We start from the raw sequence: 57,671 nt of genomic DNA, 5'->3' as shown, positions 1-57,671 counted from the left end.
ACGCAGCGGAAGCGGCGGGAACGGCGGGGACCGCGCGGGCGGTGCTGCCGCCGCGGGGCGAGCTCGTCGCGAACGGCGTGCGCTTCGGATACGCGGAGGGCGACGACGTGCTGCGCGGCGTCTCGGTGCGGTTCCCGGCTGGTGACCGCGCCGGCCTGGTGGGCAGCACCGGCTCCGGGAAGACGACGCTCGCGAAGCTGCTGTGCGGCCTCTACCAGCCGGACGCCGGCCTGGTGACGTTCGGCGGGGTCGACCTGCGGACGGTCCCGGCGGCCGAGATCCGCCGGCGGATCGTCCTCGTCCCCCAGCAGGTCCACATCATCACCGGAACGCTGGCGGAGAACCTGGCGCTGGCCCCGGGCGAGCCGGACCGGGCGGCGATGGAGCGGGCGGTGGAGGCCCTCGGCCTCACCGAGTGGGTGGCCGGGCTGTCCGGCGGGCTGGACGCCTCCGTCGGCTCGCGCGGGGAGCTGCTGTCCGCCGGTGAGCGGCAGCTCGTCGGCCTGGTGCGGGCCGCTCTGGTCGACCCGCCGGTGCTGCTGCTCGACGAGGCCACCGCCGATCTGGATCCCGCCGTCGCACGGCGGCTCGAGACCGCGGTGGAGCGCATCCGCCCCGGACGGACGCTGATCGTCATCGCGCACCGGCAGTCCACCATCGACCGGCTGCCGCGGCGGGTGCGCCTTGCGTCCGGGCTGATTGTCGCCGGCGATGTGGCCTGTGTTGTGTCCGGCGTGGTTGACGAGCCAGGTTTCTCTGTACCCGGTCAGCCACAGAACGGGCACGTCACAACCGATCGGTCGTAACGGCTGACAAAGCGACAGGAGTTAGGCTAGCCTTACTTAACCGCCGCTTAGGTGGGCCTTACCTGTAGGCGCGACCCGAGGAGACGGCAGTCATGTCGACGAATCCCTTCGACGACGAGAACGGCACCTTTTTCGTCCTGGTGAACTCGGAGGGTCAGCACTCGCTGTGGCCGAGTTTCGCCGCGGTGCCGGCGGGCTGGACCGTCGTCCACGGCGAGGAGACCCGTCAGTCGTGCCTCGACTACGTCGAGGCCAACTGGACCGATCTGCGTCCCCGCAGCCTGGTTGAGCAGATGGAGAAGGACGCGGCCGGCTCCGACGTCTCCGCGTCGCGGTGAGAGCGCAAGGGAGTTACCGCAGCAGGTCGGTCCCGCTCGACCAGTCGCCGCAGGCCGCCGCCGCGGGTCTCGCGCGCGGGCTGGCCGCGCCGTTCGTGCTCTACGAGCGCGACGGAGAGTGGTCCTGCGGCTCGGGGGTGCTCGCCGAGGTCGTGCTGAGCGCCACCGAGGTGAGGCACCGGACGGGCAGCGGCGACTGGCGGTCCGAGCCGACCGGAGCCACCCCGCTGCGCCAGGTCGCGGACGTCCTCGGCGGCCTCGAGGCGACCGGGTGGCGGGCCTACGGCTGGGCGGCGTTCGAGCTCAGCCTGCTCCTGCAGGGCCAGCCGGTGCCGGCCGGCGACGATCCGCTGCTGCACGTGATCGTGCCACGGCGGGAGGTGCGGCTGATCGACGGGGTCGCCGTCCTGCGCGCCGTCGACACCGCCGATCTGGCGGAGCTGGCCGAGCTGCTCGCCGCCGTGCCGAGCGGCCCGCCGGCGGCCAGCGCCCCGCGCGCCGTCGTCGACCTCGAGCACGGGGTCGACGAGTACCGCCGGATCGTCGCGGCGGCCGTCGCCGACATCCGCGCCGAACGGCTGCGCAAGGTGATCCTCTCCCGCGTCGTGCCCGTGGCGGGCGACGTCGACCTGGTGGCCACCTACGAGGTCGGCCGGGCCGGGAACAACCCGGCGCGGTCGTTCATCGTGGACACGGGCCACCTGCGGGCCACCGGGTTCAGCCCGGAGACCATCGTCGAGGTGTCCGCGGACGGCCTGGTGTCGACCCAGCCGCTGGCCGGCACCCGGGCGCTGACCGGCGATCCCGCCGTCGACCGCGATCTGCGCGAGGTGCTGCTCTCCGATCCCAAGGAGATCTACGAGCACGCTGTCTCCGTACAGGCCTGCCAGGACGAGCTGCTCCAGGTCTGCCGGCCCGGGTCGGTGGTCGTGGACCAGTTCATGAACGTGCTGCCCCGCGGCAGCGTCCAGCACCTTGCCTCGCGGGTGGCCGGCCGGCTCGCCGCCGGCCGCGACGCCTGGGACGCACTGGGCGCGGTCTTCCCCTCCATCACCGCCTCCGGCGTGCCCAAGCCGGTCGCGTGCGCGGTGATCGGCGACTACGAGGGGGAGCTCCGCGGCCTGTACAGCGGCGCGGTGCTGATCGCTGACTCCGACGGCGGGCTCGACGCGGCGCTGGTGCTGCGCACGGTGTTCCAGCAGGACGGCCGGACCTGGCTGCGCGCCGGGGCCGGCATCGTCGGCCACTCCGACCCCGACCGAGAGGCGGAGGAGACCCGGGAGAAGCTGCGCAGCGTCAGCCGTTTCCTGGTCGCGGCGCCCGCCGCGCCGGCCGCCCCGGCTGTTCCCGCCGCGCGGGCGGGCACCCCCGGGTACCAGCTCGAGGATGTCCGCCGCATCGTGGCCGAGCTGATCGACGAGGATCCGTCGGCGATCGGCAACGAGGCGAACCTGTTCGAGCTGGGCCTGGAGTCCATCGCCCTGATGAAGGCCGTCGGCCGCTGGCGCCGGGCCGGGACGGCGGTCTCGTTCGCCGAGCTCGCGGAGAATCCGACCGTCGACGGCTGGTGCAAGCTCCTGTCGATGCGGGCGCCCGCCGAGCCCGCCGGCGTGGGTGACGCCGCGGCGTCCGGCGGCGCGCTGGGCCTCGCGGGACGCGACGGCGGCCAGCGGGCCGGCGGCCAGCCGGGAGACGGCGCCGATCCGGCGCCCGGTACAGCCGCGGCGCCGGCGGGCGCCGAGGCGTCAGAGGCGGCCGAGTCGTCCGGGGCATTCGGGGCATCCGCCGGGTCCGGGCTGGACCTGGCCTCGGAGCCGTCCGACGACCTGTCGATCTCCACCGCCGACGACGGCGCGGAGGCCGGTGAGTTCCCGCTCGCGCTCATGCAGCATGCCTACTGGGTCGGCCGGGACGGCGGGCAGCCGCTCGGCGAGGTCGCGGCGCACCTATACACCGAGTTCGACGGCGCGGGAGTCGACGTCGACCGGCTGCGCACGGCGATCGAGGCGCTCGTCGTGCGGCACGACATGCTGCGCGTGCGGATCACGGACAACGGGAGCCAGGTCGTCGAGGCGACCTCGGGCTGGCGCGGTCTCACCGTGCACGACCTGCGCGAGCTCGGCCAGGCCGAGACCCAGGCCCGGCTCGCCGCGGTGCGGGACCGGATGTCGCACCAGATGCTGGACATCGAGCACGGCGAGGTGTTCGCCACCGCGCTGAGCCTGCTGCCGGAGGGCCGGACCAGGCTCCACCTGGACGTCGACATGGTCGCGGCGGACGCCGTCAGCTACCGGGTGCTGCTCAACGACCTCGCGCGGTTCTACGACCGTCCCGGCGAGGCGCACCCGCCGCTGGGCTACACCTTCCGCGAGTACCGCGCCGCGCGGGGCCCGGCCAGGCGCGCGGCGGCACGCGCGGCCGCCGAGTGGTGGCAGGGCCGGCTGCCGGGCCTGCCCGGCGCGCCCGGCCTGCCCCGCCTGGCCTCGCCCGACGACGCGGGCACCGCCGGGAGCACCGGCGCCACGAGCGCCACGAGCGCCACGAGCGCGGCGGGCGCTACCGGCTCCACCGGCGAGCCGCCGCGAGTGACGCGGCGTCACTTCGTCCTCGGTCCGTCGGCGCGCCAGGCGTTGCAGCGCGCCGCCCACAGCCGGGGCGTCACCCCGGCGATGGCGGTGGCGACCGCGTTCGCCGAGGTGCTCGCCGGGTGGAGCACCGAGTCCCGGTTCGTCCTCAACGTGCCGATGTTCGACCGCGACCAGGTGCACACGGACGTCAACCAGGTGGTCGGGGACTTCACGAGCTCGGTGCTGCTCGAGGTCGACCTGGCCGAGCCGCAGCCGTTCGCGACCCGGGTGCGCCAGGTCCAGGCCCGGCTGCACGCCGACGCGGCGCACGCGGACTACTCCGGTGTGGAGGTGCTGCGCGACCTGACCCGCCGCACCGGCGAGCAGGTGCTGGCGCCCGTGGTGTTCACCAGCGCGCTCGGGCTCGGAGAGCTGTTCGGCCCCGGGGTCCGCCAGCACTTCGGCGACCCGGTGTGGATCATCTCGCAGGGCCCCCAGGTGCTCCTGGACGCGCAGGTCACCGAGCTGGACGGCGGCCTGCTCGTCAACTGGGACGTCCGCGACGGCGAGTTCGCCCCGGGCGTGGTCGACGCGATGTTCGGCGCCTTCGAACGGCTGGTGCGCGGCCTCGCCGACACCGCGGGCACCTGGGACACGGCGGTCGACGGCCTGGTGCCGGAACCGGCCCGTGCCATCCGCGCCGCGGCCAACGACACCGCCGGGCCGGTGCCGACCCGGCTGCTGCACGAGGGGTTCTTCGAGAACGCCGTGCTGGCCCCCGACGCCCCCGCGCTGCTGTGGGACACCGCCGGCGGCCCGGGCTCGCTGGCCTACGGCGAGCTGCGGCGCCGGGCACTGGGGCTGGCCGGCGCGCTGGCCGGCCACGGCGTGCGCCGCGGTGACCTGGTCGGAGTCAGCCTGCCCAAGGGGCCGTCCCAGGTGGTCGCCGTCCTCGGCGTCCTGGCGGCGGGCGCGACGTACGTGCCGGTCGGCATCGAGCAACCCGCCGCCCGGGTGGAGCGGATCGCGGCCGCCGCCGGGTTCGGGGTGCTCATTACCGAGTCGCCCCGGGACGGCGTGCCCGCCGGGGTCGTCCAGCTGGCGCCGGACCAGCCCGCCGAGCCGGCGCCGGTACCGGATCTAGCCGCGCCCGGCGGGCTCGGAGGGCTGGACCGGCCGGCCTACGTGCTCTTCACCTCCGGATCGACCGGTCAGCCCAAGGGCGTGGAGGTCGGGCACCGGGCGGCGATGAACACGATCGCCGACCTGATCGAACGACTGGGCCTGGGCACCGACGACCGGACGCTCGCCGTGTCGGCGCTGGACTTCGACCTCTCGGTGTTCGACATCTTCGCCCCGCTGTCGGCCGGCGGCGCCGTGGTGCTCGTCGACGAGGACTCCCGCCGGGAGGCCAGCCGGTGGGCGGAGCTGATCCGCGACCACCGCGTGACCGTCCTCAACTGCGTCCCCACGGTGCTGGACCTCGTCCTCTCCGCCGGGGTGGCGCTCGGGGACAGTCTGCGGGCGGTCCTGCTCGGCGGCGACAAGGTGGGCGTGGACCTGCCGGGCCGGCTCGCCGCGGCGGTGCCGGGCTGCCGGTTCCTGGGCCTGGGCGGCACGACTGAGACGGCCATCCATTCGACGATCTGCGAGGTGGAGGGGACGTCCCCGCTGCCGCCGCAGTGGCGCTCGGTCCCCTACGGGACGCCGCTGCGCAACGTCCGGCTGCGGGTGGTCGACCCGCTCGGCCGCGACTGCCCCGACCACGTGGCCGGGGAGCTCTGGATCGGCGGTGACGGCGTCGCCCGCGGCTACCTGGGCGATCCCGAGCGCACCGCGGACCGCTTCGTCGAGCACACCGGAACCCGGTGGTACCGGACGGGTGACATCGCCCGGTACCTGCCGGACGGCACGGTGGACTTCCTCGGCCGGCGCGACGACCAGGTGAAGATCCGCGGCTTCCGGGTCGAGCTGGGCGAGGTGGAGGCAGCCTTGACCGCGCTGCCGGAGGTCCGGGTGGGGGTGGCGGTGCTCGTGCGCGGCGCGTCCGGGCATCCCGCGGTGCTCGGCGCCGGCGTCGTGCCGGCCACCCCCGCCACGGGCGAGGCCGACGGCGGCGGGGGCGGCGGCGAGAGCTCCGGCGACGGCGCGGGCATCGCCGGCGCCGTGCGCGAGGGGCTGCGCCGCGCGCTGCCGCCGCACATGGTCCCGGACCTGGTGGTCGCGCTCGACAGCCTGCCGCTCACCGCCAACGGGAAGATCGACCGCCGGACGGTGACGGCTGCCGTCGAACAGGCGGTGGCCGGCCGGGCGACCGACCACGCACCGCCGCGCACCGACCTGGAGCGGGTCGTGCACAACGTCTGGCACGAGGTGCTCGGGGTGGCCGAGTTCGGGATCACCGACGAGTTCTTCGCGCTGGGTGGTGACTCCGTCCTCGCCACCGCGCTCGTCACGCGGCTGCGCGACGAGCTGGACACCACCGCCGTCACAGTGCGCTCGGTGTTCGGGGCGCCGACCGTCGCCGCGCTCGCCGAGCGGATCCGCGCCGCCGACACCGTCCCCGGCCGGGCGGAACGGGTCGCCACGATCGCGCTGGAGATCGCGGCGATGTCGGACGACGAGGTCGCGGCCGAGCTGGTCGACCCGGACACGCTCCCCGCCGACTCCGGCGGTGCGTCGTGACCGCCCCGGCGCCGGTGGACGAGGGCTGGACGCGCTGGCCGGCGGAGCTCGAGCGGCGCTACCTGGACGGGGGGTACTGGGGCGACCAGGCCCTGGGTGACCTGCTGCGGGAGTGGGCGCGCCGCTTCGGGCCGGCGACGGCGCTCGTCTCGGGACCCGACCGGATCAGCTACGCCGAGCTGGACGCGGCCGTGGACGATCTCGCTGCCGGGCTGGCCACCATCGGCATCGGTCCCGGTGACCACGTGGTGGTGCACCTGCCCAACCGCGCCGAGTTCGTGACCGTGCTGTTCGCGCTGCTGCGCCGGGGCGCGATCGGCGTCCTCTCGCTGCCCGCCCACCGCAGGGTCGAGATCGAGCACCTCACGCGGCTCTCCGGCGCGGTCGGCTATGTGATCGCCGACCGGCACGAGGGCTTCGACTACCGGAAGCTGGCCCGGGAGGTCACCGAGGCGGTTCCCGCCGTGCGCCACGTCCTGGTGGCCGGTGAGCCCGGGCCGTTCACCGCGCTGTCGGCGCTCGCCACGGCCGGGCGCGCCGCCCGGCTCGGCGGCGGGGCGGGCCCGGATCTCGGCGCCGAGCGACCGGATCCGGGCGGTATCGCGGTGCTGCTGATCTCCGGCGGCACCACCGGCAAGCCGAAGCTGATCCCGCGCACCCATCGCGACTACGCCTACAACGCCCGCGCCAGCGCGGACGTCTGCGGGCTGACGGCGGACGACGTGTACCTCGTCGCGCTGCCCGCCGCCCACAACTTCCCGCTGGCCTGCCCGGGGCTGCTCGGCGCGTTCGGCGTCGGGGCGACGGTCGTGATGGCTCCCTCCCCGAGTCCGGACGTCGCCTTCGACCTGGTCGCCCGCGAGCGGGTCACCGTCACCGCGCTCGTCCCCCCGCTGGCCCGGCTGTGGGTCGAGGCGGCCGGGTGGGAGGGGCCGGACACGACGAGCCTGCGGCTGGTCCAGGTGGGCGGCGCCAAGCTCGACGAGGGCCTGGCGCGGCGGATCACGCCGACCCTCGGGGCGAAGGTCCAGCAGGTCTTCGGCATGGCCGAGGGCCTGCTGAACTACACCCGCCTCGACGACCCGGACGAGCTCGTGTTCACCACACAGGGCCGGCCGCTGGCCGCGGCCGACGAGGTCCGGGTGCTCGACGGGTCCGGTGCCGGGGTGGTCCCGGGCGAGGTGGGCGAGCTGTGGACCCGCGGGCCGTACACGATCCGCGGGTACTACCGGGCCGCCGAGCACAACTCTGCCGTCTTCGACGGCGACGGGTACTTCCGCACCGGCGACCTCGTCCGCCAGCTCCCGACCGGCCACCTCGTGGTCGAGGGCCGGGTCAAGGACGTGATCAACCGGGGTGGCGAGAACGTGTCCGCGGGTGAGCTGGAGGAGCACCTGCTGACCCATCCGGCGATCGGGCAGGTGGCGGTCGTCGGCATGCCGGACCCGGACGTGGGCGAGAGCGTCTGCGCGGTGGTGGTCCTCGCGCCGGGCGAGGCCCTCCGGCTCAAGCAGGTCAAGAGCTACCTGCAGGAGCGCGGCCTGGCCCGGTTCATGCTCCCCGACCGGCTCGAGGTCGTCGGCGAGTTCCCGCTCACCGCCGTCGGAAAGATCGACAAGCGGGAGCTGCGGAGCTGGCTGGACCCCTGAGCCTTCCGCTCTGACATCGACGGCGCTCGCCCCTGCCTCCCGGCGGGCGCCGTCGGAACATCGCCGACCATCGCATTTTTCTACCCGTCTCCCGCGCCGCCGCCGTCGTGCCTCGGCGTTGTCCGGGCGGCGGGGTCCGCGCGGCTCGCCCGCGTCGCATCCGGAGGTAGTGGACACGTGGCCAGCCCCGAGCCCCAGGAGCGCAAGCGCGAGCTGCTCCGTCGCCGCCTCGCGGCGGAACAGCTCGCCGCCACCGACCCGGCGGCGCCGCCCGTGCGCGGCCGGCGGGTGCCCGGCCAGGGCCATCCGCTCAGCCCGGGCCAGCTCCGGATGTGGTTCCTGCAGCAGCTCGACCCGTCCAGCGCCGCGTACAACGTCGCCGCCGCCTTCGACCTCACCGGTCCGGTCGACGCCGACGCGCTGCACGCGGCCCTGCGCGCCGTCGCGCGCGGTCACGAGATCCTGCGCACGACCTACCGGGTGCCCGCCGGTGGCCGGCCCGAGCAGGTCGTCCACGCCGAGCTGGACCCGCAGTGGTCGAGCCACGACGTCTCCGGGGAGCCCTCGGCCAGCCGGGAGCGGCTCGCCGACGAGATTGCGCGGCGCGCGGCCCGCCGTCCCTTCGACCTCACCAGCTCCTCGCCGCTGCGGGTGACGCTGATCAGGCTCGCCGCCGACCGGTTCGTCCTCGTGGTGGTCGCCCATCACGTGGCCTGGGACGACGCGTCCTGGGAGATCTTCTTCCGGGAGCTGTTCGCCCACTACGACAACCTCCGGGCCGGCGACGGCCCGCTGCCCGCCGACGAGCGGACGGCGCAGTACATCGACGTGGCCGGGCAACCCAGGGGCGCTGACGCGCAGGACCCCGACCCGGCGGCGCTGGACTACTGGCGCGGCCAGCTCACCGCGCTGCCCGAGCCGCTGCGGCTCCCCGGCGGCGAGCCCGTGGCGGCCGCCACCGCCGCCGGGGCCGACCCGGGCAAACTGGCCGACCCGGGCGGCCAGGTCGTCCACCAGGCGGTGGCCGGGCTCGGGCGGCGGGTGCGCGCGTTCGCGGTCGAGCACGGCGCCACGCCCTTCATGGTGCTGCTGGCGGCCTTCGCCGCGGTGCTGCACCGGCACACCGGGGCCACCGACATCGTGGTCGGCTCGCCCGTGGTCAACCGGGACCAGCCCGGTGCCGACCGCCTCATCGGCTATTTCGGCAACACGGTCGCGCTGCGGGTGCGGGTCCGCCCCGGCGACTCCTTCCGGGACCTGCTCGCGCGGACCAGCGAGACCTGCCGCGGCGCCTTCGCCCACCAGCACGTCGACCTGGAGGACGTCGTCCGCGCGGTCAACCCGGACCGCTCCGACGGCGTCTCGAGCGTGTTCACCACCCTGTTCGCCGTGCGGACGGCCGCTGCCGAGCACCTCGGCGCGCGCGAGCTGAGCGGCGCGCGCCGGCCGCTGCACACCGGTGACGCCCAGTTCCCGCTGGGAGTCACCGTGGAGATCGGGGCCGACCAGCTCGATCTGGAGGCCGGGTTCCTCACCGCCGCGGTCACCGCCGGCTTGGCCGGCGCCGTGCTCCGCCACCTCGAGACGTTCCTCGACCATGCGACGCGCCATCCGCGGCGGCCGCTCGCCGCCGTCGACCTGCTCACCGGTTCCGAGCGCCGGCGGACGCTGGTCGACTGGAACGACACCGCGGCGCCGAGCCCCGACGCGACCTGGGCCGAGCTGCTCGCGCGGCGCGCCGCGCGCGCTCCCGGGCACGCCGCCGTCGTCACGTCCGGCGGCACCCTGACCTACGGCGAGCTGGTCGGACGGGCCGACGCGCTTGCCCACCGGCTGCGCGGCCTGGGCACCGGCCCGGGCACCATCGTCGCGCTGGCGCTCCCGCGCACGCTCGACCTCGTCGTGGCCCTGGCGGGGGTGACCCGCGCCGGCGCCGCCTACCTGCCGGTGGACCCGGGGTACCCGGCCGACCGGATCACGCTCGTCCTCGAGGACGCCGCGCCCTCGCTGCTCATCACCACCCGCGAGCTCGCTGCGACGCTGCCCATCCCCGCCGGCGTCACCGTCGTCCTCGTCAACGGGCCGGCCGCCGGGACCGAGTCCGGGGCCGAGCCCGGGTCGGTGCCCGAACCGCCGGCCGTGGCCGCGGTCCCGGCGGAGCTGGGAAGCGCCGCCTACGTCATCTACACGTCCGGCTCGACCGGGCGTCCCAAGGGCGTGGTGGTGCCGCACCGCGCGCTGACGAACTTCCTGGCCAGCATGGTCGACCAGTTCCAGCTGGGTGACGGCGACCGGGTGCTGGCACTGACGACGCTGTCGTTCGACATCGCGGCGCTGGAACTGCTCGCCCCGCTCACCGCCGGCGCCACCGTCCACCTGGCCGGCCAGGACGAGGCCCGTGACCCGACCGCGCTGGCGGCGCTGCTGGCGGGCGGCGGGATCACCGTCGCGCAGGCCACCCCCTCGATGTGGCAGTCGATCCTGGCGGCGAGCGACGACCGCTTCCCCGGGGTGCGCGTGCTCAGCGGCGGAGAGGGCCTGCCGCCGGCGGTGGCGACCACGCTCGCCGAACGGGCCGACGAGGTCGTGAACCTGTACGGGCCGACCGAGACGACGATCTGGTCGACGGCCGGCCCGGTCGCCGGCGACGGACGGCCGACCGTGGGCCGTCCGATCCGCTCGACCCAGGTCTACCTGCTGGACACCGCGCTGGCCCCGGTCGCCCCCGGCATGCCCGGCGAGCTGTACATCGGCGGGGCGGGCGTCGCGGACGGCTACCTGCGCCGGCCCGGCCTGACCGCGTCCCGCTTCGTCGCCGACCCCTTCAGCGCCGGGGGGCGGCTCTACCGCACCGGCGACCTGGCGCGCTGGACCGCCGACGGCGAGCTGGACGTCCTCGGCCGGGTCGACGACCAGGTCAAGGTGCGCGGGTTCCGGATCGAGCCGGGCGAGATCGAGGCGGTGCTCGGGCGGCATCCCGCGGTGGCGCGCTGCGCGGTGGTGGCCCGGGACGACGGCCCGGCGGGGCGGCACCTCGTCGCCTACGTGGTGCCGGCCGCGCCGGGGACCGTGGTCGACCCGGCGCTGCTGCGTGAGCACCTGGCGGCGGCCCTGCCGGAGCACATGGTGCCGGGAGCGTTCGTCCAGCTGGCGGCCCTGCCGACCACGCCGAACGGGAAGCTTGACCGGCGCGGGCTACCCCGGCCGGACTTCGCCGCGGCGGCCGGGTCGCGGGCGCCGGCCACCGCCGCCGAGTCGCTGCTCTGCGATCTGTTCGGGACGGTTCTGGGCATCGAGCGGGTCGGTGCCGACGACTCCTTCTTCCACCTCGGCGGCGACAGCATCCTGGCGTTCCAGGTGGTCGCCGGTGCCCGCGCCGCCGGCCTGGCCTGCGTGCTGCCGGACATCTTCCGCCACCCCACCCCGGCGTCCCTCGCCGCCGCGGCGGAACAGGCCACTGTGCCACCGCCCGCCGACACAGCCCTCGACGCGGATCTCGCCGGGGTGAGCGCCGTCGACCTGGAGCGCTGGCGGGCCCGGTACCCGGATCTGACCGGTGTCCGGCCCGTGTCGCCGCTGCAGGCCGGCCTGGTCTTCCACTCGCTGCTCGGCGACGGGTCCGGGACGGTTCCCGGCGCGGCCGGTTCCGACGCCTACATCCTGCAGTTCGTCGTCGACCTGCGTGGACGGCTCGACCCGGCCCGCCTGCGCGCGGCGGGCCGGGCCCTGTTCGAGCGGCACGAGAACCTGCGCACCGCCTTCCTGTACGACGGCGACGCGCCCGTCCAGATCGTGCTGGCCGATCTCGCGCCGGCCGCCTTCGACGAGGTGTGGACGGAGGTCGACCTCGCGGGCTGGCCGCGGGCCGAGGCGCTGGCGGAGGCCGAGCGGCTGGGACGGGCCGACCGGCAGACCCCCTTCGACCTCACGGCGCCGCCGCTGGTGCGCTTCCTGCTGCTGCGCACCGGCCCGGACGCCTGGCGGCTCGTGCTGAGCCCGCACCACGTGGTGCTCGACGGCTGGTCCGTCCCGCTGCTGCTGCGTGAGCTGTTCCGCCGGTACGAGCTCGCCCGGGCGGACGGGCCGGCCGCCGCGCTGCCGCCGGCGCCGTCCTACTGGGAATACCTGCGCTGGCTGGCCGGCCGGGACCGGGACGCCTCCCGGCGGGCCTGGGCCGCCGCGCTGGCCGGCGTCACCGAGCCGACGCTGCTGGCCGCGGCCACCGCCCGCCCGAGCACCCCGACCCAGACCGCGGCCCACGCCCCGGACCAGGTCCCCGAGCAGGCTCCAGATCAGGCCGTGGATCAGCGGGACACGGTGGACGGCGGGGTGACCGCCGCGGTGGAACGTCACGCCGACGCCGCCCTGACCGCCGCCCTGGGAACCTTCGTCCGCGAGCGCGGGCTCACCCTCAACACCGTGCTGCGCGCCGCGTGGGCGGTCGTGCTCGGCCGCGCGGTCGGGCGCGACGACGTCGTGTTCGGGACGTCGGTGGCCGGCCGGCCGGCGGAGCTGCCCGGCGCCGCGGAGATGATCGGGCTGCTGCTCGCGACGGTGCCCGTCCGCGTCACCCTCGAGCCGGCCGAGAGCTTCGCGGGCCTGCTCGACCGGGTGCGCGCCGACCAGACGGCGACCCTCGAGCACCACCACCTGGGCCTGGCCGACATCCACGCGGCCGCGGGGCTGCCCGAGCTGTTCGACACCCTGTTCGTGCTGGAGTCCTACCCGTTCGACCCGGCCGGCCTGCTCGGGCCGGACAGCGGCCTGCGCCTGGAGGGCCTGGACGGCCACGACGCCACGCACTACCCGCTGACGATCCGGGTGATCCCGGGGGAGCGGCTGCGTATCACCTTCGGCTACCGGCCGGAGCTGCTCTCCGGGACTACCGTCACCGCGCTCGCCGACCAGCTCCTGGACCTGCTCGCCGCGGCCGTCGCAGACCCGGACAGGCCCGTCGGCGCCATCGGCGCGCCCGCCGGGTCCGTGGCGCCCGCCGGCACCGTCGGCGCCGCCCCGGCCGCGACCCGTCCGGAGGAGGACGAGCCGACCGGTGCGTGGGCGACCGACACGACGCTTCCCGAGCTGTTCGAGGCCCAGGCGGCGCGGGTTCCCGACGCCGTCGCGGTCACCTGGGGCGAGCGGCGGCTGACCTACGCCGAGCTGGACGCCGCCGCGAACCGCCTCGCCCGCCTGCTGGCCACCCGCGGGGTGGAGCCGGAGTCGCTCGTCGCCGTAGCGCTGCCGCGCTCGATCGACCTGGTCGTCGCCCTGCTCGCGGTGCAGAAGGCGGGCGCGGCCTACCTGCCGCTCGACACCGCCTACCCCGCCGACCGGCTCGCCTTCATGCTTTCCGACGCGGCACCGGTGTGCCTGGTGACCTCCACCGAGGCGCTGCCGGCCCTGCCCGCGCGCACCCGGGTGCCGGTGATCGCGCTGGACGCGCCGCCGGTCGTGGCCGCGCTCGCGGAGCAGTCCCCGGCCCGGCTGCCCGCCGCCGGCCGGGCCCGGCCGGAGAACGCGGCCTACGTGATCTACACCTCGGGCTCGACGGGACGTCCCAAGGGCGTTGTCGTCCCGCACCAGACGGTCACCAGGCTGTTCGCGCACACCCAGCCGTGGTTCGGCTTCGACGAGACCGACGTGTGGACGATGTTCCACTCCGCGTCGTTCGACTTCTCCGTCTGGGAGCTGTGGGGCCCGCTGCTGTACGGCGGCCGCCTGGTCGTCGTCGACCACCACGTCTCGCGGTCGCCGGAGCTGTTCCTGGACCTGCTCCGGCGGGAGTCGGTGACCGTGCTCAGCCAGACCCCGTCGGCGTTCAGCCAGCTCATCGAGGCCGACCGGGCGGGCGGGGAGGACCCGGCGGGGCTGGCGCTGCGGTACGTCGTGTTCGGGGGCGAGGCGCTCGACCTCGGCCGGCTGCCCGCCTGGTACGCCCGCCACCGCGACGACGCCCCGGTGCTCGTCAACATGTACGGCATCACCGAGACGACGGTGCACGTCACCTACCTGCGGCTGGACGAGGCCGTCGTCGCGGCGGCGCGGGCCAGCCTGGTCGGCGGGCCCATCCCGGGGCTGCGGGTGCACGTCCTCGACCAGCACCTGCGGCCGGTGGCGCCGGGCGGCCTCGGCGAGCTGTACGTCAGCGGCGCCCAGCTCGCCCGCGGCTACCTGGGCCGGCCCGGTCTCACCGCCACCCGCTTCGTCGCGGACCCGTTCGGCGGGCCGGGTGCCCGGATGTACCGCACCGGCGACCTCGCCCGCCGAACCGCCGACGGCGGCTTCGAGTACCTCGGCCGGGCCGACGACCAGGTCAAGGTGCGAGGCTTCCGCATCGAGCTCGGCGAGATCCAGGCGGCGATCGCGACCCACCCGGCGGTGGAGCAGGCCGTGGTGCTGGCCCGGGAGGACCAGCCGGGGCAGCGGCGGCTGGTCGGTTACGTCGTGGCCGCGCCGGGGCGCCGGGTCGACTCCGAGGAGCTGCGCCGGCACGCCGCCGCCATGCTCCCCGAGTTCATGGTGCCGGTTGCCGTGCTGGCGCTGGACGCCTTCCCGCTCACCGGCAACGGCAAGCTCGACCGCGCCGCCCTGCCGGCGCCGGATCTGGCGAGCGTCTCCACCGGCACCCGCGCCCGCACCGAGCGGGAGCGAACGCTGTGCGCGGTGTTCGCGGGCGTGCTCGGCCTGGACGAGGTGGGGGTCGACGACGACTTCTTCACCCTCGGCGGCGACAGCATCAGCGCGATCCAGCTCGTCAACCGTGCCCGGCGCGAACAGGTCGGCTTCACGCCCCGGGACGTCTTCACCCACCGCACCCCGGCTAAGCTCGCGGCCCGCACCGAGCCCGCCGCCTCCGCCGTTTCCACCGCGCCCGACGGGCCGGCCGCATTCGCCGGACCTGGCGCCGCGCCTGACCGCCCTGGCGGAGCGGGAACGGGCCTGGGTGCCGATCCCGAGGCGATCGGCGTGTTCACCCCGCTCCCGATCGTCTCCCGGCTGGCGAGCTGGGGCGGGCCGGTGCGCCGTTTCAACCAGGCCATGCTGGTCTCGACGCCGGCCGGCGCCACCGTGGACCTGCTGCGGGACGCCGTCCAGGCCCTGCTCGACCAGCACGACGCGCTGCGGGCCCGGCTGCTGCGCCTGTCGCCCGCGCTGTGGCTGCTGGAGACCCTGCCGGTCGGTTCGGCGCGTGCCGGCGACCTGCTGCGTCGGGTGGACATCGCCGGCCTCGACGAGGCCGGCCTGCGCGCCGCCGTCGCGGCCGAGTCGGCCGCCGCGGCCGACGGGCTCGACCCCGAGGCCGGCGCGATGCTGCGAGTGAGCTGGCTCGACGCCGGCTCCGACCAGCCCGGGCGGCTGCTGCTGGTCGCACACCACCTCGTCGTCGACGGGGTCTCCTGGCGGGTCCTGCTCTCCGACCTGCGGACCGCCTTCGCGGCCGTGCTCGCCGGGCGAGCTCCCCACCTGGACCCGGTCGGAACCTCGCTGCGCGCGTTCGCCCGGATCACCGCCGAACGCGCCCAGGACCCGGCCCGCCTCGCCGAGCTCGCGCACTGGACGGCGACCCTCGCCCCGGGCGGTCGGCTGCTGGGCGGCGCCCCGTCGACCGGCGCTGCGGCTGCGACCGGCGCCGCGGCGGCTCCCGGGGCGGCCCCCGCTGCGGCCGGCACGATCGCCGACACCGACCGCCTCGTCGTGGAGCTGCCCGCGCGAGCCACCGCGCCGCTGCTCACCTCCGTTCCCGCGGCGGCGGGAACCGACGTCACCGCGGTGCTGCTTGCCGCGCTGCGTGCCGCCGTCACCGGCTGGCGCCGCGAGCGGGGCTGGGACGGATCGTCCGACCTGCTCGTGGATCTCGAGCGCCACGGCCGCGACCCGATCGCGCCCGAGGTCGACCTCTCCCGGACGGTCGGCTGGTTCACCGCCATCTCACCCGTCCGGCTGCCGGCCTCCGGCGATCCGGCCTCCGGCGGGCTGGCGTCCGGCGGGCTGGCGTCCGGCGGGCTGGCGTCCGGCGGGCTGGCAGGCACGCTCGAGGCCGTGGCGGGCCGGCTGCGCGAGATCCCCGACGGCGGGGCCGGGTTCGGGCTGCTGCGCTACGCCAACGCGGCCGCGGCGCCGGTGCTCGCCGGGGCGGAGCACCCGGAGGTCCTGTTCAACTATCTCGGGCGGTTCGGCGCAGACGCGGCCGACGCCTGGGCGCCGGCACCGGAGTTCGACGCGCTCGCCGCCGAGCCCGACCCGGCCATGGGCGTCGCCTACCCGCTGACCGTGGACGCCGTCAGCGTCCAGACGCCTGACGGGCCCGTGCTGCGGACCACCCTCACCTACCTCACCACGGTGATCGACCGGACCGCGGCCGACGCCCTGGCCACCGCCTGGCTGGCCGCGCTCGCCGGCCTGGCCGGCCTGGCCGACGATGCCGTCCTGGCTGGCGCCGCTGCCCAGGCTGACACCGCTGGTCCGGCCGCCGTCACCGGTGCGGACGGCGCCGCCGGCCCGGCAGCGACCGGTGACCTGGTCGAGCTGTCGCCGGCCGAGCGGGCGCGGGTCGAGCGGGTGAGCCCGGGGCCCGTCGCCGAGATCTGGCCGCTCTCGCCGCTACAGGAGGGCCTGTTCTTCCACTCCGCCTTCGACCGCTCCAGCGACGCCTACACCGCCCAGTTCGCGCTCGACTTCGGCCACCGTTTCGACGTAGACCGGCTGCGCCGCGCCTGCGAGACGTTCATGCGGCGCAACCCGACGCTGCGCGCCGGTTTCCTCGGCGACGGGCTGCCCGCGCCGCTGCAGTTCGTCGTCACCGAGCTGCCCGCGCCGCTGGAGGAGACCGACCTCACCGGCCTGCCCGCTGCCGAGCGGGCCGAGCAGGCCGAGCTGCTGGCGCGCCGCGACCGGGAGCGCCCCTTCGACATCTCGAACCCGCCGCTGTGGCGGCTCACCCTGCTGCGCCTCGGCCCCGACCACGACCGGCTGGTCTTCAACCGGCAGGTGCTGGTCTGGGACGGCTGGTCTGGCGCCCTGGTCATCGACCAGCTCCTCGGGCTCTACGAACGTGGCGGCGGTGACGAGGGGCTGCCCGTCCCGGCCGCCTCCTACCGCGACTTCCTGATCTGGCTGCGGGCCCGGGACACCGCGGGCGCCGAGGATGCATGGCGGGCCGCGCTCGCCGACCTCGACGGCCCGACGCTGGTGGTGCCCGAGGCCCGTGGGCTGCCGCCGATCGAGCCCGAGCGGATCACCACCGAGCTGGCCGAGTCGACGGCGCGCGCGGTGCGGGAGCTCTCCCGCCGCCACGGCATCACCGTCAACACGGTGTTCAACGCCGCGCTGGCGCTCGTCCTCGGCAACGCCGTCGGCTCCGACGACGTCGTGTTCGGCACCACGGTGGCCGGTCGGCCCACCGACGTCGAGGGCATCGACGAGGTGATCGGCCTGTTCCTGAACACCGTGCCCGTCCGGGTGCGGCTGGACCCGCGTGAGTCGGTGCTGGACCTGCTCCGCCGGGTCCAGGACCAGCGGGTCGACGTGATGGACCACGAGTACCTGGGGCTCGGCGACATCCAGCGTGCCAGCGGCCGCACGCAGCTGTTCGACACGCTGTACGTGCTGCAGAACTTCATCGACGAGGTGGCCACCGAGCAGAGCAGCGACCGGTTCGGGATCACCGGCGGCACCAGCATCGACCACACGCACTACCCGCTGACGTTCGTGCTGTTCCCCGGCACGCGGATCACGATGCGCCTGGAGTACCGGCCGGACGTCGTCGGCGCGCAGCGGGCTGCGGCGCTGTTCGACCGGTTCCGCGGGCTGCTCGACGAGCTGGTCCGGGACGTCACCGTCCCGGTCGGGTCGGTCGAGGTGCTGCTGCCGGCCGAGCGGGCGGAGCTCGCGGCGAGGTGGGCCGAGCCGTTCCTCCCGGTCGGCACCGAGACCGTCGCCGACATGCTCGCCGCGCAGGTCGCCCGCACGCCCGATCTCACCGCGCTGGTGTTCGGCGACGAGCGCGTCAGCTACGCCGACCTGGACGCGCGGGTCAACCGGATGGCCCGGCTGCTGCTCGCGCGCGGCGCCGGCCCGGAGACGGTCGTCGCGCTGGGGCTCGGCCGCTCGGTGAACATGGTGGTGGCGCTGTTCGCGGTGCTGCGCACCGGGGCCGCCTACCTGCCCCTGGAGCTCGAGCACCCGCCCGCCCGCCTGCTCGGCATGGTCGCCGACGCCGGGGCGGCGCTGCTGGTGGCGACCGATGCCACCGCCGCCTACCTGGACGGCGCCGGCGCCGGGCCCGACGAGCCGGTACCGAGACTGCTGCTCGACGACCCCGCGGTGGCCGCGGAGCTCGCAGCCACCGGCGCCGGAGAGCTGTCCGACGCCGAGCTCGGGCTGTTCGCCCGGGACCGCGCCGACCGCCTCGACCACCCCGCCTACGTCATCTACACCTCGGGGTCGACCGGGCGTCCGAAGGGAGTGGTGACCCCCTACCGGGGACTGACCAACATGCAGCTCAACCACCGCGAGGAGATCTTCGCCCCCGCGGTGGCGGCGGCCGGCGGGCGCCGGCTGCGGATCGCGCACACCGTCTCCTTCGCCTTCGACATGTCCTGGGAGGAGCTGCTCTGGCTCGTCGAGGGCCACGAGGTGCATGTGTGCGACGAGAACCTGCGCCGTGACGCCGAGGCCCTCGTCGCCTACTGCGACGTCCACCGGGTGGACGTGGTGAACGTGACGCCCACCTACGCCCACCACCTGTTCGAGCTCGGCCTGCTCGACCGCGCCGAGGACGTTCCGGCGGGGCCGCCCGCGACCGTGGGCGCCGCCGCGACCGCGGGCGCCACCGCGGAAGCCGGGAGCGGGCCCGGGGGCCTGCACCGGCCGCCGCTGGTCATGCTCGGCGGCGAGGCGGTCTCGGAGGCGGTGTGGAACCGGCTGCGCGACACCGCGGACACCGCCGGGTACAACCTGTACGGCCCCACCGAGTACACGATCAACACTCTGGGCGCCGGCACCGCGGACAGCCCGACGCCGACCGTCGGCCGGCCCATCCGCAACACCCGCGCCTACGTCCTGGACGGCTGGCTGCACCCGGTGCCCGACGGGGTCCCAGGCGAGCTCTACATCGCCGGCGACGGCCTGGCCCGGGGCTACCTCGACCGCTTCGCCCTGACCGCCACCCGCTTCGTCGCCGACCCGCGGGTCCCCGGCGGGCGGATGTACCGCACCGGTGACCTGGTCGTGCGCGGCGCCGCTGACGGGAACCTCGACTTCCTCGGCCGCACCGACGAACAGGTCAAGATCCGCGGCTACCGGGTGGAGCTCGGGGAGATCACCGCGGCGCTCGACCGTCATCCGCGGGTCAGCCAGGCCGCCGTCGTCGCGGCCGACGACACCGGGGCGCCGGGAACCCGGCGGCTGGTCGCCTACGTCGTGCCCGCGGAGCTGACCGCCGCCGACCGGGCCGCCGTCGAGGCCGACCAGGTCGGCGAGTGGCGCCAGGTCTACAGCGACGAGTACGTGCAGATCCCGACCGCGGTACACCGCGAGGACTTCGCCGGCTGGGACTCCAGCTACGACGGGCAGCCCATCGCGCTGGAGCACATGCGGCAGTGGCGGGCGGCGACCGTCGAGCGCATCCGCGAGCTCGCCCCGCGTCGCATCCTGGAGATCGGCGTCGGCACCGGTCTGCTGCTCGGCCAGCTCGCGCCGGAGTGCGACAGCTACTGGGGGACGGACTTCGCCGCCCCGGTGATCGACAAGCTCCGGGCCGAGACCGCCGGTGACCCCCGCTTCGCCGGCCTGGAGCTGCGCTGCCAGCCGGCGCACGTCACCGACGGCCTGCCGGCCGGGCTCTTCGACACCATCGTGATCAACTCGGTGGTGCAGTACTTTCCCAGCCCCGAGTACCTGCGCGGGGTGCTGCGCGCCGCGCTGGAGCTGCTCGCCCCCGGCGGCGCCCTCTTCGTCGGGGACGTGCGCAACCTCGCCAGGCTGCGGGCCTTCCACACCGCGATCGAGGTGAGCCGGTCCGGTCCCGGCGGGCTCGCCGAGCCCGCGGGCGGCCTGCGTGACGCCGACCTCGCCCGGCTCGCGCCGGCCGTCGATCGCCGGGTCCGGCTCGACAAGGAGCTGGTGCTGGCGCCGGAGTTCTTCACCGCGCTCGCCAGCGAGACCGGCGCCGAGCTCTCGCTGCGGGTCAAGCGGGGCTCGTTCCACAACGAGCTCACCCGGCACCGGTTCGACGTCGTGCTGCGCCGGCCCGCCGCGCCGCCGGAGCCGCCCCCCGCGCCGCCGGTGCGTCTCGGTGAGGCCCCCGTGCTGCTCTGGGGGCATCAGGTCGCCGGTACCGACGCGATCGAGGCGCATCTGCGTGACCGCCGCCCGCCGATGCTGCGGGTCGCGGCGATCCCCGACGCGCGGGTGGCCGGCGAGCTCGCCCTCGCGGCCCGGGTCGCCGGGCGGGACGTCCCGGGCGGTGCCGCCGCGCCCGAGCGCGCGGTCGACGCTGAGCACGCGGTCGACCCCGAGGAGCTGTTCGCGCTCGCCGACCGGCTCGGCTACGAGCAGCACCTCACCCTGTCCGCGGCCGGTCCCGGCCTGTTGGACGCGGTGTTCGTGCGCGCGGTCGACGTCGGCGCGGGCCCCCGCGTGGACGGCTACCTGCCGGACCCGGCGGGCGGCGAGGCCGCGCCGCCACTCGCCAACGACCCGACCGCGGCCCGTGGTGCCGCGGCGCTGGCGGCGCTGCTGCGCGCCGACCTCACCACCGCCCTGCCCGACTACATGGTGCCGGCCGCCTACGTCACGCTGAGCGAGATCCCGCGCACCGCCAACGGCAAGCTGGACGTCGCCAGCCTGCCCCAGGCCGATCCCGCCGTGGCCCTGGTGGCCTCGCGCCCGGCGTCGTCACCGGCGGAGGTCATGCTCTGCGAGCTGTACGCCGAGGTGCTCGGGCTGCCCGAGGTCGGCGTCGAGGATGACTTCTTCGCGCTCGGCGGCCACTCGCTGCTGGCCACTCGCCTGGTCAGCCGGGCCCGCGCCGCGCTCGGCGCAGACCTGGCGATCCGTGACCTGTTCGAGGCCCCGACGGTGGCCGCGCTCGCGGCCCGGGTCGGCGCCGCCGGTGACGAGCCCGCCGTGCCGAGCCGGCCGCCGCTGGTCCCCGCCGACCGCCCGGAGCACATCCCGCTCTCGCCGGCCCAGCGCCGGCTGTGGCTGGTGGACCGCGTCGCGGGCGGGACGAACGCGTACAACTACCCGTTGGTGATCCGGCTGGGCGGCGAGATCGACCTGGACGCGCTGCGCGCCGCCGCCGCGGACGTCGCGGCCCGGCACGAGATCCTGCGGACCGTCATCGCGGAGCACGACGGCGAGGGCTACCAGCGGATCCTCGACCCCGCCGAGGCAGGTCCCGAGGTCCGGTTCGTCGACGTCGCCCCCGCGCGCCCGGGCGCTCCGAGCGCCGGCGCGGAGACGGGCCCGGCCGCCGAACCGAGCCTGGACGGCCCGGAGCGACCCCTTGAGCCGGATGAGCTTCAGCGCCTCGTCGAGCGGTTCGTCGCCGAACCGTTCGACCTGCGGACCGACCCGCCCCTGCGGCTGGCCGTGTTCCGGACCAGCCCCGCCGAGTCGGTGCTTGCCGTGGTCCTGCACCACATCGCGACCGACGAGTGGTCGGACCGGCCGTTCCTGGAGGACCTCGACGCCGCCTACGCCGCGCGCCGTGCGGGCCGGGAGCCGGACTGGGAGCCGCTGCCGGTGCAGTACGCCGACTACACCCTCTGGCAGCGGGAGCTGCTCGGCGAGCCGGCCGACCCGTCGTCGCCGGCGGGCCGCCAGCTCGCCTACTGGGAGCAGGCGCTGCGGGGCATCCCGGCGGAGATCGAGCTGCCGCTGGACCGGCCGCGCCCGGCGGTGCGCGACGGCGCGGGCGGCCGGGAGGCCCGCGAGCTGCCCGCCGCCACCGTGACGGCCCTGCGCGGCCTGTGCGCGCGGACCGGCGCCAGCATGTCGATGCTCGCGCACGCCTCGACGGCCACCCTGCTGCACCGCCTCGGCGCCGGTGACGACATCCCGCTCGGCGTGCCGATCGCCGGCCGCACCGACACCGCGCTCGACCACCTCGTCGGGTTCTTCGTCAACACGCTGGTGCTGCGCTCGGACCTCTCCGCCGACCCGACGTTCGCCGAGCTGCTGGCCCGCACCCGCGAGACGGACCTGGCCGCGTTCGACCACGCCGACCTGCCCTTCGAAGACGTGGTCGCGGCTGTCAACCCGCGCCGCTCGGCGGGCCGCAACCCGCTCTTCCAGGTGATGACCGGCTACCACCACCTGGCCGACGGCGAGCACACCCTGCTCGGCCTGCCGACGTCCTGGCTGCGCACCGAGGCGGGCACGGTGAAGTTCGACCTGGACGTCACCTTCGTCGACCGCGGCGGGAGCGACCAGATCACGCTGCTCGTCGAGTACGCCCGTGACGTGTGGGACGCCGACACCGCGCGGCGGCTGGCGGACCGGTTCGTCGACCTGCTCGGGCAGCTCGCCCGGGACCCGGACCGGCCGGTCAGCCGACTGGCCCTGCTCGGCGGGGACGAGCGCCGGCGGGCCCTGCGGTCCGCCACCGGCCCGCGCCGGGAACCGCCGCAGCCCACCGCGGTGCGCCTGTTCGCCGCGGCGGCCGCGGCCAGCCCGGACCGCCCCGCCCTGGTGGCCGGCGGGACGAAGCTGACCTTCGCCGAGCTGGCCGAGCAGGTCGGGAGCCTGGCCCGGCTGCTCGCCCGGCGCGGGGCCGGCGTCGAGGACGTGGTCGCGCTCGCGCTGCCCCGGGCCCGGATGGTGCCCGCCCTGCTCGGCGTCATGACCGCCGGGGCGTGCTACCTCCCGATCGACACCGACCACCCCGCGGACCGGCTGGCCTTCCTGCTCACCGACGCCCGGCCGCGGCTCGTGCTCACCACCGCGGCCCTCGCCGGCCAGCTGCCGGCGACCGGGGCGGAGGTGGTCGTCCTCGACGACCCGGCCGTCCAGGCCGAGCTGGCGGCCCATCCCGCCGGCCTGCCGATCGCCGGCCTCCCGCCGGCGGGCCAGGCGCTGCGCGGCGACAACGCCGCGTACGTGATCTACACCTCCGGCACCACCGGCCGTCCGAAGGCAGTGGTCGCCACGCACCGCGGCGTGACGAACCTGTTCGCCTCGCACGAGGTGGAGCTGATCCTGCCGGCGGTGGCGGCGCGGGGCGGCGACGGGCCGCTGCGGGCCGTCCACGCGGCGTCGTTCAGCTTCGACGGGTCGTGGGAGCCGCTGCTGTGGCTGTTCGCCGGGCACACCGTGCACGTCGCCGACGAAGCGACGATGCGCGACCCGGCAGCCCTCGCCGAGTACGTGGTCAACGCGCGGATCGACTTCCTCGACGTCACCCCGACATACCTGCGTGAGCTCGTCCACCTCGGGTTCCTCGACGGCGCCCACCTGCCGGGCGTGATCGCGGTCGGCGGCGAGGCCACCCCGGCGCCGCTGTGGGAGCGCCTGCGCACCCTGCCCGGTGTCGTGGCGCACGACCTGTACGGCCCGACCGAGTACAGCGTCGACGCCTACGGCTGGCACGGTGACGGCACGGCCGGCCCCGTCGCGAACACCCGTGCCCTCGTCCTGGACGTCGGTCTCGAGCCCGTCCCGGACGGGGTGCCCGGGGAGCTGTACCTGGCCGGTGACGGCCTGGCCCGCGGCTACCTGGGCCGGCCGGGGCTGAGCGCCACCCGGTTCGTCGCCGACCCGTTCGGCGCCCCGGGCGGGCGGATGTACCGCACCGGCGACCGGGCGCGGCGCCGCGCCGACGGCACGCTGGCCTTCCTCGGACGGGTCGACGACCAGGTCAAGGTACGTGGCTTCCGGATCGAGCCCGGCGAGATCGAGGCCGCGCTGCTGGCGCTGCCCGGCGTCGCCGCCGCGGCCGTGATCGTCCGGGAGGACGCCGCGGGAGACCCGCGTCTGGTCGCCTACGTCGTCCCGGACGGCCCTTGCGCCACGGTCGATCCCGGCGTGGCCGTTCCTGGCCCGGTCGATCCCGCCGCGGCCGATCGCGCGACGGGCGATCGAGCCGTGGCCGATCTCGGCGCGCTGCGCTCCGAGCTCGCGCGGACGCTGCCGTCCCATCTCGTGCCGAGCGCGTTCGTCGCGGTGGCCGAGCTGCCGCGCACCGTCAGCGGAAAGCTGGACCGCGCGGCCCTGCCGGCACCCGGCGAGCCGGCGGCGTGGCCCGGCCGCCGCCCGCGCGGCGCGCGCGAGGAGCTGCTCGCCGAGCAGTTCGCCGCCGTCCTCGGGACGGCGGAGGTCGGCGCCGAGGACGACTTCTTCGCCCTGGGTGGGCACTCGCTGCTGGCGATGCGCCTGCGCAGCCGGATCCGCTCGGTGTTCGGCGTGGAGGTTTCCGCCCGCGACATCTTCGACGAGCCGACAGTGGCGGGCCTGGCCCGCCGGCTCGACGGGGCGGTGGCCGCGGCCCGGCCCGCCCTGGCGCCCGCCGACCGGCCGCAGCGCCCACCACTGTCGCACGCCCAGGCCCGGCTGTGGGTGCTCGGCCAGGTGGAGGGGCCCAGCCCGACCTACAACATCCCGGTCACCTGGCGGCTGGAAGGGCCGCTCGACGTCGGTGCGCTGCAGGCCGCCGTCGGCGACGTGGTCACCCGGCACGAGGCGCTGCGCACGGTCTTCCCCGCCCCGGACGGCGTGCCCCACCAGCGGGTCCTCGACCCCGCCGCGGCCCGGGTGGACGTCGAGCTGATCGAGCTCGGCTCCGCCGGGGACCTGGCCCGGCGTCTGGAGAACGCGTCGGCACGGGTGTTCGACCTCGAGCGCGAGCTGCCGGTGCGGGTCACCGCCGTCCGGCTCGACCCGCGGCTGCACGTGGTCCAGTTCCTGGTCCACCACATCGCCGCCGACGAGGGCTCGGACCAGGCGCTGGCCCGTGACCTGTCGACCGCCTACCGCGCCCGGCTGCGCGGCGAGGCGCCGCGATGGGCCGCGCTGCCGGTGCAGTACGTCGACTACACCCTCTGGCAGCGCGCGTTGCTGGGGGACGAGTCGGACCCGGCCAGCCCCGCCTCGGCCCAGCGCGACTTCTGGCGCCGCGAGCTGGCCGGGCTGCCGGTCGAGCTGGCGGTGCCCACCGACCGGTCCCGGCCGGCCGAGCCGTCCCACCGCGGCGGCGTCGTCGAGCTGACCTGGGACGCCGAGTTGCTCGACCGACTGCGCGCCACCGCCCGGGCGCACGACGTCAGCCTGTTCATGGTGTTGCAGGCTCTGGTCGCGACGCTGCTACACCGGCTCGGGGCCGGCGACGACATCCCGATCGGCAGCCCGGTGGCCGGCCGCGGCGACGAGCGGCTCGACGACCTGGTGGGCTTCTTCCTCAACACGCTGGTGCTGCGGACGGACCTGTCGGGGCCGGTGAGCTTCGGCGAGCTGCTCGGCCGAGTCCGGGCCGCCGACCTCGCGGCCTTCGACCACCAGGACCTGCCGTTCGACCGGGTCGTCGAGGCGGTCAACCCGCCGCGCTCCCTCGCCCGGCACCCGCTGTTCCAGGTGATGGTCGTCCACCTGCCGGCGGCGGGTGCCGCCGCCGGGCTCGACCTGCCGGGCGTGACGGCCCGGCCCGAGCCGGTGCGCGCCGCCACCGCCAAGTTCGACCTCTCCTTCGACTTCCTGGAGCGCGTCACCGAGGCCGGCACGACCGAGCTGGCGGTCGGGCTCGCCTACAGCGCGGACCTCTTCGACCACGCCACGGCCGCGTCGTTCGGCCGCCGGCTGCAGCTGCTCACCGAGGCCGTGCTCGCGGCCCCGACAGCACCGCTGGCTGCACTGCCCGTTCTCGACGACGCAGAGCGGGATCTGGTCCTGACCGGGTTCAACCGCACCGGGCGCGCGGTCACCGAGCTGACCTGGCCGGCGGCCTTCGAGGCCCAGGCCGACCGCACCCCGGGGGAGGTGGCCGTGGTCTGCGAGGACGTCGAGCTGACCTACGCCGAGCTCGACGCGCGGGCGAACCGGCTCGCACGGCTGCTGGCCGCCCGCGGCGCGGGGCCGGAATCGGTGGTGGCCGTCGCCGTGCCGCGCTCGGCCGACCTGGTCGTCGCGCTGCTGGGGGTGCTGAAGACCGGCGCCGCCTTCCTGCCGCTCGACCTCGACCACCCGGCGGACCGCGTCGCCTTCATGATCTCCGACGCGGGCGCCCGGCTGCTGGTCTCCACCCGCGGCCACGCCGAGGAGCTGATCGCGCTCGGGGCGCTCGGGGCGCTCGGAGTGCCGGGGCCGCTGGGCGATCCGGGCGCGCCGGGCACCGGCGCGCCCGGGCTTGACCTCGTGCTGCTCGACGAGCCCGGGACGGCGGCCGAGTTGGCCACGGGTGACCCGGCCCGGCCCGGCACCGGCGTGGCCACGAGCCTCGACAGCGCCGCCTACGTCATCTACACGTCGGGCTCGACCGGACGTCCCAAGGGTGTGGTGGTCACCCACGAGGGTGTGGGCAGCCTGGTCGCGACCGCTGTCGACCGGCTCGGGGTGAACGGGACGTCCCGGGTGGCGCAGTTCGCCTCGGTCGGGTTCGACGTCGCGGTCTTCGACCTGTGCATGGCGCTGTGTGTCGGCGGGCGCGCGATCATCGTGCCGGCGCAGCGGCGCGTCGCCGGGCCGGAGCTCACCGGGTACCTCGCCGACCACGGCGCCACGCACATGATCCTGCCGCCCGCCCTGGTCGCCGCGTTGCCGGCGGACTGCGCGCTGCCGGCGGGCGCGGTGCTGGTGGTGGGCACCGAGACCGTGCCGATCGAGACGGTGCGCCGCTGGTCGAGCCACCTGCGGGTGGTCGCCGCCTACGGCCTGACCGAGGCGACGGTCAACTCCACCCTGTGGCAGGCGGACCCGGACTGGACCGGCGCGGTGCCGATCGGCGTCCCCGACCCCAACACCCGCGCCTACGTGCTGGATACCGCGCTGCGGCCGGTCGGGGTCGGGGCGGTCGGCGAGCTCTACATCGGCGGCCGCGGGCTGGCGCGGGGCTATCTCGGACGCCCGGAGCTGACCGCCCAGCGGTTCGTCGCCGACCCGTTCGGCCGGCCGGGCGACCGGCTCTACCGGACGGGCGACCGGGCGCGCTGGCGCCCCGGCGGGGTGCTGGACTTCCTGGGCCGGGCCGACGACCAGATCAAGATCCGTGGCTACCGGATCGAGCCGGGCGAGATCCAGTCCGTGCTGATGCGTCACCCCGGCGTGCGCCAGGCGGTCGTGCTGGCCCGGGAGGACCGCCCTGGATCACTCCAGCTCGTCGCCTACGTCGTGCCGGTCGACCCGGCGCAGACTGGCCCGGTGCCCGGCGGCGCTGTGCCCGGCGGTGGCCGGCTCGACCCGGCGGCGCTGCGCGTGCACGCGGCCGAGTACCTGCCCGAGTACATGGTGCCGGCGGCGGTGGTGCTCGTCCCGGGCCGGCTTCCGATGACCCCCAACGGCAAGCTCGACCGGGCAGCGCTGCCGGCTCCCCGGTTCGCGCTCTCGGCAGCCGGCCGTGCGCCGGCCTCGGCGACCGAGGCACGCCTGTGCGAGCTGTTCGCTGAGGTCCTCGGGCTGGGCGACAGCCGTCGCGGGCCGGCGGCAGAGGAACAGGCGGGGCGGCAGCCCACCGCCGTCGGCGTCGACGACGACTTCTTCGCCCTCGGCGGCGACAGCATCATCTCGATGCGGCTCGTCAGCCGGCTGCGGGCCGACGGGTTCGTGGTCCGGCCGGCCCAGGTGTTCCGGCACCGGACGCCGGCCGAGCTCGCGGCGGTGCTCACCGGGGCCGGGGCGCTCCCGGGCACCGTCGTCACGACCGGGGCCGGGCCGCTTCCTGGTGCCGTCGCCACGGCTGTGGCCGGCGACGGCGTCGGCGTGGTGCCGCCGACCCCGCCGCTGCTCGCGCTGCGGGCCGCCGGCGGCGGTGTGGACGGTTTCTCCTCGCCCATGCTGCTGCACGTCCCGGCCTCGGTCACCCTGCCGGCGCTGCGGGCCGTCCTGGCCGCGGTGGCGGAGCGGCACGAGATCCTGCGGGCCCGGCTGGTGCGTGCGGCGACCGGCACCGTCCCCGACGGCCTGCCGGCGACCAGCGCCGACGGCGGTGAGGCGTGGTACCTCGATGTGCCTCCGCCCGGCCCGGCCGGTGTCGGCTCGTGGGTGCGCCGGGTGGAGGTGGGCGCGGACGACGACCTCGACCGGACGCTCGCCGCCGAGGCGCTCCGCGCCAACCGGGAGCTCGACCCCGACGCCGGCGCGATGGTCCGCGTCGTCTGGTTCGACGCCGGGCACAGCAGCTCGGGCCGGCTGCTGGTCCTCGTGCACCACCTGGTGACCGACGGGGTGTCCTGGCAGATCATCCTGGATGATCTCGCCGCGGCCTGGAACGCCCTGACCCGGGGCGGCGTACCGGCCCTCGCGCCGGTGTCGACGTCCTACCGGCGGTGGGCGCTGGGTGTCACCGAGCAAGCCCGGCGACCCGAGCGGGAGGCGGAGCTGGCGTACTGGCTCCGGACCGTCGAGGGCGGCGCGCCGCTACCGCGCCCGGCCGGTGCGCCCAGCGAGCTCGCGACGGGGGAGGACAGTCGGCTCCCGGTCGACGGGGCGACCGCGGCGACCGAGGAGGTCGCGGAGGTCGAGCGGGCGGTACCGGAGCACGACACGGCGGTGGTCGAGCGCGACGCCGGGGCGGTAACCGCGACGATTCCCGAGACCTGGGCCGGCGACGTGCTGGTGGTCGCGCCCGCTGTCTGGGGCGTCGGGGTCGACGAGATCCTGCTCGCCGCGCTGGCGCTGGCGGTGGCCGACTGCCGCCGCCGGTGGGAGGGCACGCAGGCCGCCGGGCTCGTGGTCGCCCTGCAGAGCCATGGCCGCGTCGACCCGGAGGTGGACGAGGCGGACCTGACCCGCACCGTGGGGTGGTTCGCCGACGTCCACCCGCTCTGCCTGGATCAGCGGCCGGTCGACCTTGGCGACCCGGCGGCCGGCGCGGCGCTGGACGCCGCGGTCGTCGCCGTCCACCGGCGCAAGGCCGAGACCCCTCGGGGCGGTAGCGGCTACGGCCTGCTGCGCCATCTGAACCCGCGCACGGCGCCGGTCCTCGCCCGCGCCGGCCAGCCGGCGGTCTACCTGAACTACGAGGGCAGGTGGTCGCGGCCCGAGCCGGCTGACTGGGATGTCGCGCGCGAGGACGAGGGTCTCTTCGCCGGCTGGAACTCCGAGCGCGCCGACCCCTTCCCGCTCACGGTGATCATCCGGGCGCTCGACCTGCCCGGCGGCCTGCGGCTGGTCGCCCGGTGGACGTCCGGCGCCGGCGGGCTCCCGGCATCCGCGGTCGGTGATCTCGCCACGGCGTGGACGCGTGCCCTGGCCGCGCTCGCCGCGCGGGCCCGGCACCTGCGCTAACCCGCTCGCGCGCGGCGCGTGCGGCCCGGCCACGCGCGCCGCACGGGCATCGCGCCCGCGGCAAATCGACGGACCCGTCCCTGACGCATCGAATTTGCCGCAACGAATTTTTGGTTAATCCGACCAAAACCCAGTCAGGTAGCGATTTCGCTGCATAACTAGTTATGGAAGGTTGATGTTGTGGTGCGGGGTATAAGAAAATCGCTCGCGGCGGTATGCGTCGCGGCGGCCGTCATGGTCGGAATCGTGGCCTGCGGCAGCGATGACGACGGGGGTGCGTCCCAGGAGGGGGGCACCGCGGCGGCGGCCGGGTTCCCGGTCACGATCAAGCATGCGTTCGGATCGACGACCATTCCCGCGGAGCCGAAGAAAATCATCGCGCTGAGCTACGAGGAGGACACGCTCGCGGCGCTCGGAATCACGCCGATCGCCTACGGTCAGAACCCCGACAAGCCGGACGGCGACTTCCCCTGGCTCGAGGGCAGGATCGACCTCGCGGACAGCACGGCGCTCGACACCAGCGGCGACCTCAACCTCGAGCAGATCGCCGCACTCGATCCCGACCTGATCCTCGCGACGAACTTCTACGGGCTGGCGGACTACTACGACCGCCTCAGCGAGATCGCGCCGACCGTCGCCTACGAGACCGACGCCGGTATCTCGACCTGGCAGGACGTGAGCACGGTGATCGGGAAGGCGGTTGGTCGTGAGGCCGACGTCGCGAAGGCGATCGAAGCCACCGAGAAGATCGTCTCCGACGCGGCCGCGGAGCTGCCCGGGCTGGCGGGCAAGACGTTCAGCTACAGCTACTACTACGAGTCCAACGGGCTCGCCGTGATCGACGACCCGGAGACGATCTCCATCCAGCTCTACGGCCAGCTCGGGATGAAGCTGTCGCCGCGGGTCACCGCGAGCGTCGTCGACCGCGCGCTGAGCATGGAGAAGATCGGTGAGCTCGACGCCGACTTCATGATGATCGGCTTCGCGACCGACGAACTGCGCACCGAGATGAAGGCCAACGAGCTGTACACGAGGATCCCGGCGGTCGTGGACGGCCGGGCGCAGGAGGTCGACGCCTTCACGGCGGGGGCGGTCAACAACCCGACCATCCTGAACATCCCCTGGCAGCTCGAGCAGCTCAAGCCCACCCTGGCCAAGGTCGCGGCGGCGGGCTGACCAGTCGGGATCACGTCCGGGCGAGCCGGGTGACGCGCGCACGCCGCGCGTCACCCGGCTCGTCGCCGATCGTCGTCGCCGCCAGCGTCAGCAGCGGTGCCGGTGCCGTCGGCGGCGGCGAGCCCCAGCCGCTACGGCTGCCGGGTAAGGTAACCGCCCATCGTGGTGAAGTACTCCGTCGCCGGCAGCTCGCGTCCGTCGTCGGTGCGGACCGTCCGGACCAGCAGCCCGTGGCTGAGGCCGCGCCGCGCCTCGGCGCCGGCCACGATGACGACCCCGTCACCCTCCCGGATGAAGATCCGTCCGGGAGTGCCGCCGTAGATGCCCTTCGACACCTCCGCGGAGACGATCCGCAGCCGCTCGCCGTTGCGGTACGTGTAGGCGTTGGGGTACGGGTCGCACTGGGCGCGGACGAGCCGGTCGAGCTCCTCGGCCGTCCAGGTCCAGTCGATGAGGCTGTCCACGGGCGACCGCTTGTGGAAGAAGCTCGCCTTCGAGCGGTCCTGCTTCGCCCACTCGGTGCGCCCGGACGCCATCAGCTCCAGGCCCTCCACAGCCATCGGGCCGAACAGGGCCAGGGTGCGGTGGAACAGGTCGGCCGTCGTGTCGCGCGGGCCGACCCGCACCCGCCGCTGCAGGACGACGTCACCGGCGTCGAGGACGTCGGTCATCATGTGCGCGGTCACGCCCACCTCAGGCTCGCCGTTGATGAGCGCCCAGATCAGCGGCGCGAACCCGGCATAGGCCGGCAGCAGCGAGTCGTGGATGTTCAGCGTTCCCAGCCGGGGCAGGTTGAAAATCTGCGGCGGAATCCAGGTGCGCCAGTTCGTGGCGACGATGACGTCGGGGTCGGCCGCCTTGAGCAGCGACATCAGATCCTCGTCATCGGGGCGGTTCCGGATCGCCACCGGCACGCCGGCCTCGGTGGCGAGATCGGCGACCGAGTCGTCCCAGATCTTCTCGTAATCGCCTTCGCCCTTTTCGTGCGTGACGACGAGAGTGACGTCATTGTCGGAGTCGAGCAGCGCCTGCAGTGTTCGATGTCCCCAGGTCTGATATCCGAACATTACAACGCGCATGTCGATGCTTCTCCTCTGATCGGCGCTTCGTGCGGTGATTTCTCTGGAACACTGCTTCATGGTGGATGCGCCGATCGGCCGGTCGCGCTCTCGAAACCGGGCAGGTCAAGGGCGGGGATGTCGCGGGATTCGCCGGTGACGTCAGGTGTCGGCCGCCGGTTTCCCCGGATACGCCGCGCCGCCGGCTCGCGTGGAATCCGACCCGTCGGCGGGCTGGCGGGCGACCGCCCCCGGAATACCGGAGCCCGGCCCGGAGCCCGGCCCTCGCGCGGCGACGGTGCCGCCGGCCGGAAAGCGGCGCGGTGGCCGAGCCTTTCCGATCAGCGGACTCCTCGTGCTTCGGGGTTCACGCGGGCCGAGCGGAAGCCCGCTCGCGACATGACCGTCGGACGCTTAAGTGAGGCTTACCTATGTTGTGATGTTCCGCGGCGCATGTCAAGCGAATCGGACATGCACGGACCCGAATCGCGTCGTCAGGGCGCATCCCGACGGCCCGACCCCGCACCCGGAGCGAACAACGCCCGAACCGCACCACGGCGGCCGGCGGTCACCGGCCGGTTCGCGGACCGTCGACCTGACCTACCTGACCGGGCGGCCGGTGCCGGCCGTGATCAGGCGCCGCCGCCGGGGGGCGTGGGGACGACCTGGGTGGGCGTGGGCCCAGCGCCGGTCGGCGAGACCTCCGTCGGCGGTGTGGTCGCGGGTGCCGACGACGCCGGCGCGGTGGTCACCGGTGGTGTTGTCGGCCCCGCCGTGGGAGTCGTCTCGGGCGGATCGGTCTCCGCCGGCGGGGGCGGAGGCGTCGGAGTGGTCGTCCGCCGTGCCCGGGGCGTGTAGGCCGGCCGGTCCGGCGTCTGAACCGGCTCGGTGACGACCACGTCGGTGGTCGGCAGCGGGTCCGGTGTCCGCGGGGCGAACGACGGCGAGGGAGACGTGCCCTCCGCGCTGGTGCCGTCGGAGTCGCCCCCGTTGCCGGTGAACAGCAGGGTGAGCGCGACAGCGAGACCCGCCAGCATCGCCACCGCCGCGCCGGCGACGATCGCGATCGTCGGCGGCCGACCCTTGCGGGCCGATCCGCGGGGGGCGTCGCCGCGGTGGTCGCCGCGCCCCGCGGCCGGTGCCCGGTGCGAGACACCGCCCCCGCGACCGGCGCGTTCGCCGTCCCGGTCCAGCGAGAGCAGGCCGGCGGCCATGTTGGCGTCGTCCTGGTCGAACATGTCGACGGCCGCGGCGAGCGCGCCGATCTGGGTGATGTCGTCGTGCGGGCCAGTGCTCGCCACACCCGGCCCGGTCACCGGCGCGTGCCCGACGGCCGTCAGATCGTCGCCCGGGGTCGACAGGTCCGCCCGCGGCGGCAGGGGCGTCATCTCCCGGCCCGGCATCAGCCGGTCGGTCACCCCGATGTCGCCGCTCGGCGCCGGCTGGCGGTCGGTCGGCGGCAGCGACGACGGGGCCAGGTTCTCCAGGCCGTCGTCCGATGACGGTTCGTCCGCAGCTGGTTCGGACTGGCGGCTGCGCGGATTCGTGACGACCGCCGGGACGGGCGTGGCGTTGCGTGCGATGGGGGTCAGCCGGCGGCGGATCTCGTCGACGTCCGGGCGCAGCTCGGCGGGACGGTCGAGCAGGTCGGTGAGCAGCCCGCGCAGCGGCCCGGCGAGCCGGAACGGCCGCCGCCGGCCCTCCACCACGGCGCTCAGCACCGCGTAGGTCTCCGGGCCCTCGAAAGGCGGGCAGCCCTCGACCGCCGAGTAGAGCGTCGCGCCGAGGCCCCACAGGTCGCTCGCGGGCGTGCCCGAGGAGCCGCGCACCCGCTCCGGGGCGATGTAGGCCGGCGAGCCGACGAGCGCGCCCGTCCCGGTCAGGGTGACGTCGCCCTCGGTCGCGGCGATGCCGAAGTCGGTGAGGCGGACCCGGTTGTCCCGGCCGAGCAGGACGTTGCCCGGCTTCACGTCGCGGTGCAGCACCCCGGCCGAGTGGGCGGCGGCGAGTGCGTCGGCCAGTGCCAGCCCGATCGCGGCGACCTGGTCGAACGGCAGCGGGCCGTGGTTCTTGATGGTGTCGCCGAGGCTGTCCGCGTCGACGAGCTCCATGACGATCCAGTGCCGCTCGTGCTCCTCGACGACGTCGAAGACCGAGACGATGGCCGGGCTGTGCAGCCGGGCCAGCGCACGCGCCTCGCGCAGCACCCGGGCCCGGATGGCGTCCCGTTCCGCCTGCGCGCCCGCCATCGGCACGAGGATTTCCTTGATTGCGACTGGCCGCTGGAGCAGCTCGTCCTCGCCGCACCACACAACGCCAGCGCCACCGCGCCCGATAGGTGTGTCGAGGCGGTAGCGCTGCGCTACGTAGCGGGGTGTGCCGTGCCGAGAGGTGTCGGGGGGCACGCTCGCCGATCTGGCCATCGAGTCAAGTCTGACAGACGAATTGACTGGACCGGACGCAACCCCGTCGGCCGCCGGACCCGTCAGGCCGGCAACCGGCCCTGAGGCTCCTCATGAGGCCGGCCTGAAGGTCGCGAAGAGCTGTCGCATGAGCGGCTGATCCGCCTCCCACAGCTCCTCGGCCGTGTACCAGTACAGAGCGTATCCATGCCCGTTTCGCACCGCGCCACGGTTGAGCACATGCACCGTCCCCCCACCGGAGGCATAGGTGAACTCCCAGTCGGCCTGTGTCGCGCCGTCCGCCCCGTCACCTGGTTCGATCCGTACCCGCCGGTAGTCCCGCACTCGATCCCGGAAGCTGATTTCGTTCGTGCGCCAGTCCTCAATGGCGGAGGTGTTCGCACTCGCGATGCTCCCGATGCGCAAGAACGTACCAGTAGCCGGATCCACGAAGTCCGTATTCCCCTCGCCCCCGGGTCCGGGCCGCCGCTGCCAGCGCGACGGGTAGGCAATCGACCAGCCCGTCGGATCGACGTAGGAGACCCAGCCCGGAGGCGCCGTGACCGGCTCCGAATTCGACGCGACCAGGTCTCCAGCCTGGACTGCCGCGGCTTCCTGGTCAGCCTGGACGGTCGGGCGCGGCCCGGCGCCGGCCGGCTCCGCACCGTCGTCACCCCCGCCGAACACCAGGACGGCGGCGACGACCGCAAGCGCGATCACGACGACGGACGCGACGAGGATCACAGTCAGGCGACGTCCGCGGCTGTGCGTAACGGCGCTCGCCCCGTCCGGACGTCCCAGCACCCCACCCGGGTGCCGCCGCTCCTCCGGCTGGCGTTCGGAGGGCGGGCGGAACAGGTTCTGCCCACTCGTCGGCGGCTCCTGCTCCGGCTCCCGCCGCGGAGGGGCGGCGGCGCGGGGTGCGCTCGGCGGACCCGCGGAGATCCCCGGACCGGAATCGCCGGAGGCCGTGGACCTGCCCGGCCGGGAGAACAACGCCGCGGCCGCCGAGTACCGGCGCCCCACAGCGGACGTCGGTTCCGCGGCGGTGCCGGGCGTTCCCGTGGCGTCGGGCGTACTCCTCGTCCCGGCTGTCCCGGTGGCCTTGGCTGTCCCGATGGCCGTGGTGGCGGCCGGTTCGGTCGAGTCCTGGGATGTCCGCGCCCGCGCCGGGATGCCGCCGAGTGCCCGCATGCGGTCGACCGGTCGCAGCCGCTCAGCGCCCCGGGAACGCTCAACCGTCGCGCCCCGCCGCCGCTCCATCGCCCGGAGCCGCTCCAGCCGACGGGTCAACCGCGGGTGCGCACCAGCCGTTCCCGACTGTCTCGCCGTTCCCGCCGGCCGTGCGTCGCTCGTCGCCGGGTCGCCTGCCCCGACCCGGCTCGCCGTGGGTTCGACGGCCGCCGAGTCCGGTGTCGGGGAGCCGGCCTCCTCCGCGGCGATGACCGCCGCGCTGTCTGTACCGATGTCGGTGCGGGTGTCATTGTCCGCGTCGGCCCGGGTGTTGCCCGTGCTCGCCGGCGACGTCCGGGTCAGCACGGTTCCGTCCGGCGATGCCTCGGCCAGCACGGTGTCGTCCGCCAGCACCCCGCCGGGCACGGTGTCATTCGGCGGCGCCTCGCCGGGCAGGGCGCCGGGCAGGGTGTCGTCTGATGGTGTCTCGCCGGGCAGGGCGTCGTCCGACAGTGGGTCGCCGGGCACGGTGTCGTCTGACAGTGCCTCGCCGGGCACGGTGTCGTCCGGCGGTGCCTCGCTGGGCGCCGCGTTCATCAGCACGGTGCCGGCCAGCCCCGGGGCGGCTGGCGGTGGGCCGGCGGGTGCGCCGCCGGCCGGTGCCGTCGTCGTGCCCGTGAGCAGCGCGGTCAGGTCCGCGCCGCCGTCCTCCGGGGACGAGTGGTCGTCGGACGTTTCGTCGTCCTCCGCCATGGCGTTGTGCGTCTCACCGGCGCGCGCGCCGGCGGTCGCCGGTCCACCGAGGACGGACTCGCCGAGGACGGTGGTCTCGTCGGGCCCGGCATACTGGCTGACCACGGTGTCCTGGTCGGCCGGGGATGCGCCGCCCGTGGATGCTCCGCCCGCGGTGAACGTGTCACCGCCGTCCGCCGCGAACCCGGCCGGGATCGGGGCCGTCGGAGGCCCGGGGGCAACGGGTGTGGGGGCCGCGGGTGTGGGGGCCGCGGGTGTGCCCGACGTCGGAGTGATCGCCGTTACCGCGGGCCGGGATGGTCGGCTGCGGGCCCGGGAGGGCCGGGTGTCCCCGCCGCGTTCGAGGATGTCGCGCAGCCGCGAGCGCACCGTCGCCAGACTCGGCCGGCGTGCCTGGTGGGTGGCCATGAGATCGTCGATCACGGGTGCGAGCCGCCCGGCGGCGCGGAACGGCCGGCGCCGGCTCTGCACCACCGCGGCGAGAATGGAGATCGGGTCGTTCCCGGGGAACGGGGAGACCCCCTCGACGCTGGTGAACAGCGTGGCGCCCAGCCCCCACCGGTCGCTGGCGGCCGTTCCGGCGTCGCCGCGGGCCCGCTCGGGTGCCAGGTAGGCCGGGGAGCCGAGAACCATCCCGGTGCTGGTCAGTCGAGGGTCGCCATGGCTGACGGCGATCCCGAAGTCGGTGAGCCGGGCGCGTTCGTCCGCTGTCACCAGGACGTTGCTCGGCTTCACGTCACGGTGCACGATGCCCAGGCGGTGGGCGGCCTCCAGCGCGTAGGCGAGGCTGATGCCGATGCGGCAGACCTCGCCGACCCCGAGCCGCCCGCGCTCCTCGATGATCGCCGACAGGGACCGCCCGTCGACGAATTCCATGACGATCCAGGGCAGGTCGCCCTCGGCGATGACGTCCAGGACCGCGACCGCGCCGGGATGATGCAGCCGGCCGGCGGCGCGCGCCTCCCGCAGCACCCGCTCCCGCGCGAGCTCCCGCTCCCCCTCGCTGCCGTCGGTGGGGAGCCGGACCTCCTTGACGGCGACCTGCCGGCCGAGCAGCTCGTCGGTGGCCCGGTGCACGACACCGAAGCCGCCCTGACCGATCACCCCGTCGAGCCGGTACCGACGCCCGACGAGAGCTCGTGGACCGGCTGGACCGCGATCGCCCCGGCGCTCGCCTGACATCGGTTGTCCTCTCCGCTCAGCGTTGACGATTCCATGGGATCACATCCGGTCGGCTCACCGGCAGTGGGGCATGCTGGTCGGGGCCGGTGCCGACGGGCCGTGTGGACCTGGTCCGTGGGCTCGGTGTGACTCGGTGCCGCTGGGTAGCGACGTGGCGCATCCGGGCAGGCAGCCTGGAGGGAAGACGAACCGTCCGGGAGGGAACGTGGACGACAGCGGCTGGGAGCACCTGCGCGGCGAGGCGGTGCGGGTGGCGCGGCACGCCTACGCGCCCTACTCCGGCCTGCGGGTCGGTGCGGCGGCGATGGTCGACGACGGTCGGGTCGTCGTCGGCTGCAACGTGGAGAACGCCTCCTACGGGCTCACACTGTGCGCTGAATGTGGTCTTGTCTCGGCGCTGCGGGCCAGCGGTGGTGGCCGGCTGGTCGCCTTCGCCTGTGTGGACGGCACGGGCGTGCCGCTCGCGCCGTGCGGTCGCTGCCGCCAGCTTCTCCACGAGCACGGAGGTCCCGAGCTCGAACTGGCGACCGCGGACGGAATCCGTACCCTGGGCGAGCTCCTGCCCGGCGCCTTCGGCCCGGCGGACCTGCCGCCCGCGGCGGAGCGGGCACCTGCGGCGGAGCGCGGAGCATGAGCGCTGATGCCCCCGGCAGCGGTCACGGCGGTCCTGCCGCGTCCCACGACGTCGTCGACCTCATCCGGGCCAAGCGCGACGGGGCGGCGCTGCCGGCGGACGCGGTCGCCTGGCTCATCGACGCCTACACCCACGGCCGGGTCGCCGACGAGCAGATGTCCGCCTACCTGATGGCCGTGGTCTGGCGCGGCATGGCCCCCGACGAGCTGGATCACTGGACGGCGGCGATGATCGCCAGCGGCGAACGGCTGGACCTGTCCGGCCTGACCCGCCCGACGGTCGACAAGCATTCCACCGGCGGGGTCGGGGACAAGGTCTCGCTGGTCCTCGCCCCGCTGGTGGCCGCGTGCGGAGCGGCCGTCCCGCAGCTGTCCGGCCGGGGGCTCGGGCACACCGGCGGGACGCTCGACAAAATGGAGGCCATCCCCGGCTGGCGCGCGGATCTCGACCCGGACACCATGCGTGCCGTGCTGGCGGACGTCGGCGCCGTCATCTGCGCCGCCGGCCCCGGCCTGGCTCCCGCGGACCGCAGGCTGTACGCCCTGCGCGACGTCACCGGCACGGTCGAGTCCATCCCGCTGATCGCCTCCTCGATCATGAGCAAGAAGATCGCCGAGGGGACGTCCGCGCTGGTCCTGGACGTCAAGGTCGGCACCGGCGCCTTCATGACCTCACTCGCCGACGCCCGCGAGCTCGCGCGGACGATGGTCGGCCTGGGCACCCGCGCCGGGGTGCGCACCGAGGCCCTGCTCACCGCGATGGACACCCCGCTGGGCCGCACCGCGGGCAACGGCCCCGAGGTGACCGAGGCGGTCGAGACCCTGCGCGGGGCGGGCCCGTCGGACCTCGTCGAGGTCACCGTCGCCCTCGCCCGCGTGATGCTGGACATCGTCGGCCTCAGCGGTGGTTCCGGTGCCGGGCCGGATCCGGCGGAGGTCCTGGCCTCCGGAGCGGCATACGACGTGTGGCGCGCGATGGTCGCCGCCCAGGGCGGCGACCCGGACGCCCCACTGCCGAGCGCCACGTTCACCCGCACCGTCCCCGCTCCGGCGGACGGCTACCTGAGCCGCCTCGACGCCCGTGCCCTGGGCATCGCCGCCTGGCGCCTGGGCGCGGGGCGCGCGCGGAAGGAAGATCCCGTCTCGGCGGCGGCGGGACTGCGGTGGCATGCGACGGTGGGGGAGCAGGTCCAGGCCGGCGCCTCCCTGATCGAGCTCTACTCCGACGACGAGGCGACCTTCCCCCGGGCACTCGCCGCACTCGCGGACGCCGTCTCGGTCACCGACGAACCGCCCGCTCCCACCCCACTGGTCCTCGACCACATCCGCTGACCCGCGCTCCGCCCCGCGCTGCTGATCCGCGCCCCGCGCCGCTGATCCGCGCCCCGCGCCGCTGATCCGCGCGACTGCCCCGCGCACCGAGCCCGACCTCTGGCCCAGGACCGCCAGCTGTCTTGCTTGCCAGAAAGCGTCCCGCCATCCGCCGGCTTTCAACCCTCTGGTTTTCCGTCGCCCCGCCCCCACCGGCTCGAGTCGCCCGAAGTGTGGCGGGTGAGTGAGTCCATCGGGGTATTTCACTCGGGACACATATGGCGTGCATCACACATCGACATATGGCGTGGGCGGGTACGGGGCTACTCCCGCCCCGGTCGGTCGGGGGCGGCCTCTCGCTGTAGGTCCGTGCGACTGCCGCGTCCGGGGCGGCTGGCCATCCACGCATCGAAGGTGGACGTCTTCCACCTCGGCCGGTCGGGCACCGAGAGGTCGTCCGGCTCCGGGAGTAGCCCTTTACTGCGGTAGTTACGTAGCGTGCCCGGCCTAATGCCGGCCCGTTCCGCCATCTCGCGATAACTGATCAACGGGTCCGTGTCCGCCACGCATCTCCCTGTTCGCCTGAACTATGGGACGCATCGCCCTATAGTTGATGGTGTTGGCGGTTCCGGCGGGTGTTGCCACACCCACCGGAACCTTGATCACCGCAACCTGCGCACACAGGGAGAGTGACCCGTGTCTAGTATTCCGCCTCCGCCTGGTGATGGCGGCCGAGACCCGTACCAGGACCGTCCGTTCGTGGCCGTGGAACGTCGGCCACGCGGGGTCTTCGATATGACGGTGTCCTCGGGCGCCGTGTTGCGGGACTTCGTCGACGTGACGGCGAGCCTGCCAAGGATCGTCTTCGTTGATCATTGGTCGGTCGCACCTGGCGGTACCGACGTGACGTTGCGCTTCCGGTCAGTGGACCACGGTTCCGGTTCCGGCGGCGGCTGGGTGCCTACCGGCGACGCGTCGGGTTCGGTGGGGTGGACGCCGTATCAGGATGCGTTGCACACGCTTCTCACCGTGGCGCCGGACGGTCCGACCGGTGAGCGGCTCGGGCGTGACCTGAGGCGGATCGATCCTCGCTCGGTCGTCGCGCTGGCGGACATGCTCCGGCTCTGCGGTCCGGTGCGCGTGTAGCTCTCACCACGCCCAACCGGCGGCCGGCATCCTGAGTTCGGGGTGCCGGCCGTTTGTCGTTGATCGGCTGCGTTCACTGCGTACAGCAAAGTTGCGACAATTGATCTGAAGATGAAAGCGGCCCGGGACGGTGCTCGAACACCATCCCGGGCCTGGTCCGATCCCCTGCGGAAACAGGAGTTCGAACGTATGACCATCATGCCAAAGATCGGCCGGACAGACGTCACGGTCGACCCGTCCGGACCTCCCCCGATCGTCTGTGTGATCCCGGGCGTTCCGGTGCCTCAGATCGTGGTGGCGGTCGACACGATGACGCTGACGATCACCGCTGGTGACTCGCTCGACGCGATGGCGTGCTACGCGGGCGTTGCGGGTGCCTGCCTTCAGGCGGCGGCGCTGCACGTCTCTCCGGGGCGGCGGGTCGACATCGTGCCGTCGGACGTGCGGGACGGATACGACGCTACCGAGATGGCACAGGCGCTCGTGTTGAAGATGCTCTCCGCGCTCGTGGTGTTGCTCGGTCACGCGGACCTGACCCTCGATCAGGCGGTCACGCTGGGCAACATCCTGTCGGACACCGGGTCGCAAGTCGCGGGGGTGCTGCGCGCGTGAGCGGGATACGGGCGGTGAGTTTCACGCGGCATCTGGGCGGTGGGGATGATCCGGTGCAGCGGGGCGTGTTCGTGGCGGCGTGTGGCGCGCGGGGCTGGGAGGCGGGCTGCTCGATCCGTCAGAACGGCTCGGGTATGCGGGGACTGATGGCGGCGGTCCGCCTGGTGGTCACGGGACGGTATGACGTGCTCGTGGTTGACACCCTTGACCGGCTTGCCGGGACGGACACGGCTCTGACAGCGGTGCTGCGGCTGCTGCGGCGGCGGGGAGTGCGGCTCCTGGTCGCGTGTGACGGCACGGATACGGCGGATCCGGTCCACGCGGCGGTTATCGACTCGCTGATCGGCTGAACGGTGCCTCGGGGCGGCGGCGGCTCTTCCTGGCCGTTGTCGTCCCGAGGCGGTTCGTGCCGCGCGGGTGCTTGGTTTTGTCTTGTCAGCCAACCATTTTTCCCCCGGCCCGCTTCGGTGCCGCTTCTAACGGGCTGGTGGCCAGGTCAAGGGTCGCCCGAAGGGTGATCGCCGTGGCGACGCGCGTAGCGCGCCCTTGACCTGGTCGCCTGCCCGTAAGATCATCCGGCACCCCGGGAAGGGGGATAGCGACGTGAGAGGGCGGAGCTACTTGGGATGAGCGGCGGGTCTGCCCCTTCGGGGGCTGGGAGCTGAGAGGTAGCGACGCTCCGACGCGCCGAACGGGCGGCCGGACCGACGGGCCGATGGGGTGCCGACCGGAGGGAGGCGGGGCCCCGTCGTGCGCGGCGGGTCGGCCGGGGTCCTGTTCGGCGCGGCGTGTGCGGCGCCACTACAACGTGATACAGGTCACCTGCCGCCCCGAAGGGGCGGCCTTGAACCCGTATAGAACTTTGGCGACGATCTTCAACCGCTGCCGCAACGACAAAGGGTCCGGATCATCCCTTACCTGCGTCGGGCTGCTGTTCGACCAACCGCTTCCATTCGTGTGTAAGGAGCGAGTAGAGGATGCTGTCGCGCCACGCCCCGTTCGTGTAGACGTGATCACGGAGACGTCCCTCTCGGGCGAAGCCGAGCCGCTCGACAACAGCGATGGATGGGAGGTTGTCGGGTCCGATCGCCGCACTGATCCGACGGAGCCCAAGGACACCGAAGCCGAACTCCACGATGGTACGGACCGCGTCTGTCGCGTAACCGTGACCCCATTGATCGGCGTGGATCGCGTATCCCAGCTTGGCGGCTTGGACTCCAGCGAGGCCGAGGCGGGCGAAGCCGATCAACGATCCGCCACGATCAACCGCTAGGTAGAACTCGCCGCGGGGTTCATGCCGAGCGCGTTCGAGAACACCTGTGATCATGGCTTCTGTCTGTTCGAGGCTCCTGGTGTCAAACGAGAGGTAGTCGGTGACACGCGGATCACCCACGATGCGGTGAGCGCTTTGGGTGTCAGTTCGATCGAACTCGCGGAGAGTGACGACCGTGCCGCGTAGATGGAGAGGGTAGAGGGTCACGGTCCTACCGTTGCAGAAGGGCAGCCGGAGTGCGGGTGAAGGTCTCGATCTCCTCTTGCAGGTCGCGGGCTGCGGGATCGACACCGAGAGATGAGCTAGCAATAGCTCTGTGTAGTCGTTGCACGGAGTGGACGACGCCGTTGATGCGCTGTTCGGGGACGAGGTCCAAGACGGGCACGATGGCGTCGGCTGCGCCGTCCAGGTCGCCGCGGGCGATGCGGGCGAGAGCGAGACCTGTATGGCTGCCGGCCTGGTCGCCGAAGGCCCACTCAGGCCGCGTCTCGTCGGAATAGGCGGCGACAGCCCGCGCAGAATAGGATTCAGCCGTTTCCGTTTCGGTGGGTAGCAGAACCAGTGCGTCGGCGGCGTAGTAGGAGTGTCGCGCCGGGGAAAAGGTGCACATTCCGCCGATTTCATCGAGTTCGTCGGGCGAAACTCGTTCCCACGCGCTCTCGGCGGTCTTGATAGCGGTTCTGGTCTGCTCAAGATCTCCGAGTGCCGCCCACGCGCGTGCCTCACTGATTGGGAGCCACGCGGCGACCGTGCCCCCTGAGCGGGCAGCGAACTCGGCACCGCTCTGGGCGTAGCGAAGGGCGGCTGTCGGCCTTCTATCCCAATAGGCGATTAGGGATTGCAAACCACGGACCCACGCGCGAAGACCGTCATGGTCCGCCTGGTCTGCGCAGATGAACGCCGTCCGGGCGTGAGTCATGGCCGCGTGCGGGACGCTCAGATCATGCGCGGCTTTCCCGAGCAGGCCACCGGTGACTCCAGCAAGAAGGTAGAGGAGCTGGGCCTGGGCGGGCTTCTGCTTCTGTTCGAGAAGACTGAAAACGGTTTCTTGCACTTCAGAGAGCGGACCAAGCACGTCGATAAGTGATCGCTTTGGATAGGCAAGGGCGAGCACTCGAACTTCATCGAATACTTGCTCGATGGCCTCGGTCGTTGATTGCGCCTTGTGTGACAGGACAAATTCGCGGGCACGGTCGGCGGTCACGGTTACCATCTCCCTCTGAATCCGAGCATGTTCATCGCCGCCCGCATTCGGTCCAACCTTCGCCACTTGGTCATGAAGGCTAACTAATTCGCCTCCGGCGGACAAGGCGTCGTCGATAGCTTTGATCAGCCGAGCCGACGGCTGCTTGGCGCCGGTCTCGATCTTGGAAATTAGACCTTGATCAACATCGACTCGGGTTGCGAGCCGCTGCTGTGAGAGGCGGGCGGCGGTCCTGTGACGCTTGATCTCCGCCCCGAGCAACATGGGCATGTCGCAATGATGGGCCGAAACGCGCTGGTCAGGTGCCATGACCTCGACGCGGACATATGTCGGATGGCTGGTCATACATTCCTTCCCCTTGCGAGACGCCGGACGATCGCCACAGCGGTTCCGGCCGGGCTGACATCAGGTCCCCGGCCGGGGCCGCGGTCCGAAGAGAAGGGGACTGGACATGGGTACGACGACAGCGACTTCGCAGAGGATCGGGGTGGAAACGCTCCAGCCCTTCAGCCCCACGTGGGAGCGTATCCCGGGGGTGACGGTGAACAACCGAAACTTGGTGATCGACCCGGAGGTGTACTTCTTCCGGCGGAGTGAGCAGCCGGTGTGGATGCTGGTGGACTGGGACCGCGTGGTGGAAGACCTCCTCCCCCGGGAGGAGTCCGACACCGAGACGGTGGAGCAGCAGGCGTTGGACTTCGTTCGGGTGTTCGGCCAGCGCACGAACGACGCAGCGAAGGTGCTCAGGACGGCGGAGCAGGTGTACAGCCATCTGTTCGCGCCGGAGTTGCTGGACACCCCGGACCTCGCCGGAGTCACCGAGGAGGACCTCCGGATTCTGCGGGAGTCGGCCACGCTCGCGGCCCTCAACCGGGTAGACATGTCCGGTGAGATCTCCGACATCGGCCCGGCCTGGTTCTTCCCGGCCACGGCGCGGGTGGTGTTCGACCTGAGCCCGGACGAGGCTGAGCGGATCGACGACCTCTACCACGGGGGCTTCTTCAACGAGTACCGGCGCGTCGACGCGGTGAAGGCGCACGCGGCGCTCGGCGGCCGGCTCGTGCACGGTTGCCAGTCCGCCCCGAACATGTCGGGCGGGGCCGTGGTGCCCTTCGGTGTCGATCTGGCGCGGTTCCGCGGAGAGCTGGGCCGCCTCAAGCACAAGTGGATCACGTCGATCCTCGCCCTGGCGGGGCCCGGCGCGGTCGCCTGACCCTCGTCGTTCCACGGGCCGGTGACGGTGCGCTGCCGTCACCGGTCCGACTTACGCACTTGGCGGGAATATAAGAGATATGGATGTAAAGACCCTCTTGCTGACCGACTTGGCCAGTCAAGCCGCACTGGGATGGCCCGTGAGCCGTCAAGAGGTACGGGTGTGGGCGCTGTCCGGAGTGGAGCGGGTCCGCTTCGCAAATGGCGAAACTCTGATATTCAAAGCGGCGCGGGAGCCGTTCACCGCTGAAGCTAAAGTGCTTTGGCACGTCCACAGGCGGGGGGTCCCTGTGCCGTATCTCCTCACCAGCGCTATTCGCGGTGGCATGCTCGGCATGCTTCTAGAAGACCTCGGAGACCCTGTCCGTGACGTGACCTTGGCCGACGGGGTGGATGCTGCGGTCGCGGTGCACAAGGTGGATCACATTGACGGGCTAGCCGTCTTGGACCGGGAGGCATTGGCGGCACTGCCTAGCCAGGCAATCACCAGCTTGCAGGATTTGCGCGCTGAAGGCCGATGGACCGACAGCGACTTGGATCGCCCTCTGTCGCTGCTGGCTAATGAGGCGGATCGGCTTGCCAGTGGTGCCGACATCCCCCCGTTTTCGCTATGCCACAGTGAGTTCCATCCGACAAGCCTGCATATCGGCGTTAACGGTTGGCGTCTCATGGACTGGGCGCGGGCGTTCACCGGTCCGGGCCTGTTGGATCTGGCGTCATGGCGCGGCACCCAGGCATGGGCAGACCCAATAAGCCTCAAGCGTATGATCTCGGCGTACGTCCAGGCCGGCGGCGCGGCCGAAGCTTCCTATCATCGAGCGGGCCTGCCGCCGGAATACTGGGCCTTGGGCTGGCACCGACTGTGGATCATCGCTTGGTATCTTGAACAGGCCACAAAATGGATGCCGGATCGGCAACAGGACGAATTCGCCGCGAAGGTCGTCCGCCGGCATCTCGATGAGGCGATGACATTCCTGTGGGTACGCACGCTGTGAACGTCGCGGTATGGGAACGGCATGCCCGTTCCCGTATCGCGGCCGGCGACCTAGAGAGCCCTCCTCGTGAGCCATCATTCGCTTGGACTCGAAATAGGCAGGCGGACCCGGGAATAGCTCTCCTGGGCGATGTTACCGGCAGGCGAGTTGTCGAACTTGGCTGCGGGACAGGAGAAAATCTAGCCTACCTGGTCGACATCTGCGGGGCGCGCGGTATCGGAATTGATGCGGCGCCCTCTCAGATACTCCGGGCCCGTTCACGGTGGCCCAAGCTTGACGTCCGGCACGTAGAAGCACTCCGCTACCTTTCCGCATGCGATACCTTCGATGTTTGCTATTCCATATTTGGCGCAGTTGGACTCTGCCCTACGAAACCATTGCTTGCGCTAATCGGGTGCAGGCTCGCTCCAGGCGGGATTCTGGTATTTTCGGTACGCGCTTTAGACAACCGTAGGAGTTCCGTGGCCGTGTCCGACAGAACCATCCGGTGGCACCTACATCATCCGCATCAGTGGGCGGGTATCCTCGGGCGCGCCGGCTTCACTGACGTGCAAATCGATCAGGCAGATCGCGACCTATCACCCTCAACGCTGATTATTACGGCGCGTGCAACTGAAGTTGATATTCCGGAATCGCCGATGACCAGAAGAATTCGGTGAAGAAGGTCTGAAGGCTTTCCGTTTCGAGCTGACGGCCCCGTGATCTTTCCCGCCCTTCCTCGTCTGGCGGATGTGGTCCGGGGCCGTCGTCGTTGTCGGGGTATGGAACAGCCCCGGGGCGTGTCCGCTGGTGTGGCGGGTGCCCCGGGGCTGTGGGGTGTGCTGGTGGTGCGCGGGGTGGTGGTGTGCGGGTCATGCGGCTTTGCGTCGCTGCTGCCAGATCTCCCAGGCGATGTCGTGGAGGTAGGTGCCTTCGCGTCGGGGTCGACGAAAGGCCCCGGGGGTGATCCCGATGCGTTTGGCGGCGCGTTTGCGTCGGTCTTCGATCCCGGTGTGCCAGGTTCCGGGTTCCAACCCGAGCATGATCCGCATCGCTGCTCCGACGTTGGGCCCGAGAGGCTCGGTCGCGTCACGGATGATCTGCTCGGCGGCGATGGCCCGATCATCCGGGCTGCCGGTGTGGCTGGGGGTGAGCAGGTCGACCAGGTGCGGCGCGTGGGTGGCAAGGCGTGTGGCGCGGACGCCGTGGCGCATCGCCTTCCGGAGCTGCTGGGTGAGCGTCGGAACGTCGATCGGGTGTTCGGTCGTCATGTGCGGTCCGGCTGGGGCCGTTGGTCGGCCCCCGCTTTCCCCCGCCGTTCCCTCCTTTCGTGTGTGTCGCCCGGAACGCGGGGGTTCGGGGCAACGCTGAGCATTCTGACACGTTGGACCACGTCTTGCGGTGTTTGCGTCCACTAGCCTCCAACAACGCGCCCTGTGATCACCTGGCGCCTGTCCGGGTCTAACCTGTCCGATCCGGTGCCGCACGCTTTCCGGCGGGGTGCGCGGGTGACGTCTTCGGACACGCGGCGTGCCGGGGCCTGTGGGCGCTGCGGTGTCTGCATGCAGCAAGGATGCCGCCTATCGGGGGCTATCGCAGGCTTCTGGACGCTGCTGCCGTTACTCGGGTCCGTGCTGTTGTGCCGGCCCGTGCCGGCCCGTACCGGAACGTGCCGACTCGTGCCGGAACGTGCCGCCCCGTCCGGCCAAATATTCCGGGTCTGACTGGCACTTAAGTGGGGGTTGGGGTCGCGCCGAGGCTCCCGCGGCCCACTCCACGGCGCCCGACAACCACCCCCAACACCGTGTGGCGCAGCTCACAAAAGTCTGCGTGGGGGCCAATCGGGGCTGTGAGGGCCCGGTCCGGGAGTGCTTCGGGGCCGCTGCGGACGGGTCCGCAGGTCGGGGTGGCTGACCTGGGGGTGTGCCAGTCGTGTGCCACTGGCGTGCCGGGTGCGGTGGCGGGCTGCTGCCGCCGTGCGGCCTTTCCTGTGCCGCTTTGATGCTGGTTAGAGGCCGGTTAGCGGTGCAGCGCGCTGCCAGCGTTTCGAGGAATGCTGCGTGCACGGCGGGAAACGCCCCGCCAGATGCCCGCAAGGGGCGTCACGTCTTTCCTCGGAAGGTGGTTCATGGTGGCTCGGTATGTGTATCGGCGGTCGTTGTGGTGGACGTTCGCGAAGATCTGCGCGGCGGTGTGCGCGCTGTATCTGGTGCTCGCGGCGGTGGAGTGGGCGTTCGAGTCGGCGCCGTATCTGGTCCTCGGGTCGTTGACGGTGGCTGCGGGTGCGGTGGCTGCGCGGGTGATCCGCTGATGGGAGAGGAGCTGACCCGGCGGCAGCGCATTCTGTTCTGGGGTGCGCTGCTGGCGCTGAATGTGGGGATCGCGGTCGCGTCGTTCTCGGTGATGGCGGTCCTGGGGGTTCTCACCCGGCCGGACTCGGCTCCGTCGGCGCCGGCGCCGGTGTCGGTGTCGGTGTCGGTGGACCACGTGGACCGGATGGAGGTGTCGCGGTGACCCTCCCGGATCTGGCGGATCTGTGGGTGGAGCTGGACGGGGCGGTTCGGTACGGGGTGCGGGCGCAGGCGCTCGTGGAACACGCCCCGAACTTGGTCCGGCTCCTGGTCCCGGACGACACAACCCCCCTGGTCATCAGGGCTATCGCCGCGGAGGGACTGCTCCGGCTGGCGGTGACGGGCCTGGGTGGGGCGCAGGGTGCGGCGGTGGCGGCGCTGGTTGGGCTGGCGGACGGGATGGGCGGGCAACCCCTCGGTGTCCGGCGCGAACATGCGGCGGCGGCGTTGGGGCTCACCGGGTGGGCGTTGCAGAAACCCGCCCGTCGTGACGGCCTGCTCCTCGGGCTCGCGGTCGAGGTCTGCCGGGTACTCCACACGGTCCGAAACGACCAGCGCCGGCCGTAGAACAGACCCCACTGCGGGCGGTCCGGTTCCTCTTTCTCGCTCGTGTCCTTGTTTTGTCCTGCGAATTTCCCGAAAGTCGGCTGCCCTTTTCCTGCTCGGCGGGTGGATCGTCGAAGGGCGATGGCGGCCGGTCAACACCCCCAGTCAACAATCCTCGGAGGTTTTCTGATGCGTGTTATCCCGATCGACATGGCGGCGTTCACGGTGACGCTGGCGATGGGTCCGGCGGCGCCGGTGATGGAGATGGACAACAAGAGCCAGCGCGCTAACACGGACGGCGAGGCTCTGTATCAGGTCCCGGTCGCGTTCGGAATGGCCGACGGCACGGCGAGTGTGGTCAACGTGCGCGTGGCGGGTGCGGCTCCGACGGTGCAGGTCGGCGCGCCCGTGGTGATCACGGGTCTGGTCGGGCGGGTGTGGGAGATGGGCGCCCGTCACGGCATCTCCTACTCCGCGGCGTCGGTCCGGCCGGCGGGTGGGTCGCCCTCGAAGGGCTGAGCAGACGGGGCGGCGGTCTGACCCAGTGTCGGGCCGCCGCCCCCTTCCCGGTTCTGGCTGATCTTCATGTGAAGGGTGGTGGGTGTGGTGCCGGTGTTGCAGGTGCGGGCGGGCAGGCTGCGGCCGGACAACTTCCGGCTACGGCTGCGTCCCTCGGTCTGGGAACTCGCGGTCAAGTACGGGGCTCGGACACTGTGGGGGTGGCGCCGTGAGCTGGGGACGCTGCTCGGGCTGGTGTGGCTGCGCGGTCAACTCACCGGACTGTTCGGCCCGGACGGCGGGATGGTCGCGCTCGGCGTGCTCGCCGTGCTGGTCCTGGTCGTGCGTCCGTGGCGGGTCGCGGTGCTCGGCTGGCTGGGCGTCGGGCGGCTGCGGCGCCGCTGGTCGGCGGCGTGTCGGGCGTCCGGCTTGGAAGTAGCGGGGCGCTCTCCAGGGATACGGCGGGTGCGACGTACGGCGGCGGGGCGAACCTTCCGCGTCCGTCTGCGTCCCGGCCAAGACGTGAACGATCTGCAACGGGTCGCGTTGAAACTCGCGGCGGCGCTCGGGGGCCGTGATCTGCGGATCGCTCCGGACTTGGCGCATGCCGGGCGGGCGGATGTGGTCCTGGTGAACCGGGAGGCGCTCGGGGCCACGGTCGGCGCGGTGGACCTCGACGGCGGTGCGGCCGATCTGTCGGATCTGGATGCGGTGCCGGTCGGGCGGCGTGAGGACGGCGGCCCGTGGCTGCTACGGCTACGCGGCTCCCATGTCCTCGTCGCTGGCGCGTCCGGTGCGGGTAAGGCATCGGTGCTGTGGTCGATCGTCCGCGCACTCGCGGTGTCGATCCGCTCGGGGCTGGTCGAGGTCTGGGCGGCCGATCCCAAGGGCGGGATGGAGCTGGGGTTCGGTGAGCCCCTGTTCAGCCGCTTCGCCACGGATATCGGGGGCATCGCGGATCTGCTCGAAGACGCGGTGGGCACGATGCAGCGGCGTACGGGCTGGCTACGCGGCCGGACCCGGCTGCACACCCCCACCCCGAAACACCCCCTGATCGTGATCATGGTGGATGAGATTGCCGCGTTGACCGCCTACGCGGCGGACCGGGAAACCAAACAGCGGATCTCCGGGGCGCTCTCGCTGCTGCTGTCCCAAGGGCGTGCGGCCGGTGTCGTCGTGATCGGCGCGGTCCAGGATCCGCGTAAGGACGTGGTGCCGTTCCGGGACCTGTTCCAAATCCGGGTCGCGCTGCGGATGAAAGCCGCGGAAGCCAACCTCGTGCTGGGCGATGACGCCTACCTGCGCGGTGCGTGGACCGACCGGATCCCGATGTCGCTGCCTGGTGTCGGCTACGTGCTGGAAGACGGTGATCCCACCCCCGTGCGGGTGCGCGCCGCGTGGGTGGACGACCAGGACATCCACACCATGGCCGCGCAGTACGGGCAGGCACCGCAGTGGGCTGCCCCGGCCTGGGCTGCGCTGCCGCACAGTGCTCCGGCGCCGAAGCTGCCCCGGCTCGTCCCGCCCACGGCGGCGCTCGCACCCCCGCCCCCGCCGGTTCCCCCCGCCACGGCGAGCCCGGCGGCCGGTCGCGGATGGGTGCCTGATGTGAGCGCGTACCGCGTGGACGACGACCCCACGATCCCGTTGCGGGCCCTGCCGCTTCCCCCACCCCCCGCGCTGCCTCCGGTGCCTCCGCCGGCGGCGGACGACGGTAGCCCCGCGTCCGAGGCGCTGTGGGAGCGCTTCGCGCGCCGTAACCGGCCCCCTGGCCAGAGCTAACCCCCCTCCTCTCTCCTTCTCGTCGCATGGCCGTACCGGCCTGGTTGTTCGTGCCGGGCCGGTACGCGCCGTGCCCGAAAACAGGGACACGATCATGAGTGAGGCTTCCCCCGACGATCGGCCGATCGCGGGCGGCTGCTCCCGCCCGATCCGCCTATCCGGACATGTTGACCATGTAGATACCGCGACCGGTGAGATCCGGCGCGCAGTGGACAGCGCGACGCTTCCCGGTGGGGTGCTACACGTACGGTGCAACAACCGGCGGGAGTCCGCCTGCCCTGCCTGCTCGGCGGTCTACAAGCGGGACGCGCGGCGCCTCGTCCTGGCGGGGCTGGCGGGCGGCAAGGGTGTCCCGGACACGGTCACGGGGCATCCGGCGTGGTTCGTGACGTTGACGGCGCCGTCGTTCGGGCCGGTGCACTCCCGGCGTCAGCAGGGCGGGAAAACCGGTCCGGTGCGGGCGTGTCACCCCCGGCGGGGACTCTGTCCGCATGGTCGGCCGGCGGGCTGCCATGAGCGGCACCATGCCGAGGATTCCCGGCTCGGCTCGCCGATCTGCCCGGACTGCTACTCCTACGGCCGGACCGTGGTGTGGAACGCACTCGTTCCGAAACTGTGGAAGGCCACCCGCGACGCCACCGAATCCGCAGTAGCGGCGGCGGCCGGATTGACCGTGGCCGGGCTTCGACGCGCGGCGCGGCTGTCGTTCGTCAAGGTCGCGGAAATGCAGGCACGCGGCCTGGTGCATCTGCATGTGGTGGTCCGGGTCGACGGGCCCGACGGTCCCGACTCGGCTCCCCCGAGCTGGGCAGATGGGGAGCTGGTCGCGGACGCTCTGCGGGGCGTTGTCGGATCGGTGGCGGTGCCGGCTCCCGACCCGGACGCGGGCACCCTCGACGCCACGGCACCCGACGGCGGGTGGGCGGTGCGCTGGGGTGTGCAGGTCGACATCCGCCGGATCGCGCTGGACGGGCCCACCGACGTGGGGCGGGTCAGTAACTACCTGGCGAAGTACATCACCAAGTCGGCGGCGGCCGGTGGCGCGTTGGATCATCCGGTGCGGTCGCTGGCCGCGCTGGGGCGACTGGTCCTGGCTCCGCATGTCCGCCGTCTGGTGGAGACCTGCTGGCGGCTCGGCCATGACCCGGCGTTCATCGCGGCCTTGGATGCAGCACTCGGCCGTGACTCCGGTGATGTCCCCCGGCTGCTGCGCTGGGCCCACCAGATGGGCTTCGGTGGCCACTGGCTAACAAAATCGCGGAAGTACTCCACGACGTTCGGGGCGTTGCGGACGGTGCGGCGGGTGTGGTCGCGCACGATCGGTGCGGTCCTGTCCGGGCGGGTGCCGGTGGATGCGTTCGGCCGCCTGGACGGTGATCCGGCAACGGTCGCTGTCGGGGAGTGGGTGTACTCCGGGCGTGGCCTGTACGGCGGGAACACCGACCCACCTGACGGCGCGGCTGGGTCGGGTGCGGATGTCTGGCTGGCCGGGCTATGAGCAGCGAAGCTGCCTTTCAGCCCTCACTCTTCGACGACGATGATGACCATGATCCCACCGTTACGGGCATCACTCCGCCTGTTCCGCCGGTGGCTGGCCTGGGGACGGGTCCCGAAGGGTCCGATGGTCCTTCGGTTGGTTTGTCGGTTGTGGAGTCTGGTGCCGGTGCTGCCAGCGCGGCCCGGGTGTGGGTGGGCGGGTGGGCTGTCAGCGGCCCGGTACCACTCCCACGTCCCGATCTTGATCCGGTGCTCGTGGAACGGGTGACGGCCCGTGCGCGACAGCTCGCGGCCACCCTTGCGGCACAAGGGCCGCTAAGCGGCGAGCAAATCCACCTGGTGCGGGAGGTCCTCGGCCCGGTGCCGCGTCGGCACCGGACCCCCGGTCCCTCCGGTTAGACCTGCTCGCGCGTGCGACGCTCGATGCGGACCGTGTCCGGGTCGAAACCGCCGCGTCCGCGTCGTCCGGGCAGGATCTCGACCGTCACCAGGGCACGGATGATCGCCCTGCGGCGTGGTAGTCCCAACGTCGGCCAGTGCGCGGCGATGTCCTCGATCGCTAGCAAGCCGTCGAACGCGGTGTCGTACGCTGCCGCTGCCTGCTTCCGGCGGATCTGTTCCAGCTCAGCACGAAGCGTGTCGACCTGCGACCGGCGCATGATCTTCGTGATCTCGTCGGACGGGTCGTCACCGGCCATCTCCACACCCAACGCTGCCGCGCGGGCCCGTGCCGCGTCGCCCTGCGCGGAGAGGGCGAGTACCTCCGCGGCATGCGCCGCGTCCGCTGACACCCACTGCTCGATCACCCCGGGTGTCCCCAACAGCTCGACCACCGTCGTCTCTACCAACAGATCGATCGGGGCGGACACGCGGCGGATACCTCGGCACCCCCCACGCTCGGGCGGCGGGCACAGATAGGTCGGGGACATCCGGCCGTCCTGGGCCCGACCCAACAGCGGCGCGGTGCACTTCCCACACACCGCGATCCCAGACAGCAGATGCCGGGGCCGGTTTGACCAACCCGGCGGGACCATCCGGTGGCGCAACCGGGCCACCAATCGGTGATGTGTGTCCACGCTGAGGATCGGCTCCCACGTGCCGGCGCCGATGACCTCCCCTCGGTGGACACGCAATCCGGCCAACGCGGGATTGGTCAAGATCCCGCGCAACGCGGGCACGGTCCAGGTCTTCGCGCGCACGGTCGGCACACCGGCGTCGGTCATCTCCGCGGCGAGCATCCCCAACCCATGACCGTTGATCAATACCCGGTCGGCCAGGAAACGGATGATCTCGGCTTCGTCGTCGTTGATCGTCCGCTTTGTGCCGTAGCCGTAGCACCGGCCACCGGGCGGCAATCCCGCCTGGGCGCGCTGGTCGGACTCGTCGCGGTGCCGCTCGGACATCTGCTCAATCTCGTAGGTGTCCAGCTCGCCCAACAGACCGGCCACCACCCGACCGGACGACGACGACAGGTCGAGGTCCTGGCCCTTGGTCGCCACGATCCGGATCCGGCGCGCGGCCCACGTCTCCAGCGCGTTCGCCCGTTCGATCCGGTTACGCCACAACCGGCCGGTCATGTAGACGACCACGACCGCGACCGACCCATCGTCGACCGCCGTCGCGAGACGCTCGTACTCCGGCCGGCGCTTCCTCTTCGACGCTGAGATGTCGTTGTCGACCATCGGCCGGACCGCCAACCGCCACGTCGGCTCGGCCGCGATCCGCTTCAACGCCAGCATGATCTGTCGGGCGACTCCCTTCGCGTCGTGCTCGTCGTCCTGGCTGATCCGGCCGTAGATCCCGACCGGCACCGGGCAGGCAACCGGATCACGGGCCAGCAACTCGGCCAACAGCGCGCGGGCCTCCTCGCTGATGACCTGATCCCAGGTCATCAGCGACTCGTCGGACATCACCATGTTCGCGACCATGGTTCAATTATGTCCCGAATGGTGCGTCCCGATAGACTCATTCACCCGCCACACACCATTTTGGTGTGTATGGATTGTTTCTATTTGGGTTATTTGTGAATCTGCTGGGTGGCTGGTGAACCGCGGTGCGCTGGGATGTGTGGGCGACGGTGTGCCGGGCTGTGGGGTGCGGTGTGCCGGGGTGCGGGGTGCGGTGCATGGGGGTACGGGGGGCGGGTGGTGCGGGTGGTGCGGGTGTGGTGGATTGGGGCGCGGTGTCTGCTCGTCGTCATGTGGCGGACGGCGAACTGTCGGTGGGGTGGCCTACCGTCAGGGAGGTGAGCGTGGACATCCCTGCTGGCCAGGCCAGCGAGAAGATCACTGAGGCTGCGATCCGCCGGGTTCCCAAGGTCCTGCTGCACGATCATCTTGATGGTGGCCTGCGGCCCGCGACCATCGTCGAGCTGGCTGACGCCACCGGGTACACCAGGCTGCCGACGACCGATGTCGACAAGCTCGGTACCTGGTTCCGTGGAGGTGCGCACACCGGGTCGCTCGTGCGGTACCTGGAGACGTTCAGCCACACGGTGGGCGTCATGCAGACGCCTGAGGCCGTGGCCCGGGTGGCCCGCGAGTGCGCCGAGGATCTGGCCGCCGACGGGGTCGTCTACGCGGAGGTCCGGTTCGCCCCGGAACTCCACGTCGAGCAGGGCATGTCGCTCGACGAGGTGGTCGAGGCCGCGTTGGACGGCTTCCGTGCCGGCTCGGCGGGAACCGGCCTGCATGTGCGCGCGCTGGTGACCGCCATGCGCCACCAGGCCCGCTCGCTGGAGATCGCGGAGCTGGCCGTCCGGTGGCGGGAGGCCGGGGTGGTCGGGTTCGACATCGCGGGGGCGGAGGCGGGCAACCCGCCGACCCGCCACCTGGACGCGTTCCAGTACATCCAGCGGGCGAACGGGCACTTCACGATCCACGCGGGTGAGGCGTTCGGGCTGCCGTCGATCTGGGAGGCGCTGCAGTGGTGCAACGCCGACCGGCTGGGGCACGGCGTGCGCATCGTCGACGACATCACGGTCGACCCGGACGGAAACGCCACCCTCGGGGATCTGGCCGACTACGTGCGCGATGTCCGTGTCCCGCTGGAGATGTGCCCGTCGTCGAACGTGCACACCGGGGCGGCGCCGAGCATCGAGCGCCATCCGATCGGTCTGCTGCGCAGGCTGCACTTCCGGGTCACGGTGAACACCGACAACCGGCTGATGAGCGGGGTGACGCTGTCCAGCGAGTTCGCGACCCTGGTCGAGACGTTCGGCTACGGCTGGTCCGACATCCGCTGGCTGACCGTGAACGCGATGAAGTCCGCCTTCCTCCCATTCGACCAGCGTCTCGCGCTGATCAACGAGGTCATCAAGCCCGGCTTCGAGGGGCTCGTCCCGTGACCGGGTTGTCCGACCTGGCAGCCGGGGTGGACGGGCGGTCGCGGTGTCCCTGGGGGCTGTCGACGCCGCTGTACGTCGAGTACCACGACACCGAGTGGGGCCGGCCCGTTCGGGACACTGTCGGCCTGTTCGAGCGGATGACGCTGGAGGCGTTCCAGTCCGGGCTGTCGTGGCTGACGATCCTGCGCAAGCGTCCGGCGTTCCGGGCGGCGTTCGCGGGGTTCGATCCGGCCGCCGTCGCCGCGTTCGGCGCGGGCACGGTCGAGGCACTTCTCCTGGACGCCGGCATCGTCCGCAACCGGCGCAAGATCGAGGCGACGATCGCGAACGCCCGCGCGGTGCTCGCCCTGACCGAGCCGCTGGAGGAGTTGGTCTGGTCGTTCGCGCCGCCGCCCCGCCCGGCCCCGGCCCGGCTCGCAGACGTCCCGGCGGTGACCGCCGAGTCCAAGGCGCTGGCGAAGGCGCTGCGGGGGCACGGCTTCGTCTTCGTCGGCCCGACCACCGCGTATGCGCTCATGCAGGCGTGCGGGCTGGTGAACGACCACCTCGCCGGCTGCGCGGCGCGGGACGCGGCCGGCGAGCCCGCCGCCCAGCCTGCCGGGCTGACCGTGCCTGCGGGCTGACCGCATCCCCGGCGGCCCGCCGGGGTCAGGTCATCCAGCTGCGGGGGCCGAAGGTCTGGACGGAGCGGGCGGCGACCCGTGAGGCCTCGCCGAGGGCTCCGACCAGCTCGTCGGTCGCGAGCGCGCCGTGGGCCATCATCCAGGCGAAGGCGCCGTGGAAGACGTCACCGGCGCCCAGGGTGTCTCGGGCGGCCACCACCGGGGGCAGCACGTGGCCGCGCCGTTCCGCCGTGGCCCAGCGGATGGGCCCGGGGCCGTCCGTGACGGCGACGAAGAACGGCCCGTAGCGCAGCAGCAGGCCGAGGATGTCCGCGCCGGGGTCGAAGCCCGGGGGGCGGAACGCGGTCGAGCAGATCACGACGTCGACGAACGGCAGGATCTGCTCGGTGCCGGGCTTCCAGCTTCCGCCGTCGAGGAGGACCGGCGGGCCTGAGCCGCGCAGCGTGCGGAGCAGGCCGATGGCGGCGTCGACCTGGTGGCCGTCGAGCACGACCACGTCGGCGTCGGCGACCGCGGCCGCGGCGGAGGTGTTCGCGGTGCACCGGGGGACCATGCCGTGCGTCGAGGTCACCGCACGCTCGCCGGTCTGCGAGGTCACCATGACCGCTGACATCGGGAGGGCGTAGGACATCGCCGACTGGCCGGCCAGGTGGCCGGCGGCCGCCGTGTTCGGCCCGGTCTGGACGGCACCGGCCAGGCCGGCCATCCCGCCGAGGACGCCGGCTCCACCGAGCCCGGCCCCGCCGGCCACCCCGTGGCCGCCGATCCCGCCGTGGCCGCTGATTCCGCCGTGACCGCCGATCGCACCGTGACCGCCAGGCCCACCGTGGCCACCGCCGGGTCCGTTGCCGTGCCCACCGTGCCCGCCGCCGTGGGCGCCGCCGACCGGGCCGTGCACGTGGCCGGCCGGCTTGACCGCCCCGGCGGGGCTGTGGGCCGCGCCGCCGGGCAGGCCGGGCCCGCCCCGGCCGCGTACGTGCGGGTATCCGGTGAGCGGTCCCGCCGGGCCGTAGCCGGAGCGGGTGCCGCCGGAGCGCAGTCCGGTGGGCGGGCCGTGCTGGCCGGCGGGACCGGCCACTCCCTGCGCGGCGAGGGCTCCGTAGGGACCGGCTGCACCGTCGCCGGACTGCTCCGGCACCAGCTCGATGTGTCGGACCCCGTAGCGCGCGAGATCCGCGTGCACGAGCGCCGCGGCCGGGGACGTGCCGATGGCGCTCACGAGGCAGGCCCGCCCGCCGAGGTAGGCGAACGTCACCGCGGCGTTCGTCGCAGGCCCGCCCGCATTCATGGCGAAATCCCGCGCCACACACTTCTCGTCGGCACCTGGAAGCCGATCCACGAGGTAGACCGAATCAAGCGTCGTCAGGCCGACGAAGACGCCTTTCATGGGCCCATTATCCGGCCTGGGCCGGAGTGACAGGCCTGTTCAGGCGGGGGTG

General features: G+C 73.1%; 30 protein-coding genes (1 of these 30 running past the window's edge). 22 read left to right on the top strand and 8 right to left on the bottom strand.

Translation table 11 applies throughout. The features are described 5' to 3' along the window. From E0504_RS42960 to E0504_RS42935, 6 genes are all read left to right on the top strand, one after another. Positions 1-806, top strand: partial view of an ABC transporter ATP-binding protein gene (locus E0504_RS42960; RefSeq protein WP_131627265.1) — the final stretch only. Its footprint begins 1,048 nt before the window's first position; only the last 806 of its 1,854 coding nucleotides appear in the window; its start codon lies off the left edge, out of view; it ends in the stop codon at positions 804-806. A gap of 92 nt (positions 807-898) precedes the next feature. Next, the gene (locus E0504_RS42955) at positions 899-1,144 is read left to right on the top strand and encodes an MbtH family protein (protein ID WP_020463386.1); all 246 of its coding nucleotides are present in this window, start codon (positions 899-901) and stop codon (positions 1,142-1,144) included. Next, positions 1,141-6,396, top strand: coding sequence for a salicylate synthase (locus tag E0504_RS42950; RefSeq protein ID WP_131627263.1), 5,256 nt, complete (start codon positions 1,141-1,143; stop codon positions 6,394-6,396). The genes E0504_RS42955 and E0504_RS42950 overlap by 4 nt, the downstream gene beginning before the upstream one ends. Beyond that, positions 6,393-8,045: a (2,3-dihydroxybenzoyl)adenylate synthase gene (locus E0504_RS42945; RefSeq protein ID WP_131627261.1), complete on the top strand. Its 1,653-nt coding sequence runs from the start codon at positions 6,393-6,395 to the stop codon at positions 8,043-8,045. Before E0504_RS42950 ends, E0504_RS42945 begins: the two co-directional genes overlap by 4 nt. A gap of 177 nt (positions 8,046-8,222) precedes the next feature. Then, positions 8,223-29,480, top strand: a complete 21,258-nt coding sequence (locus tag E0504_RS42940) for a non-ribosomal peptide synthetase (protein ID WP_131627259.1) — start codon at positions 8,223-8,225, stop codon at positions 29,478-29,480. A gap of 234 nt (positions 29,481-29,714) precedes the next feature. Beyond that, the gene (locus E0504_RS42935; protein ID WP_243657874.1) at positions 29,715-30,656 is read left to right on the top strand and encodes an ABC transporter substrate-binding protein; all 942 of its coding nucleotides are present in this window, start codon (positions 29,715-29,717) and stop codon (positions 30,654-30,656) included. Positions 30,657-30,787: 131 nt separating this feature from the next. Here E0504_RS42935 and E0504_RS42930 read toward each other — a convergent pair whose 3' ends face one another. From E0504_RS42930 to E0504_RS42920, 3 genes are all read right to left on the bottom strand, one after another. Next, the gene (locus E0504_RS42930; RefSeq protein WP_131627257.1) at positions 30,788-31,735 is read right to left on the bottom strand and encodes a methionyl-tRNA formyltransferase; all 948 of its coding nucleotides are present in this window, start codon (positions 31,733-31,735) and stop codon (positions 30,788-30,790) included. 611 nt (positions 31,736-32,346) lie between these two features. Then, the gene (locus E0504_RS42925; protein ID WP_112108677.1) at positions 32,347-34,137 is read right to left on the bottom strand and encodes a serine/threonine-protein kinase; all 1,791 of its coding nucleotides are present in this window, start codon (positions 34,135-34,137) and stop codon (positions 32,347-32,349) included. Positions 34,138-34,227: 90 nt separating this feature from the next. Next, the gene (locus E0504_RS42920) at positions 34,228-37,224 is read right to left on the bottom strand and encodes a serine/threonine-protein kinase (RefSeq protein ID WP_131627255.1); all 2,997 of its coding nucleotides are present in this window, start codon (positions 37,222-37,224) and stop codon (positions 34,228-34,230) included. Positions 37,225-37,429: 205 nt separating this feature from the next. Between E0504_RS42920 and E0504_RS42915 the strand changes: the two genes are divergently transcribed. From E0504_RS42915 to E0504_RS42885, 5 genes are all read left to right on the top strand, one after another. Further along, entirely contained in the window at positions 37,430-37,858 is a 429-nt protein-coding gene (locus tag E0504_RS42915) for a cytidine deaminase (protein ID WP_112108679.1), read from the top strand. Beyond that, positions 37,855-39,189, top strand: a complete 1,335-nt coding sequence (locus E0504_RS42910; protein ID WP_112108680.1) for a thymidine phosphorylase — start codon at positions 37,855-37,857, stop codon at positions 39,187-39,189. The genes E0504_RS42915 and E0504_RS42910 overlap by 4 nt, the downstream gene beginning before the upstream one ends. Positions 39,190-39,963: 774 nt before the next feature. Next, entirely contained in the window at positions 39,964-40,314 is a 351-nt protein-coding gene (locus E0504_RS50905; RefSeq protein ID WP_165938796.1) for a hypothetical protein, read from the top strand. 189 nt (positions 40,315-40,503) lie between these two features. After that, complete coding sequence (locus E0504_RS42890) at positions 40,504-40,926, top strand: hypothetical protein (RefSeq protein WP_131627253.1); 423 nt, start codon at positions 40,504-40,506, stop codon at positions 40,924-40,926. Between the two features lie 14 nt (positions 40,927-40,940). Then, positions 40,941-41,276: a recombinase family protein gene (locus E0504_RS42885; RefSeq protein ID WP_243657873.1), complete on the top strand. Its 336-nt coding sequence runs from the start codon at positions 40,941-40,943 to the stop codon at positions 41,274-41,276. Positions 41,277-41,833: 557 nt separating this feature from the next. On the opposite strand, the gene E0504_RS42880 is transcribed toward E0504_RS42885, so the two are convergent. Continuing rightward, entirely contained in the window at positions 41,834-42,406 is a 573-nt protein-coding gene (locus tag E0504_RS42880; RefSeq protein ID WP_131627249.1) for a GNAT family N-acetyltransferase, read from the bottom strand. Between the two features lie 4 nt (positions 42,407-42,410). Then, positions 42,411-43,748: a helix-turn-helix transcriptional regulator gene (locus tag E0504_RS42875; RefSeq protein ID WP_131627247.1), complete on the bottom strand. Its 1,338-nt coding sequence runs from the start codon at positions 43,746-43,748 to the stop codon at positions 42,411-42,413. 106 nt (positions 43,749-43,854) lie between these two features. Here E0504_RS42875 and E0504_RS42870 point away from each other — a divergent pair, with 106 nt between their 5' ends. The 3 genes from E0504_RS42870 to E0504_RS42860 all read left to right on the top strand — a co-directional run bounded on the left by E0504_RS42870 (position 43,855) and on the right by E0504_RS42860 (position 46,269). Next, positions 43,855-44,616, top strand: a complete 762-nt coding sequence (locus tag E0504_RS42870; RefSeq protein ID WP_131627245.1) for a hypothetical protein — start codon at positions 43,855-43,857, stop codon at positions 44,614-44,616. 139 nt (positions 44,617-44,755) lie between these two features. Further along, positions 44,756-45,610, top strand: a complete 855-nt coding sequence (locus tag E0504_RS42865) for an aminoglycoside phosphotransferase family protein (RefSeq protein ID WP_243657872.1) — start codon at positions 44,756-44,758, stop codon at positions 45,608-45,610. Then, a complete protein-coding gene (locus tag E0504_RS42860; RefSeq protein WP_306769348.1) occupies positions 45,592-46,269 on the top strand; it encodes a methyltransferase domain-containing protein in 678 nt (225 codons plus the stop codon). Before E0504_RS42865 ends, E0504_RS42860 begins: the two co-directional genes overlap by 19 nt. Before the next feature lie 192 nt (positions 46,270-46,461). Here E0504_RS42860 and E0504_RS42855 read toward each other — a convergent pair whose 3' ends face one another. Further along, positions 46,462-46,860 carry a hypothetical protein gene (locus E0504_RS42855; RefSeq protein WP_131627239.1) on the bottom strand — a complete coding sequence of 133 codons (399 nt, stop codon included), beginning with the start codon at positions 46,858-46,860 and terminating at the stop codon, positions 46,462-46,464. A gap of 857 nt (positions 46,861-47,717) precedes the next feature. Between E0504_RS42855 and E0504_RS42850 the strand changes: the two genes are divergently transcribed. The 6 genes from E0504_RS42850 (at position 47,718) to E0504_RS42825 (ending at position 52,264) form a co-directional block, all read left to right on the top strand. Continuing rightward, the gene (locus E0504_RS42850; protein WP_165938794.1) at positions 47,718-47,900 is read left to right on the top strand and encodes a hypothetical protein; all 183 of its coding nucleotides are present in this window, start codon (positions 47,718-47,720) and stop codon (positions 47,898-47,900) included. After that, a complete protein-coding gene (locus tag E0504_RS42845; RefSeq protein ID WP_131627237.1) occupies positions 47,900-48,103 on the top strand; it encodes a hypothetical protein in 204 nt (67 codons plus the stop codon). The genes E0504_RS42850 and E0504_RS42845 overlap by 1 nt, the downstream gene beginning before the upstream one ends. After that, positions 48,100-48,507, top strand: a complete 408-nt coding sequence (locus tag E0504_RS42840) for a hypothetical protein (protein ID WP_131627235.1) — start codon at positions 48,100-48,102, stop codon at positions 48,505-48,507. The genes E0504_RS42845 and E0504_RS42840 overlap by 4 nt, the downstream gene beginning before the upstream one ends. Positions 48,508-48,675: 168 nt before the next feature. Then, positions 48,676-49,005 (top strand): hypothetical protein, encoded by a 330-nt coding sequence (locus tag E0504_RS42835; RefSeq protein WP_131627233.1) that lies wholly within the window; start codon positions 48,676-48,678, stop codon positions 49,003-49,005. Between the two features lie 84 nt (positions 49,006-49,089). Next, positions 49,090-50,766, top strand: a complete 1,677-nt coding sequence (locus E0504_RS42830) for an FtsK/SpoIIIE domain-containing protein (protein WP_373693995.1) — start codon at positions 49,090-49,092, stop codon at positions 50,764-50,766. A 94-nt stretch (positions 50,767-50,860) separates the two neighbouring features. Beyond that, positions 50,861-52,264 (top strand): replication initiator, encoded by a 1,404-nt coding sequence (locus E0504_RS42825; RefSeq protein ID WP_131627229.1) that lies wholly within the window; start codon positions 50,861-50,863, stop codon positions 52,262-52,264. 394 nt (positions 52,265-52,658) lie between these two features. Here the strand turns inward: E0504_RS42825 and E0504_RS42820 are convergent, their stop codons facing one another. Then, positions 52,659-54,179, bottom strand: a complete 1,521-nt coding sequence (locus tag E0504_RS42820; RefSeq protein ID WP_207974673.1) for a recombinase family protein — start codon at positions 54,177-54,179, stop codon at positions 52,659-52,661. A 335-nt stretch (positions 54,180-54,514) separates the two neighbouring features. Between E0504_RS42820 and E0504_RS42815 the strand changes: the two genes are divergently transcribed. Then, on the top strand, positions 54,515-55,609 hold the full coding sequence (locus E0504_RS42815; RefSeq protein WP_020463376.1) for an adenosine deaminase: 1,095 nt from the start codon (positions 54,515-54,517) through the stop codon (positions 55,607-55,609). Further along, positions 55,606-56,232 carry a DNA-3-methyladenine glycosylase I gene (locus tag E0504_RS42810; protein ID WP_112105612.1) on the top strand — a complete coding sequence of 209 codons (627 nt, stop codon included), beginning with the start codon at positions 55,606-55,608 and terminating at the stop codon, positions 56,230-56,232. The genes E0504_RS42815 and E0504_RS42810 overlap by 4 nt, the downstream gene beginning before the upstream one ends. 25 nt (positions 56,233-56,257) lie before the next feature. On the opposite strand, the gene E0504_RS42805 is transcribed toward E0504_RS42810, so the two are convergent. Beyond that, entirely contained in the window at positions 56,258-57,619 is a 1,362-nt protein-coding gene (locus E0504_RS42805) for a PfkB family carbohydrate kinase (RefSeq protein WP_131627225.1), read from the bottom strand. Positions 57,620-57,671: the final 52 nt, after the last annotated feature.

This window comes from Parafrankia sp. BMG5.11, from assembly GCF_004337455.1.
This window is presented reverse-complemented; position numbering and strand designations above follow the sequence as displayed.

What these genes read in the sequence shown, in the direction of transcription:
- E0504_RS42955 (WP_020463386.1), top strand. Translation starts at nt 899, where the DNA reads ATGTCGACGAATCCCTTCGACGACGAGAACGGCACCTTTTTCGTCCTG.
- E0504_RS42935 (WP_243657874.1), top strand. Translation starts at nt 29,715, where the DNA reads ATGGTCGGAATCGTGGCCTGCGGCAGCGATGACGACGGGGGTGCGTCC.
- E0504_RS42930 (WP_131627257.1), bottom strand. Translation starts at nt 31,735, where the DNA reads ATGCGCGTTGTAATGTTCGGATATCAGACCTGGGGACATCGAACACTG.
- E0504_RS42925 (WP_112108677.1), bottom strand. Translation starts at nt 34,137, where the DNA reads ATGGCCAGATCGGCGAGCGTGCCCCCCGACACCTCTCGGCACGGCACA.
- E0504_RS42920 (WP_131627255.1), bottom strand. Translation starts at nt 37,224, where the DNA reads ATGTCAGGCGAGCGCCGGGGCGATCGCGGTCCAGCCGGTCCACGAGCT.
- E0504_RS42910 (WP_112108680.1), top strand. Translation starts at nt 37,855, where the DNA reads ATGAGCGCTGATGCCCCCGGCAGCGGTCACGGCGGTCCTGCCGCGTCC.
- E0504_RS50905 (WP_165938796.1), top strand. Translation starts at nt 39,964, where the DNA reads ATGACGGTGTCCTCGGGCGCCGTGTTGCGGGACTTCGTCGACGTGACG.
- E0504_RS42890 (WP_131627253.1), top strand. Translation starts at nt 40,504, where the DNA reads ATGACCATCATGCCAAAGATCGGCCGGACAGACGTCACGGTCGACCCG.
- E0504_RS42875 (WP_131627247.1), bottom strand. Translation starts at nt 43,748, where the DNA reads ATGACCAGCCATCCGACATATGTCCGCGTCGAGGTCATGGCACCTGAC.
- E0504_RS42870 (WP_131627245.1), top strand. Translation starts at nt 43,855, where the DNA reads ATGGGTACGACGACAGCGACTTCGCAGAGGATCGGGGTGGAAACGCTC.
- E0504_RS42855 (WP_131627239.1), bottom strand. Translation starts at nt 46,860, where the DNA reads ATGACGACCGAACACCCGATCGACGTTCCGACGCTCACCCAGCAGCTC.
- E0504_RS42850 (WP_165938794.1), top strand. Translation starts at nt 47,718, where the DNA reads ATGGTGGCTCGGTATGTGTATCGGCGGTCGTTGTGGTGGACGTTCGCG.
- E0504_RS42845 (WP_131627237.1), top strand. Translation starts at nt 47,900, where the DNA reads ATGGGAGAGGAGCTGACCCGGCGGCAGCGCATTCTGTTCTGGGGTGCG.
- E0504_RS42835 (WP_131627233.1), top strand. Translation starts at nt 48,676, where the DNA reads ATGCGTGTTATCCCGATCGACATGGCGGCGTTCACGGTGACGCTGGCG.
- E0504_RS42825 (WP_131627229.1), top strand. Translation starts at nt 50,861, where the DNA reads ATGAGTGAGGCTTCCCCCGACGATCGGCCGATCGCGGGCGGCTGCTCC.
- E0504_RS42820 (WP_207974673.1), bottom strand. Translation starts at nt 54,179, where the DNA reads ATGGTGATGTCCGACGAGTCGCTGATGACCTGGGATCAGGTCATCAGC.
- E0504_RS42805 (WP_131627225.1), bottom strand. Translation starts at nt 57,619, where the DNA reads ATGAAAGGCGTCTTCGTCGGCCTGACGACGCTTGATTCGGTCTACCTC.